The organism is Alphaproteobacteria bacterium (genome assembly GCA_015062495.1).
In the GTDB taxonomy this organism is placed as follows: Bacteria; Pseudomonadota; Alphaproteobacteria; order Rs-D84; family Rs-D84; genus Enterousia.
This window is the reverse complement of the sequence record SUUN01000003.1, coordinates 1-40,419: the sequence shown is the minus strand read 5'-3', so window position 1 is coordinate 40,419 and position 40,419 is coordinate 1. Positions and strand designations below refer to the sequence as shown.

35 protein-coding genes and 1 tRNA gene are annotated in these 40,419 nt (G+C 45.5%); 18 read left to right on the top strand and 18 right to left on the bottom strand.

Annotated elements, in window-relative coordinates; genetic code table 11:
• Positions 1-34: 34 nt before the first annotated feature.
• The 4 genes from E7008_04560 to E7008_04545 all read left to right on the top strand — a co-directional run bounded on the left by E7008_04560 (position 35) and on the right by E7008_04545 (position 4,348).
• Positions 35-1,504, top strand: a complete 1,470-nt coding sequence (locus E7008_04560; protein ID MBE6457184.1) for a hypothetical protein — start codon at positions 35-37, stop codon at positions 1,502-1,504.
• A gap of 237 nt (positions 1,505-1,741) precedes the next feature.
• A complete protein-coding gene (gene rpsD / locus E7008_04555; protein ID MBE6457183.1) occupies positions 1,742-2,374 on the top strand; it encodes a 30S ribosomal protein S4 in 633 nt (210 codons plus the stop codon).
• 170 nt (positions 2,375-2,544) lie between these two features.
• Positions 2,545-3,573, top strand: a complete 1,029-nt coding sequence (locus E7008_04550; protein ID MBE6457182.1) for a DNA-directed RNA polymerase subunit alpha — start codon at positions 2,545-2,547, stop codon at positions 3,571-3,573.
• 334 nt (positions 3,574-3,907) lie between these two features.
• The gene (locus E7008_04545) at positions 3,908-4,348 is read left to right on the top strand and encodes a 50S ribosomal protein L17 (GenBank protein ID MBE6457181.1); all 441 of its coding nucleotides are present in this window, start codon (positions 3,908-3,910) and stop codon (positions 4,346-4,348) included.
• Positions 4,349-4,442: 94 nt separating this feature from the next.
• Here E7008_04545 and E7008_04540 read toward each other — a convergent pair whose 3' ends face one another.
• Positions 4,443-5,405, bottom strand: coding sequence for a hypothetical protein (locus E7008_04540; GenBank protein ID MBE6457180.1), 963 nt, complete (start codon positions 5,403-5,405; stop codon positions 4,443-4,445).
• Between the two features lie 115 nt (positions 5,406-5,520).
• On the opposite strand from E7008_04540, the gene E7008_04535 reads away from it, so the two are divergent.
• Entirely contained in the window at positions 5,521-7,629 is a 2,109-nt protein-coding gene (locus E7008_04535; protein ID MBE6457179.1) for a hypothetical protein, read from the top strand.
• Between the two features lie 117 nt (positions 7,630-7,746).
• Here the strand turns inward: E7008_04535 and E7008_04530 are convergent, their stop codons facing one another.
• A complete protein-coding gene (locus E7008_04530) occupies positions 7,747-8,847 on the bottom strand; it encodes a site-specific DNA-methyltransferase (GenBank protein ID MBE6457178.1) in 1,101 nt (366 codons plus the stop codon).
• A 170-nt stretch (positions 8,848-9,017) separates the two neighbouring features.
• Here E7008_04530 and nrdR point away from each other — a divergent pair, with 170 nt between their 5' ends.
• From nrdR to E7008_04515, 3 genes are all read left to right on the top strand, one after another.
• The gene (nrdR, locus tag E7008_04525; GenBank protein ID MBE6457177.1) at positions 9,018-9,518 is read left to right on the top strand and encodes a transcriptional repressor NrdR; all 501 of its coding nucleotides are present in this window, start codon (positions 9,018-9,020) and stop codon (positions 9,516-9,518) included.
• 9 nt (positions 9,519-9,527) lie between these two features.
• Entirely contained in the window at positions 9,528-11,252 is a 1,725-nt protein-coding gene (locus E7008_04520; protein MBE6457176.1) for a lytic transglycosylase domain-containing protein, read from the top strand.
• A gap of 91 nt (positions 11,253-11,343) precedes the next feature.
• On the top strand, positions 11,344-11,595 hold the full coding sequence (locus E7008_04515; protein MBE6457175.1) for a hypothetical protein: 252 nt from the start codon (positions 11,344-11,346) through the stop codon (positions 11,593-11,595).
• 24 nt (positions 11,596-11,619) lie between these two features.
• Here E7008_04515 and E7008_04510 read toward each other — a convergent pair whose 3' ends face one another.
• Together E7008_04510 and E7008_04505 are read right to left on the bottom strand one after the other, a co-directional pair.
• Complete coding sequence (locus E7008_04510; protein MBE6457174.1) at positions 11,620-12,339, bottom strand: hypothetical protein; 720 nt, start codon at positions 12,337-12,339, stop codon at positions 11,620-11,622.
• A 56-nt stretch (positions 12,340-12,395) separates the two neighbouring features.
• Entirely contained in the window at positions 12,396-14,423 is a 2,028-nt protein-coding gene (locus E7008_04505; protein ID MBE6457173.1) for a hypothetical protein, read from the bottom strand.
• Here E7008_04505 and E7008_04500 point away from each other — a divergent pair.
• The gene (locus tag E7008_04500; protein ID MBE6457172.1) at positions 14,422-14,922 is read left to right on the top strand and encodes a hypothetical protein; all 501 of its coding nucleotides are present in this window, start codon (positions 14,422-14,424) and stop codon (positions 14,920-14,922) included. The genes E7008_04505 and E7008_04500 overlap by 2 nt on opposite strands.
• Here E7008_04500 and infA read toward each other — a convergent pair.
• Positions 14,919-15,167, bottom strand: a complete 249-nt coding sequence (gene infA / locus E7008_04495; protein ID MBE6457171.1) for a translation initiation factor IF-1 — start codon at positions 15,165-15,167, stop codon at positions 14,919-14,921. The two genes, E7008_04500 and infA, sit on opposite strands and share 4 nt — an antisense overlap.
• A gap of 140 nt (positions 15,168-15,307) precedes the next feature.
• On the opposite strand from infA, the gene E7008_04490 reads away from it, so the two are divergent.
• A complete protein-coding gene (locus E7008_04490; GenBank protein ID MBE6457170.1) occupies positions 15,308-17,470 on the top strand; it encodes a hypothetical protein in 2,163 nt (720 codons plus the stop codon).
• A gap of 28 nt (positions 17,471-17,498) precedes the next feature.
• Positions 17,499-20,051: a hypothetical protein gene (locus tag E7008_04485; protein MBE6457169.1), complete on the top strand. Its 2,553-nt coding sequence runs from the start codon at positions 17,499-17,501 to the stop codon at positions 20,049-20,051.
• A 30-nt stretch (positions 20,052-20,081) separates the two neighbouring features.
• Here E7008_04485 and E7008_04480 read toward each other — a convergent pair whose 3' ends face one another.
• The 6 genes from E7008_04480 to prmC form a co-directional block, all read right to left on the bottom strand.
• Positions 20,082-20,744: a hypothetical protein gene (locus E7008_04480; GenBank protein MBE6457168.1), complete on the bottom strand. Its 663-nt coding sequence runs from the start codon at positions 20,742-20,744 to the stop codon at positions 20,082-20,084.
• Between the two features lie 801 nt (positions 20,745-21,545).
• A tRNA-Arg gene (locus E7008_04475) sits at positions 21,546-21,622 on the bottom strand.
• Positions 21,623-21,673: 51 nt separating this feature from the next.
• Positions 21,674-22,255, bottom strand: a complete 582-nt coding sequence (locus E7008_04470) for a hypothetical protein (protein MBE6457167.1) — start codon at positions 22,253-22,255, stop codon at positions 21,674-21,676.
• Between the two features lie 19 nt (positions 22,256-22,274).
• The gene (locus E7008_04465) at positions 22,275-23,267 is read right to left on the bottom strand and encodes a hypothetical protein (protein MBE6457166.1); all 993 of its coding nucleotides are present in this window, start codon (positions 23,265-23,267) and stop codon (positions 22,275-22,277) included.
• Positions 23,264-23,629, bottom strand: a complete 366-nt coding sequence (locus E7008_04460) for a hypothetical protein (GenBank protein ID MBE6457165.1) — start codon at positions 23,627-23,629, stop codon at positions 23,264-23,266. Before E7008_04460 ends, E7008_04465 begins: the two co-directional genes overlap by 4 nt.
• The gene (prmC, locus tag E7008_04455) at positions 23,626-24,405 is read right to left on the bottom strand and encodes a peptide chain release factor N(5)-glutamine methyltransferase (GenBank protein MBE6457164.1); all 780 of its coding nucleotides are present in this window, start codon (positions 24,403-24,405) and stop codon (positions 23,626-23,628) included. Before prmC ends, E7008_04460 begins: the two co-directional genes overlap by 4 nt.
• 21 nt (positions 24,406-24,426) lie before the next feature.
• Here prmC and E7008_04450 point away from each other — a divergent pair, with 21 nt between their 5' ends.
• Positions 24,427-25,686: a peptidase M23 gene (locus E7008_04450; GenBank protein MBE6457163.1), complete on the top strand. Its 1,260-nt coding sequence runs from the start codon at positions 24,427-24,429 to the stop codon at positions 25,684-25,686.
• Positions 25,687-25,710: 24 nt separating this feature from the next.
• Here the strand turns inward: E7008_04450 and E7008_04445 are convergent, their stop codons facing one another.
• A complete protein-coding gene (locus E7008_04445; protein ID MBE6457162.1) occupies positions 25,711-26,166 on the bottom strand; it encodes a nucleoside deaminase in 456 nt (151 codons plus the stop codon).
• A 17-nt stretch (positions 26,167-26,183) separates the two neighbouring features.
• On the opposite strand from E7008_04445, the gene E7008_04440 reads away from it, so the two are divergent.
• The 3 genes from E7008_04440 (at position 26,184) to acpS (ending at position 27,964) form a co-directional block, all read left to right on the top strand.
• Positions 26,184-26,744, top strand: coding sequence for a hypothetical protein (locus E7008_04440; protein ID MBE6457161.1), 561 nt, complete (start codon positions 26,184-26,186; stop codon positions 26,742-26,744).
• Between the two features lie 102 nt (positions 26,745-26,846).
• Complete coding sequence (locus E7008_04435; protein MBE6457160.1) at positions 26,847-27,461, top strand: 50S ribosomal protein L25/general stress protein Ctc; 615 nt, start codon at positions 26,847-26,849, stop codon at positions 27,459-27,461.
• An 89-nt stretch (positions 27,462-27,550) separates the two neighbouring features.
• Entirely contained in the window at positions 27,551-27,964 is a 414-nt protein-coding gene (gene acpS / locus E7008_04430) for a holo-[acyl-carrier-protein] synthase (protein ID MBE6457159.1), read from the top strand.
• Positions 27,965-27,991: 27 nt separating this feature from the next.
• Here the strand turns inward: acpS and E7008_04425 are convergent, their stop codons facing one another.
• Positions 27,992-28,915, bottom strand: a complete 924-nt coding sequence (locus tag E7008_04425) for a hypothetical protein (protein ID MBE6457158.1) — start codon at positions 28,913-28,915, stop codon at positions 27,992-27,994.
• Positions 28,916-28,919: 4 nt separating this feature from the next.
• Entirely contained in the window at positions 28,920-29,642 is a 723-nt protein-coding gene (locus E7008_04420; protein MBE6457157.1) for a Fic family protein, read from the bottom strand.
• Between the two features lie 137 nt (positions 29,643-29,779).
• Between E7008_04420 and E7008_04415 the strand changes: the two genes are divergently transcribed.
• From E7008_04415 to E7008_04405, 3 genes are all read left to right on the top strand, one after another.
• Positions 29,780-31,207: a S41 family peptidase gene (locus E7008_04415; protein MBE6457156.1), complete on the top strand. Its 1,428-nt coding sequence runs from the start codon at positions 29,780-29,782 to the stop codon at positions 31,205-31,207.
• A 103-nt stretch (positions 31,208-31,310) separates the two neighbouring features.
• Positions 31,311-34,820 carry a pyruvate:ferredoxin (flavodoxin) oxidoreductase gene (nifJ, locus tag E7008_04410; protein ID MBE6457155.1) on the top strand — a complete coding sequence of 1,170 codons (3,510 nt, stop codon included), beginning with the start codon at positions 31,311-31,313 and terminating at the stop codon, positions 34,818-34,820.
• A gap of 2 nt (positions 34,821-34,822) precedes the next feature.
• Positions 34,823-35,251, top strand: coding sequence for a hypothetical protein (locus E7008_04405; protein MBE6457154.1), 429 nt, complete (start codon positions 34,823-34,825; stop codon positions 35,249-35,251).
• Positions 35,252-35,313: 62 nt separating this feature from the next.
• On the opposite strand, the gene E7008_04400 is transcribed toward E7008_04405, so the two are convergent.
• The 4 genes from E7008_04400 to E7008_04385 all read right to left on the bottom strand — a co-directional run bounded on the left by E7008_04400 (position 35,314) and on the right by E7008_04385 (position 40,174).
• A complete protein-coding gene (locus E7008_04400; GenBank protein ID MBE6457153.1) occupies positions 35,314-36,396 on the bottom strand; it encodes a hypothetical protein in 1,083 nt (360 codons plus the stop codon).
• A gap of 187 nt (positions 36,397-36,583) precedes the next feature.
• Positions 36,584-37,141: a nucleoside monophosphate kinase gene (locus E7008_04395; protein MBE6457152.1), complete on the bottom strand. Its 558-nt coding sequence runs from the start codon at positions 37,139-37,141 to the stop codon at positions 36,584-36,586.
• Positions 37,142-37,210: 69 nt separating this feature from the next.
• Entirely contained in the window at positions 37,211-38,899 is a 1,689-nt protein-coding gene (locus E7008_04390) for a 30S ribosomal protein S1 (GenBank protein MBE6457151.1), read from the bottom strand.
• A 195-nt stretch (positions 38,900-39,094) separates the two neighbouring features.
• Positions 39,095-40,174, bottom strand: coding sequence for a choloylglycine hydrolase family protein (locus E7008_04385; GenBank protein MBE6457150.1), 1,080 nt, complete (start codon positions 40,172-40,174; stop codon positions 39,095-39,097).
• Positions 40,175-40,419: the final 245 nt, after the last annotated feature.

The following is a 40,419-nucleotide window of genomic DNA, read 5'->3' as shown; positions in this document are numbered from 1 at the left end:
TATTTGGGATTTCGTGGTCGCTAGACTCGCTTCTATGCGTGTCGATTCTTGTACTACAGAAGTCAAAAATTGCCTCCAATCCGACGACCGGTGCGGTAAGGATTATACCCAATGTATCGGATTGGATACGGATACGATTATTCGTATGTGCCCATATGATAAGTTGACCGGTTGTCAAAAGATGTATGGTGAAGATGATATTCGTGGGGACGCGGTTTATGAAGAACTGTCGACCATGGTTCAGGGAATTATGCTGAATATTGATAATGCGTTCCTGGCCGAATGTCAGGCCGCAGCGGACGAAGCCATGATCAAGGTCTGTGGCGGAACAGAAAACTGTGATGCACTGACGGTTGATGAAAATATCGGGGCACGTTCATTAGAGTATAAGATTTGTGAATATACCATGTCAGAAACGGGTCTGGATTTAGACTATGCAAAATGTCGTACAAATATTGACCAGATTCAGGACAAAGAATTGGGGCGTGTTGAGGGATCGACCAGTACCGAGTTAGGACCGGTTACACCATTTGCAGGGGTGTTGGACGGGACGATTTATTGGGAATCGGTTCAGGTTGCGGATGATGGTCGTCTGAGTTCGGTGGATGAATATATGGCCAAAATTGACGATGCCAAGAATATGAGTGCCCAGCAAAAAGATCGTATAAAATCTGAATTGGCGGTGTTGCAGGCCAATATTGATGCGGCGATTAACGCGATTGAGGCTGACCCCAAGGTTCAGTTCTGTATGACTGGGCGTGAAGTCCAGGGGATGAAACGCACCGATGCCGAAGGCAAATCGACCCGTACACGTATTGGTGATAAAAGTGCCGCGCGTTTCCCAGAATTGACCAAACAGATGCGTTCGATTATTGCAACATCCGCGCTGAAAATTGCAAAAAATAATTACTATAAAAAGTATGATGAATTGAACGAAAAAATGTTGCAGGATTATGCCAAGATGGGTGAACGTATGGCAGAGATTCAGGGCGAAAATGCACTGGATGCGCGTCGTGAAATTGCCCGCCAGGCATGCGTCAGTTTTGCCGAGGCATCGTCTTTGCCTAAATCACCAAATCCACCAAAGAGTGCGTTTGGTAAGATTTTGGCTGCTGCTGCGATTGTTGGTGCTGCGGTGGCGATTCCGTTCACAGCTGGGGCTTCGATTACAGTTTTTTCTCTGAGTGCAAGTGCATTGACAAGTACGATTGCTGTTGGTGCGGGTGCTGCTGCTGTTGCGGGAGTTGGGTTGTTGGGTAATGTGGGTTCTGGTAGTGCCAATGGTGCTGATGGAGGTGTTCAACGTGAATTGATTGGTTCGAAACAGTTGAACCAATGGAATTACAAAGAAACCATTACGTCCACATTTGAATGGGAAACGTTAAAGTGTAATAAGTGTACGCGTTCACAGCAGTGTTCCAAAACCAAGCGACCATTGTTTGGTAATGCGTATTGCAAGACATGGGGCGACCCACAGGAATCATGTGCAGAGACCCAGTTCTGATAAAAATCCCCCAAACAGGGGGATTTTTTTCTTAAATAAACTTTTATTTATTGTGCTGAATGTGGAAATGTTTCCTGATTGGTATAAAAATACTTGATTTTTTGTTCGTTTGCGTATAAACTGTGCCCCGCTGGGTAATCAGAACTGATTAAACGGCGGTGCATTTTGGTCCCGCCAGTGATAAGGATTCTGTTAAAATATCCGGCACCGTAAAACCAAAAATAAAAGGAAAAAACTATGGCAAGAGCAGGCGCAAAGCGCAGCACACGCAAGTTAAAGATTGGACGTTCTTTGGGCGTTAATCTGTGGGGCCAGGCAAAATCCCCATTTAATAAACGTAAATATAAACCGGGTCAGCATGGACCAACATCCCGTGGTGGTAATTCGTCTGATTACGCAAAACAGATGCGCGCAAAACAGACGCTGAAAGGTTACTATGGCAACATCGGTGAAAAGAAGTTCCGTAAATATTATATCGAAGCAGATAATATGAAGGGCGACACACCAGAAAATTTGATCGGTTTGCTGGAACGTCGTTTGGATGCAGTTGTTTATCGTGCAAAATTGGCACCGACTGTGTTCTCGTCCCGTCAGTTAATCAGCCACGGTCATATCTATGTTAATGGCAAACGCGTGAAAATCGCATCGTATCAGGTTAAACCAGGTGATGTTATCACAGTCAGTGAAAAAGCCAAACAGATGCCATTGGTTGTATTGGCGTTGGAATCTGCGGAACGCAATTTTGCGGATTATGTTTCTGTGGACAGTGCAAACTTTACAGCGACATTTGTGCGCGTACCTGCGTTCGAAGACGTACCATATCCGGTTCAGATGTTCCCAGAATTGGTCGTTGAATTCTATTCACGTTAATCGGTGTGATGGAATTATTTATTGTCCCCCGAATCCGTTTGGATATGCGGGGGATTTTTTTATTAATATGTTGACTTTTGTGAAAATGTGATATAGAATTTGCGCCGAAATGCGCGTTTTGTGCATGGCCGTTTGGCGAAAATGATAAACTAAGCTAAAAGGAAATATAAATGATTGAAAAAAACTGGATGACTTTGATTAAGCCTAAAAAACTTACAATCAAAACAGATGAACATAATCCAAATGTTGCAACGTTGGTCGCAGAACCATTGGAAAAGGGGTTCGGTTTGACACTGGGGACGGCATTACGTCGCGTGTTGTTATCTTCGTTGCAGGGGTGTGCACCAATTTATATCAAAATTGATGGTGTTCAGCACGAATTTTCAAGTATTTCGGGCGTACGCGAAGATGTAACCGATATTATCTTGAACCTGAAAGGGGTTTATTTCAAGGCATTGAATGAAGGTCAGCACAAAGCATATTTGAAAGTTAAAGGGCCAGCCGTTGTAACCGCGGGTATGATTGAAACAACCGGTGGGGTCGAAGTTATGAACAAAGATGCAGAAATTTGCACTTTGGACAAGGGCGCGAATTTGGATATGGAAATCACATTGGGTATGGGCCGTGGTTATGTGCCGGCATCCCAGCATGCAGATGGTTTGCCATTGGGTGTGATTCCGGTGGATTCTATCTTTTCGCCAATCTTGAATGTGGCCAGTGATGTTTTGCCAACACGTGTTGGTCAGTCAACAGACTATGACAAATTGGAATTGACGGTCAAGACAAACGGTTCAGTCGCACCAGAAGATGCAATTGCATTTGCGGCACGTATCCTGACGGATCAGTTGTTGGTATTTATCAACTTTGAAGATCCAGCACAATTAAGTGGCCCAAGTGAAGAAGAAAAGGCCAAGGATGCATTGCCATTTGATCCAAAATTGTTAAAGCATGTTGATGAACTGGAATTGTCGGTTCGTGCAAACAACTGTTTAAAGAACGATAAAATCAACTGGTTGGGCGAATTGGTACAAAAGACCGAAGCTGACATGTTGAAAACACCAAACTTTGGCCGCAAGTCTTTGAACGAAATCAAAGTCCAATTAGAAGCAATGGGATTGGGCCTGGGGATGGAAGTTCCAGGTTGGCCACCAGAAAATATTGCGGAATTGGCTAAGAAGTACGAAGACCCCTACAAATAAATTAAATTCTGTGGACTCTTGTCGTGTTGCGCCGTTTCTCATGTAGCGTCTGTACACTACGAAACGGCGAACACTTCCAATAGCCTCACATAATTTAATTTCTTGCAAGGCAAGGAGTTGTGGGACATCGGAACTGTGAAACACCAACAATCGTCTCGCATAATTTAATTTCTTCGCATGGCAAGGGGGATGTGGATTTCCCTTGCAATTTGTGGGGAATAATGTAGAATAAAGCGAATTTAATCCCACAGTGCTGGCATTTTTGTGTCAGGTTGTGGCGTCTCAAACGAATCCCGTCAAACGATGATGGGCAGAAACCAAAAGGAGTAATCAGATGAGACATATGAAAGCAGGTCGCACATTTAATCGCGATACAAATGCACGCAAGGCCTTGTTTATCGGTCTGGCAAAAAACTTGATTGAAAAAGAACAGATTAAAACCACTTTGCCCAAGGCAAAAGATTTGCGCAGTGTTGTTGAAAAACTGATTACACGTGCCAAGGTTGATTCTGTTGCAAATCGTCGTTTGACAGCGTCTGAATTGGGTAATGCGTCGGCGGCAACTGTTAAAAAGTTGTTCGAAGTATTAGGTCCACGCTATGCGAACCGTAATGGTGGTTATACACGCGTTCTGAAGGCGGGTTTCCGTTATGGTGATGCAGCACCTATGGCGATTATCGAATTGATTGATCGTGACGTAAATGCAAAGAAAGCAGCCGTTGCGCCAGTCGCAGAAGAAGCAGCCACAGAAGTTGCAGAAGAAGCGGCGAAATAATCAATTAGGTTCATAAATAAAATCCCCCGTTTGGGGGATTTTTTATAAAGAGCAATGAGCGATTAATGCTTTGCTAAACTTTTATTTATCTGAGTTAAATTTCAGACAAATCTGTTATTACGGTTATGCCGGCGGATTGCCATTGTGGAATCAGTTTGTCGATGTCCATTATGTTCATAGACGCCAGGTAAATTGCCGGGGTGCGATTGTATTTTTCTGCGGCATTTTGGACGGCGATAATTGGTGATGGGCATGTGCGACCAGTGGCAAACCAGTTGTCGGTATCAGTTACCCAGAAATCAGAATCAGCGTGTGTTATTATTGCGTGCGTGTCTGTAATGACGATATCTTCATCTGTGGAAAATTCTTTGTTGTTTTGTGTCAGGTGTTGTATCAGTTCTGTGTTGTCGTTTGGTGTTGTTGGTGTGTCGATAATTTCGTCATCGAAATTTATTTCTGTAAATGTTGGAATGGTGGGGTCGACGTCTGGTGCGGGGATGTCGATATCAAAATCAGTCGGCAGCGGCAGGTTATCTGCGATTGTGTCAGGAGTGTTGGGTTGGGTGTTTGATAATTGGGGGTGCGGTGCGTTGAATGCAGATGTCTGGATGCGGCCGATGTTGTTTCGTGCACGGATAAATGCAAAACGCAATTCCGCCGGCATGTCGTCGGGCAATTCAACGGGTGTGTCCACTTCGTCGGGGCCCAGTGTCGGTGTTTCGGATTCTGGTACTGTTTCAGGCGTAGGGGCAGGGGACGATTTCAGAAATTCTGGAATTTTGATTTTAGGCAATGGGATTGTTATTAGTGGTTGCTTGGTACGTACAATCAATGTGGTTGTTGCAATGTACAGTGGTAAAGCCGCCAACAATAATATGCCAAAAACAAAACCGGGAAATCCGCGTAATTGTGCATGTGCCAAATGTCGCCACTGGGCGCGGTTGAATATGGAAAAATCAAACATGAAATATAAAATTGCCCATGTTATGGCCAAATAGCATAACGTCCATATAATGGCGTATTTGTGCGACTTGATAAATTCCAAAACTTTTGTCATGTAAATAATTATAGACAATAAAATTGTTTTGTCAATATTATTTGAGGGTTTAAAAAGTGCTTTTTTATAGGCTTTTTTGTGATATAATACAAGGGATAGATTTAGGGGGATTTTCATGTCTGGATTGTTTAAATTTGTTGGTTTGTCTGCTGTGTCGGTGGCGGTGTGTGCGCTGGTTGGTGTCGCAGATGCTGCAACAGGGCGCGCGGGGTATGCAAATGTGCGTGCAGCGGGCCCGGCATCGGTTGCGCGTATGCCCAGTATGCCAACATTGCCGATAAATTCGGTTGGTAATATTTCAACAAATGTGCCAACAGGTGGGACAAATGTTGTGCCAGATCAGCCAGATGTGCCGGATAATCCAGACGAACCAGAACCGCCGATTGGGCCAGAATGTCCAGATGGCGGGGTTAAAAATTCTGCATATACGGTTGATATGTGTATGGATGATGTGTTGCGCTGTATCAATAATGGGGCGCTGCCAAATGGGCTGAATAACCTGTTTAACGAAGAAGTTCGTCATGCGGTTGAAAATGGTATGGGACTGTGTATCAGTCAGATTGAAAAATGTGTGACGGATGTACGGCGCGATTGTGCGAATGTTTATCGTTCGGCCGCCGATGTGTGGATTGACTTTAATTCGCGCAAGGTTCAGCCAGAATACTATAACTTTGTTTTGCGCAAAACAGGATTAACCCCAAATCAGGCGGAAAATACATGCCGTTTGCTGGATAAAAATACATACGGATCATCGTTTACGGCTGTTGCAAATGATGGAAAGACAACCGCTGAATATAATAAAACCGTCGGGGCGTACAACAGTCAACAGGGAAATATGCTGGTCAAGACGAATCCACAAGGGGTCAAGGTTAATGATGGCAACCCAGGGGTTGATGGTTCGCGTGGTCACTATGCACGTTGGGATGCGGAAACGGCGACATGTTTGATTCGCGTTGCAGCGTATAATAAGGATAAGCATATTTCAAACAGATGGTTGTTTGGTGCGGCGGGTAATGACAAGCCGGCCGAAGTATGGAAGGCCGCCGGCGATACATTCAGTTGTAACAAGGATTTGTTCGGATTTTCATTGATGAATGATACCAGTACGGTTGCCGTTGTTGGAATTGGTGGCGGTACAGTTCTGGGGGCGGGGATTGGTGCAATCGCAGGTCATGGTAAACGTGAATTTGACTGTGCACGCCCAAAACATCGCGAATTGCTGATGGAAGAGTTAAAAGATGGACGTGCGGTTGGTATTTTAAATGAATATATACTGGATGATGTTGATATCACCCAGAAAACCATGGACGAAGGGACGTGTGGTGAAATTGTTGAATTGTTTGATAAATACTATCAGTACGAAACAGCAATTGCAGAATGCAAGGATGCGGAGTATCTGTATTCATCATCGATAACAATTAATATGACATTTGATAAAACAAATGGAGAGGAAGCAGCAGTGAGGAACACTGCACAATGGTGTTTGGAAAATGGACATACAACGGTTAGTGCGTGTAAAAACTTCTTGAACCGCGAATGTGTGAATGCGGGCAGTGTTGAAGCGTGCGAGGCGTTGTTGCGTGAAAGAGATGTTGTCTTTACAAGTGTTTCGCAAGGTGCTGAAACATTGGTTGATGGGCAGAATTGTACGTTAAAGGCATTGAATCTGGACAAAGCGAACGGCCAGGGTATTTATTGCTCGCAAAGTGGAAAGTGTATCACTGCATCAAACGTTGAAACAGAATTGGTGCGTTTGAATTCTGTATTTGGTAAAGATATAACGAATTTGATGATAAACGGCGAAAAATCCAATATGGCTAAGAGTATTGGAATTGGTGCGGCCGTCGGTGCGGGTACGGGTGGATTGGCCACGGCAATTACAGCATTCGTTGAACGCAATAACATCAGTTGTCGCGTTGGTGATGGTTTGGAACAGGTGGCATTTAATAAATCGCATTCGATTGATACGTTGAAAGATTTCTATGTAAAGTGGAATCTGCGGGTGCCAGATGTGGTTGCGCCAACTGCGACAATTACAGATTGTCAATCATGGAAAAATACATGTGCGACATTTGCGGATTTGGAACAGTGTGCCGATGCCCAGTTTAACTATAAGCCGGCCGGTGCGCCAACGACGACACTAGTTCGTTCGGTGTGTACGGTATCGGGCAGTGCATGTATAGAAAACTATCCAGTGGCAAAATCGCACGGTGCATGTGAATAAAAAATCCCCCGTTCGGGGGATTTTTTTTTGAGATATGAGACAGGAATACTTCGCTAAACTTTTATTTAATGCAGAAAATTAATTTCTAATAGGTACAAGGAAAAAGCGTATTGCCTTTTAGGCGGCCTGTTTCATGTCAGATTTAATCTGGCGGATGTATTTGCGCAGTTCGTCGATGGGGACTAATGTGCCGTCTGCCTTTTGTGCAGACCAATAGTCCCAGCCATTAAAACTGACGCTGCGTTGTAATTTTGCCGCCATGACGTGGATTGATGCCTTGCCATATAATTGGTGTGTTAAATGGCCGTCGTGTGTAATCATAACGCGTTCGCCACGTGGGCTGACCAATGTTTGGCCAACATACAGCAGTCCGGCCGCAATTAATTCCTTGAACGCAACGCGGATTTCGTCGCGCTTTGGTTTGGAAACTTCGATATTCGATAAATCGATTGGTTGGACATTTGCAACGCGTTCACGTGCCGCGGCAACATATGTTGCATCACGTTCGATGCCAATAAATTGACGGCCCAGTTCGCGTGCAGCAGCGGCTGTTGTGCCAGACCCCATAAATGGGTCCAGTATGATGTCGCCAGGTTTCGTCGATGCCAAAATTACGCGATGTAATAAATCCAATGGTTTTTGGGTGTTGTGCAGGCTTTTGCCGTCGGCGCCCTTAATCCGTTCTTCGCCCAGGCAGATGTTTAAATCCCAGTCGGAACGCATTTGTTTGCCACCATTTAATTTCTTCATCGTTTCATAATTAAATGTGTATTTTCCGGTTTTGGTGGGTGTTGCCCAAATCAATGTTTCGTGTGCGTTGGTAAAGCGTGTGCCACGAAAATTTGGCATTGGGTTTGTTTTTACCCAGACTATGTCGTTTAAAATCCAGAAGCCCATATCTTGCAGGGCACTGCCAACGCGGAAAATGTTATGATAACTGCCGATTGTCCACATCGCGCCGGTGGGCTTTAATATGCGTTTACATTCAGCCAGCCATTCGCGTGTAAATTTATCGTATTCGGCCGATGATTCAAATGAATCCCATTCGTCGCGCACAGCGCGGGCGGCTGTTTGATCTTCGGGGCGATAGAGTGTTTTTGACCCCAGTTGCAAGTTGTATGGCGGATCGGCAAATACTGCATCAACCGACGCGTCGGGTATTCCGCGCATCAGTTCAATACAATCGCCCAATAAAATTTGGTTCAGGTATTTGTTCATCTCTCTCGCCAATGTCCTGGTATATATTTTATCATATTTTGGGTGTTTTTTTGGTGGTGCAAAAATGTGATTTTGAAATAAAGCACTTGATTTTTATAAAAAAGCATTTTTTTTCATAAAAAATAAAATTACTTGATATGGACGGATTTGATTGCTACCGTATATGTGTTATGAGATGTCCATATTGTAATTCTACGGAGAGTCGTGTTACGGATTCGCGCCCGGATATTGGGGACGCGATTATTCGTCGCAGACGTGTGTGTGAACAGTGTGGTGCGAAATTCACAACGGTTGAACGCGTGCAAATGCGTGACTTGGTTGTGCGCAAAAACAGCGGTAAATTAGAACCTTTTGATCGTGAAAAACTGCGCCGCAGTATTAAGTTGGCATGTCGTAACCGTGATGTCGGCGATGAACAGATTGAGCGTTTGGTGGCGTCGATTCAGCGCAGATTGGAAACAGAAACGCCCGATGATACGGTAACCAGTGCCATGGTCGGTCAGATGGTGTCGGATTCATTGTTAAATCTGGACCCGATTGCATTTGTGCGTTTTTCATCCGTGTATCGCAAGTTTTCACGTGTTTCAGACTTTAAAAAAATTATCGATCAAATACCCGAGGATGCAGATGATGCGGTTGTATGCAAATTACCGAAAACGTCGCTGTTCTGATGATATAAGATGAAGAAATTTTTCACAATTTTAATTGGGGTTATTTTGCCGCTGAATATTTGGGCGGCGGATTTGCCACAAATTTTAACAGATGTTGATGCAAGTCTGTATCAACAGGTTTTTGATTTACAGGACAAAGAAAAAATAAATACTGCGATTAATGTACAAAGTCAGATTGCAGATAATTTATTGATGAACGAAGTGCTGTATCAAAGGTATGTTTCTGATACATATCGTACGCGTGGCAAAGAAATCGTAATGTGGATGGAACGGTACTATGATATGCCCGGTGCGACGCGTATGGAAAAATTAGCAAAAATTAAACAGGCCACCGTACGCAAAGCAAAAGTTCCGGCGATTATGAGTGGGTCTGAGTCAATAGAAACGGCCCAGTCGGAAACGTGGACGGCAAAAAAATATTCGGGATCGGCAGAAAAAAAGATTAATGAATTTAAACGCGCAATCCGCAGCGGTTCAACCAAGGTGGCGCGGGAAATACTGGAAAATAAAGGTTTCAAGAAAAAATTGACCGAATCTGACTATGGTCGTTTGGCGGGACGTTTGTCGTTTATATACTATACCAATGGTGAAATGGAATTGGCAAAAAAGTGGGGTTTTGTCGCGTCGGACGCAAATTCAGAATATGGTTTGTGGGCGATGGGATTGCTGTACTTTAAAGAGGATAATTACGCCGAATCACAAAAGTATTTCAGTCGTATTCTGGATTTACCCCAGATAAATAATGCACGCAAGACCGAGGCCGCATTTTGGGCAGGGCGTGCGGCAGACTTTAAAGGCGACCGCGATGTCGCAAAAAAGTATTGGCGTATTGCTGCGACGCACCCAATGGCGTTTTATGGTGCGCTGTCTGCGACTATGTTGGGGCAAACACCGCAATATGAATTTTTTGAACAAGATGCCACAGATGAAGATTTTGCAGAATTGGCGAATACTAAGTATGGGAAAATGGCCCTGGCGTTATTACAGGTTGGCCGCAAGGATCGGGCCGAAGAATATTTAAAGTATTTAATTACATCAAAAACATCGGACAGGGTTTTGCATGCTGTTAATGCGGTTGCGACCGCGTACGGATTGCCGCGCGTTTCTGTGCAGTCAGCATCTGTTATCAAGGATCGCGGAATCTTGGAAATTGATGATGATATTATTTATTCGGCGCAATATCCATTGCCAGATTGGGAACCGATGGGCGGATGGTCGATTGACCGGGCGTTGTTATTGGCGATTACAAAACAGGAAAGTAATTTCCGTGTGTCGGCGAAATCGGGCGCGGGTGCAAATGGTGTTATGCAATTGATGCCCAGTACCGCAAAACGCGTTGCGCGTGCAAATAAACTGGATATAACCCAAATGGATATGTCGAATCCAGAACATAATATGTTCCTGGGGCAACAGTATATTGTTGATTTGTTGGCACATGAACGGGTGGAAAACAGTATTATAAAAATGTTGGCGGCATATAATGCGGGGATGGGGACGATGGTTAAGTTTGAAAAATCGTTCTATACATATGATCCGTTGTTATATATTGAAAGTTTCCCGGCGTATGAAACACGCAGTTATATTAAACGAGTAATGTCAAATTTATGGCTGTATCGTGCACGCTTGAACCAACCACTGACATCAATGGAAGAATTAGCAAACGGTAATTGGCCGTTGTATAACAGCGAAGATGAATATGTTCAGCAACAAATTGCAGAACGAATGACGATTTAATCAGAAACTTATAGGAATATAAATAATTTGACAAAATAAATTCCTGTGTTAATATTTGCGGCGGTAAAAATATTAAACAAAAGGATTTATTATGGCAAATTGTATGGGAATGAACTGTGCGCATATGGATGAAAAGTCTGGGAAATGCACTTTTTCAGGTGTATGTATTGTAAAGCAGTATAATTTAAATAATACAACGACTTTGGATTCGGTTTTAAATGTAAAACCGGAAAATGTTGTGGAATCTGTCCAGGACAAGGTTGCATTCAATCCATTCCAGCGTGGAAATGGTTGTATGTTGGCCGGCTATACGTATGATGAAATCTGGGCGCATACGCGATAAAATAAAAACCGCCAAATGGCGGTTTTATTCTTGGAAATATTTGGCATGTTGTGTTTGTGAAACACTGTACATTTTATCGAACAGTCGTTCCGCAGCGTCCATATCAATCGGTGCGCCGTTCATGGGGGCGGTGTAATCCGCACCGTTTAATACAATCAGGCGTGTTGGCATTAATGCCGTGCCGCATTCAATGAAATATTTTGCATTGTCAAAATATTTACCATAGCAACGTCCATTTTCAATGCCGACATAACCGTATTCTGCCAATGATTTACATGTGGGCTGGGTGCCGTATGTGATTTCGCCATTTGCCAATGTTTCGTCCGGTTTGTCTAAAATTCCAGGACACCAAACATATACGTCTGTGCCATTTACCGATGCGACTGTGCCGTTTTCAGATGTTTTGCGACGGCCAAAACAATCGCCGTCAGTTCCCAATAAATTTGTGTCAAAATCAACCTTTATCTTTTCCCCGCCATCGCGTGCGATTTCGGCGCGCCCCATTGGTACTGGGTCGCGGGAATAGGCAACCAAGGCATCGGGGCATATTAATTTTAATCCCCAGCAATTGCTGGTCGCGTCCCACATTTCGGAATCAAAGCCCATGCCCATTGTTGTATAGCAATCCGTAGGGTCAAGGCGACAGACGGTTGGCTGCATCCACCATGGTGTTGTGGCCGCATAGGTGTCACCCAAAGAGCAAAGAGCAAAGAGCAAAGAGCAAATGATGATGTTTGTTTTCATTTCTGTTTCCTGTTGCTGTCTATTTTATCAGATTTTTGTATATCCTGCAAGTTGGCTTATTGTGTTGCTGTTGTGGTGGTGGTTTCTGCACAATATCCCCATTTGGTGTTTGCGGATGTTTCTGAATAGAATTTTTTGAACAGGATGTCGCCCGTTGTGTCATGACAGCCGTCGGTGCCGTCGCCTTCGTCAATCCAGACGGTGTCAACCCATGTGCCGCCCAGGCGTTCGCATTCAGCGGACAGTGAATTTGACATGTCACTGCGGATTTGGTCCATGACAACATTGATATCCTGTAACACCGTTTGGGGCAGGGCGCGATCAGATTCTGATGGACGAACACAGGCCTGCATCGCATAGCGCGCAAGTTTGTGGTATAAACTGCCCACATAGTCGTCGCCGCACATACGCGCAACTTCCACCACGGGGGCGTCGGGTTCGGCGGTGGGGATTGGTGCGTCTGTGCCCCCAGGGCATGTATAGCCAGCGGGGCATTGCGCGCATGTGTTGCCAACCTTGGATTCTGCATTGTATTTGCCATTAAGGGCAAGGTAGTAGCCAGCATTACATGATATATATCGTTTGTATGTGGGGCACGAATATCCGCCAACGATTTGATTATTGTTGCCGCTGTTATCACCACTGTTGCCACCGCCACCAGTGTCGTCGCCTGTGTTATCGTTGTTGGTTGTGTCGTCGGGCGTGTTGTCATAGCCCGCCTGGTCGTTTTGGGTTTGGATGTTGCATGCATAAATAGATGCATAAATTTGTTCGCCCGGTGCATATACACGACATGCAAATGGATAGGTGTGCAGACTGTCGTTGCTGGGGACGGCACACAGGTCGCGTGCATATGCAAACAGGGTTGTTTGGCAATCCTTGGCGATTTGTTGGCTGGTGATGTCGTGCATGGCCGTAATTAATTCAGCCATTCCGTGTGACCCACCGCCGTATAAATTGCTGCACGCGTCCAGTTTTTCACGGCACATTTGTTCGGATAATTCAAGGCGTGATCCCAATAACAATTGTTCTTTGACATTGCTAAAATCTTTCAAAGATTGGCTTTGTGTGTCATAGCATTTGTTTACCACGTCCAGGCATTCATTTTTTACGTTGCGGATGCGTTCCTGTTGGCCCTGGTATATTTCGGTGATGGCCTGGCGCATGAATTCGTCCCAAACGGCGTCTGCAATATCGCGACATGTATCCAGACCGCGGGTTGCATAGTTGCGTTTTTTGTTTAATTCGGCAACCAACAGGCGGTTCGTTTCGTTCGTCAGTATGTCGCCAGATAATGATACCTGGGATTCCAGTTGGTAAAAGTTAGGACTGTAAATCGGTTCGCCGGTTTCGATGTTTAAATAGCGACCCGTTATGTCCAGGCAATGTATATAGTCTGGGCCACAGGCCGTATTGGCGGTGATGTCGACGCGTACCTGGGCAATACAATCGTTGATTGATGTTGAATTGTGTGCGTTATAATTTTCAAGGCGCGCCAGGTTCATTTCGCGTTCGCTGTCGCGAATTGTTTTGTTCGCATTTGTTAGTTTTTTATCCAGTTCGCTGATTATTAATGAACAATCGTTTTCGATGTACATTCCGTATGCCGATACAACCATGTTCTGGGTTGTTTGATCGGGGCATTTGTCGATAACCATCTGGGAACATTGGGCATGGACGGCGTTGTATAACGCTTCGCCTGTTAGGTTGGCGATGTTTGTGCCACCGGCCAAATCAGATGTGGACCAGATTTCATTTATGTTGCCGGCGATGTCCAGTGTGCCCTGGGTTGATAATGATTTGTTTTTTGTTTTTGATAAAACATCACTGATGCCGGCCAATGCAGATGCGCTGGCGGAATTGTCTTTGCTGATTGATTGGGTAAATTCGCCGGTGGTTGCGGTTGTCATGGCGGTGACTTCGGCCGCAGTTTTATCAATTACGGCCATGTTCAGATTGTGAAAGTCGGATAATTGGTCAGCCGCATTTGACAGGGCACGTTCGCGCGATTGAACTTCGCCCAGTTTGGATGAACAGGCGCAACGGCGATATGTGTCGTTGGCCGTGCTGCAAAACTGGTCCATGCATGTAAAATATGCGTCGCGACATGTGTTGTATCCTGTGCCGAATGTGTTTGAATGCACTGTGTTCATTGTTAATGTTGCGCGGGCGGGACGTGTTGCAGTACGGACATTGCCATGGTTTGTGTTGAAAACCGCACCGCGTGCAACTGTGTTTGATGCGGCGTTGCGTGTGGTTGTTGATGCTTTTGCCGTCCGTGCGGTGGTTGCTGGGCGGGCGTTGGTGCGCGCGGTGGTTGCAGTGCGGGCAACCGTATTGCGGGATGTTGTGCGCGCAGTTGTGTTTTGTTGGGTGTTGTTCGCGTTGCGTGAAATGGTTGATTTGGTCGTTTGTCGTGATGGGGAATTGGCGTCGCGAACAGCGGCGTCGACAGTGCCGACACCGATAAACAGTGCAGTTATGAGGTATATAACCTTTCTCATCCTTAATAATATGTATATATGTTATCAAAAAATGGCGTTTATAGCCAATAAAAAATGCCCCAAATGGGGCGATTTTTAATTTGCGTTTTCAGTTGGGGTGGGGCGATTACGCTCAACAAATGTTATGCGGCCCTTGTCCAAATCGTATGGTGTCATTTCAACGCGTACGCGTTCGCCAACGTTTACCCAGATGCGTGCTTTGCGCATTTTGCCGCAGACAGTTGCTAAAATTTCATGCCCGTTTTCCAATTTTACGCGGAACATAGTGTTGGGCAGTTTGTCTTCGACCGTGCCACTGAAAACCATTACATCATCTTTTGCCATGCATTTATCCCTTGGATTTTTCATAAATTTCTGGGGTATATGATATTGGTTGTGTGATAAAAATGCAAGGCTTTTTTATTTTCTTGTGAATGGGGTCTGGATTTGATAAAATAATATACAAAATATGTAGGGTGGATTTTATGAAAATAAGAATTTTGGCTGCTTTGTTGGTGTTGGTCCCGGGGATGTCATTCGCTGCGGTGCGTGATAGTAATGCACGTGTTGGGGTGCAACGTGTTTCTATGGCGGGTGCGCGTGCGCCGAATATTAGTGCGAATATTACCACTGCGTCTGGGGGCAAGGCGAATGGAAATCCGACTATGTCGTCAAAGGTTTCGTCGGCTGCGGTCGAGGTGGCGGATGAAGTTGACGTGGCAGAAGAAATTGTTGTTTCAGAAGAAGTGGGGTCGGCCGCGCCAAAAACCGGTAATTGTCGCGAAGCATATCGCGCATGTATGGATGAGTTTTGTTTGCTGGATGAATCCGAAGGATACAGATGTGCGTGTTCGTCGAATATTAATCAGTCCAAAGATTTGATTCAAGAAATTCAAAAAATTCAAGAAGAGGCGGATAAGTTATATACCGAAGGTGTAGAGCGTGAACAACTGGGGGCCAAGGCGCGCCTGGTGTTTGGTGAAAGTGAAGCCGCCAAAAAAAGTTCGCGTGCGTCAGGACTTAGTTTTTCAGAATGGCTGAACAGCAGTACGGGCGAAGAAGAGGGACTGGACGCGGATGCGGATATTGGCGATGGGCTGTATAGTATGGCGGCGGAATATTGTGCCGCAGAATTAGAGGCCTGTGGTGACAAGGCGGAAATGGAAGAAATGTTGTATTCGCGCCAGATTGTTGCCGATTGCAAGTCGTTTAATTTGTATCTGGCGGAACAAAAGACCAATGCGCAATCAAATAAACGCACGGCCGAGGCCGCAGTTCGTCAGGCGCGATTGGCGATGCTGGATACAACAAATAAATATAATCGTGGTGAATGTTTGTTGGCGTATCGTTCGTGTATCGCAGACAAGGGTGGGTGCGGTGCGAATTTTGAAAACTGTCTGGATGCAGATTTGTTAGGACGCCGTGCGAATGCATGTGAAAATGTTCTGGATCAGTGTATGGCGGTCAAAGATTATGTCTTGCAGGACTGGGAGGCAGAATCCGAAGCTATTTTAGTTGATGCGGCCAAATATGCCGACAAATATCGTCGTCAGACTTGTTTGGCTCAGATTCAGGTGTGTTTAGAGGATGGGTGTTCAACCGCAACTAATTCGGCATGTTTGACAGATGTCAATGTCGCGGCGGGTGTTTGTCCGATTATTGATGAGTGCGATGCGATGATTCCGGGGTTAAAGTCGGTCGTTAATGACAAGTTGGGCTATCTGCGGACGCAATTCTGTCAAAATGATGTTGATGCGTGTTTGCGCGACAAATGTGGTGAAAACTTTACCGCGCCGGAATGTGTTGGGAAAAAGACGTCAGAAATTGTCGCGATGTGTCCACAGAATATGTTCCCATCATGCAAGAATGAAACACAGTTTGATATAATTGTGTCGGCGGCGGTTCTGCAGATGGATTACCAGATGATGCAGGGTTGTATCAACTATTTCGGAGAACAGTTGGGTAAAACGTGTGGGACGGATATGTCGTGCCTGCCGTCGGATGATACGATTATGGGATTGACGGAAATTCCAGATGATGAAGCAGGAATGGTCGCGTTGCGTGTTCAGGTGCGTGATAATTCCAAGGTGGCGGTCGATGAATTCTTTAAGCAGTTCGAAAAGGATATTACCGTTGCGGCGTGTGCCGATGCGAAAAAGCCGGCGGGGCGCAGAAGTTTAGGGGACAGTGTGTTTAACACGGCCAAATTGATTGCGGAAATTGGGGCGGAAAATCGTGCGATGCGTGAACTGGAATCTAAGATTGCAGAACTGTCACGCAAACAGGATTTAGAAGAAGCAGAAAAGAATTGCTATGCGATGTACAAGGTAGAAACACCAGATAAGTCGGACAAGAATTACAGTTATATCCGCAGTGTTTCATTTGAACCGTCTTTGCGTAATTGCCATGTTTGCCGTATGCAACAGGTTTGCGAAAAAGGTGGTGAATCCAAGGGGGCCGGGTTTGCAAAAGGTGCTGCGGGTGGATTATCTGCGGGGGCTGCTGCGGGTACTATGGTAACGCCAGGTTGGGGAACCGCAATTGGCAGTGTAGTAGGAATCGTTGGTGGTGGCCTGATGGGTATGATGGCAGCGGGCGAAGAAGAATTCTGTCAGGAAATCGAATCTTGTGAAGATGTGAATATGTAAGGATGAACAATCCAGGGAGAGAGTAGGTATGTTCAAAACAAGTCGTATCGTATTGGGTGTGGTTATTGGTGCGTTGGCCATTGTGCCAGGGCATGATGCGTATGCCGCCACTAAAAAGGTCAGTAAACAATCGGCAATTCAAAAGGGGACATCTGTACGAACCAAGACGGATGCATCGGGGTTGTATGACCAGGCTTGCTATGATGCGTACTATGGTTGTATGGATCAGTTTTGTATTTCTGAAAATGAATCAGGTGGCAGTTGTGCGTGCAGTGATTTAAGTATTAAATACGACAAAGAATTTGCAGAAATTCAGGAAATTTTGACCGAGGCAGAACGAATCGCAACCGAAGAAGTTGAAAAGGTAAAGTTAGGCGCTCAGGCCGATATTGTCTTTACCGGTACGCGCGAATATGATGCCGATGGTAATTTGAAAGAAATTGAAGAAATTGCCCAGGATTCCAAAGAAAAAAAACGTGCAGATTTAATGGCGTTGTGGGAAACAAATTATGATGAAGAAGACGAGGACAGCGCCTGGGGATCAAGTGGGGTTGATTTTTCAGAACTGACGGGGGGTGCGTTGTACCGTGCCGCCGAAGAAATCTGTCTGGATCAAGTACCTGCGGATTGCGATGGGGACATGACACTGTTGCGTAATATGTATTCGCGTCAGATTACATCAGATTGCAAGGGATATGAAAACAGTATTGCCGCAAAAAAGGCCGAGGCTGAATTGGCACTGGCCGATGCCAATGCAGATGTGCGTGCAGCATTAAAGGAAAGTTTTGATGCAGCCAATAAATATGATCTGGGCCAATGTATGGTTCAGTTCAAAAAGTGTATGCAGACCGAAGATGCCTGTGGCGAAAATTGGGAAAACTGTGTTGCAACAATCGCATCTGAAAATATGCAGAATAACCAGGCACAAAGCACCGCAGGAACAACGGTTGCGACGGTTGATGTGTACGATATTACCACGTCGACTATGGAAGTATTAAGCGCAAAACGCACAATTTGTGAAAATGTGCTGGGGCAATGCGTGGCAGTGCGTGATATGGTTTGGCCGGCATTTCTGCGCGAGGCCGCACCAACAATTAAGGTTGCAGAATCGGCCGCGGAATCCAAGTTCCGTCAATCGTGTTTGACCAATATTTCAAACTGTATCCAAAAGGCGTGTAAAGACGATATCGCCGGCAAGGGCGTGGACAGTATTGATGCATGTTTGTCCCGTCCCGATATGGCACGCAGTTTTTGCAAGGTTGAAATTGATCCATGTGAAAGAATGGAACCTTTGATCTGGGGATATGTTGTTGATAAATTGGCGGCAATGCGTGTAGATGCATGTACCCAGGAAGTCAAAGATTGCTTTACCGCGGATACGCGTTGTGGTGAAAATTTCCAGAACTGTATTGGTATGGATTATGACTATATCCATGATATTTGTCCGATTGACAGTCTGGTTGTGTGCAAGGCAAATAATCCTGCGTTTTCAATGGATGATTTGGATTCTATGTTGATGGGGTTGTATCTGAATATTGATAATTCTGCACTGGACCAGTGCCAGGAATTGGTTGATCGTAAAATGGCCGAGGTCTGTGGCAGTACCACCGATTGTAATAAATTTGCCGCCGATGATACAATTGGTTCGGGCAGCATTCGTTCACAAAAAGATGGCACAGTTTATCGTGTGACAGGTATGATTTCGTTTGGATCAATTAAAATGGGTGATGCAACGGGACGTACCATTGATGATGGCGAAGGGGGAACGGTTAAACTGGGGCCGGGTGAAATCGGGGTTGGTGAATATCTGGCCCAGATTCGTGATAGAAATTCAAGTGTGCCAAATTCCGAAGCGATTATCGCGACAATCGAAGAAGAACTGAATAATATTGCCGGGACAATTAATCGTACAATTGAAATGATTGAACAAGATCCGGAAATTCAGTTCTGTGTTAATGGCCGCGATTTATCGCAAATTACGGGTAAAAAGAATCAAAAGACATCGGCGCGTTTTCCGAATCTGTTGAATCAGGTTAAAATGCAGATTGCTATGTCTGCCCTGCGCCAGGCACAAAACAATTATAATGCCAAATTTAACAAGGCGGTATTCGATGCAACCAAGGATGCGTCGGCTGATATGGCGCAATATATGTGTCAACGCCTGGCGGCGACGAATGGGGAATTGGCGGGTGCGCCGAATTCGGCGGTTGATACACCGCTGGCGCCACCGTATGCGATTTCGTATGATGTTGGTGTCGGTTTGATGGGTAGCGATCTGTTAAAGGGTGGACATTCGTCATCCGAAGGCTTAAAGACCAGTGCCGATTTCAGTGCGTCTGGGGCAGACTTTTCGACACTTAGTTTTGGTTCAAAACGTCATAAGTTCGAAGGTGCGGGCTATACGCGCGAAGTGTGGTCGACCTTTAATCGTGATACCAGAAATTGCCATTTCTGTACCAGCACGGTTACGCAAAGTTGTACAACGAAAAAGAAAAATGGTTTCTTGGGCATTGGGGGCAGTCAGACATTAGACTGCAAGACGTCAGAACCCGTTGAAAAGTGCGAAGATATACCAATGTAAAAAAACACCGCCAAATGGCGGTGTTTTTAGTTATTCGGAATAAAAACAGCGATTGCCACCAAAATTAAAAGTTCCGGTTTCATCTGTTCCCTGGGCAATAAAACATTGTGTTTTTGTTTCATTGCTGCCAGGTACAGAAATCCCGTCGTCAGGACATTTGCTGCATCCAGACATGCTGGAACTGCCGCCACTGCTGATGCCATAATAGCCGCTGGCACAACGATAAATGCGTGCAACATCTTTGCACGTGGTTGTTGTATTGCCACATGTGCGAATTATTTGTATTTGATATCCAACACCAAAATTTGTCCATGTGGAATTTGTACATGTGCTGGTATTACAGGTGCTGCCGCTTGTGCCAGGATTTGTTGCTGTTGCCTGGACACATGTCCAATATGGTACAGAATCACAATAGCCTGATGTGTATGTTTCCTGGATCAAATTATATCCAGACGGGCATGTTTTACACTGAACGACCATTTGTTGCTCACCGTTTGCATCTGTGTGACAAAGAAATTGGTACGATGCACAATTAGATGCAGGTTGGTCTATGTTACTATTTGGTATTGGACAGCCGCCAGCACCACTGTAATCACTGCCATAGACGGGTTGGCTGTTGCAGGTAATCGCATAACCAGAGTCACATACCCCGCCCATAACTAATATTGTTGGAATTAAAAATTTTGATTTCATGTTCAATCTCCTGATTTATTTTCAAATGAAAAACCACCCAAAAATTTGAGTGGGCAGGAGGTTGAGAGCAATTCTTAGAATTGTGTGCTTATTCAATATATTCGCAACCCTCCTGACCCAACAGGTATCAGGAGTTTTTTATTTTTCGTCCGACATAAATAACGCCAATCTGCGTATGGAATAGTTATCAGACGCTAAGATCGGGCTCTCACACCCCATCGTTGGAACACCCAACGATATACAAATTATGATTGATATAACCCAAAAAAGCAAATACTTAGATAAACTTTTATTTATCAAAGTGTTTTTTGCGCATCCAGAAGGATTCCCTTGGCACTTTGTGCCGTCGGGGCAGTCGTGACGATTTGACAGCGTGATACTTGTCAAATCTACTCCTTGTCGAACCCTCTGGTCGGGTTCAAATCCACGTGTTACACACGGTTTAATAAAAAACGCCGCACAAGGCGACGTTCTTTATTAAATCTGGCGCATCCAGAAGGATTGTAAATTCCCACCACTTCGTGGCGGGCCCCTTTCGCCTGCGGCTCGAACCCTGGGTTCGAATATCCACGTTACACGTGGATTAATAAAAAATACCACACAAGGTGGTATTTCTTATTAATTCTGGCGCATCCAGAAGGATTCCCTTGGCACTTTGTGCCGTCGGGGCAGTCGTGACGATTTGACAGTGTGATACTTGTCAAATCTACTCCTTGTCGAACCCTCTGGTCGGGTTCGAACCCACGTGTTACACACGGTTTAATAAAAAACGCCGCACAAGGCGACGTTCTTTATTAAATCTGGCGCATCCAGAAGGATTCGAACCCTCAGTCTTCTGATCCGTAGTCAGATGCTTTATCCAGTTAAGCTATGGATGCAACGGATTGTTATTTTATACCTTTTTATTTCAATTGCAAGAAAAATAATTGCTATTTTGTTTTTTGGTTCTTGTCGTGGTACAGGGCGTTATAGTGTGCGCGACAGACGGATTTATAATTACTGTCGCCCAGTGCAAATTGGTCGCCGGCACGTATCACATGACCTGAACTGTCAAAACGCAGGTGATGTGTTGCCAATTTCATGCAACCTGTTATTTGACATGTTGAATCCATGCGGTGCAGTTTGGCGCCAACCTCGATTAAACGGCGGGCGGCGGGGAAGATTTTTTCGTTGCTGTCCACCATCAGGCCATAGCACATAACAATTTTATTTTGCTGGTCAGCGATATGTACCAATTTATCAATGTCAGATTCAGCAAAAAATTGAACTTCGTCAACCAATATCACGTTTGTTGCCGGGGCAGGTGAGTATGTCGCCAGTGATGGCATGGCGTTCGCTTCGCATTCCAGGCCGATACGGGATACTATTTTCTGGGTGCCAAAGCGGCTGTCGAATGATGGTTTGATGACTTCGACGGTGGTGCCGTTGCGACGAAAATTATATGCGTTGATAATCAGGGCGGCGGATTTAGAACTGCTCATTACGCCATAGTGAAAATGCAGGTTTGCCATTTTTGATACCTTTCCTTTGTTATTTTATATTCATTGATTCCAGACGTGCAATACGCGTGGCTACGGGTGGGTGTGTTGCCATTAAATCGCCAACCAATTCACGTGGGGCGGCGGGGTTGGCAATGCAGACCGATGCCATGGATTTTATTTTATCCATCGATTCGATGCGCGAATCGGTTGTTATTTTTCGCAGTGCGGATGCCAACGCGTGTGGGTTGCGTGTTATATGTGCACCGGTTGCATCGGCGGCATATTCGCGGTTGCGTGATACTGCCATGCGTAACAGTGGTGTGATTATCAGATTAAATACAGAAAATGCCAGCCATACCATCAGCAATATCGCAGTTCCGTTGCCACGATCATTGTCGTCGGATGTGTGATTGCCATACATTGCCGTGCGTAATATCATATCGGCGGCAAAGACTGTGACCCCGACGCCTGTAATCATCAGCATATCCAGGCGAATATCACGATTGCCAATATGCGCCATTTCATGTGCAATTACCCCGTCCAGTTCCAGTTTGTCCAGTCGTCTGATTAACCCGCGGGTCAGGGCGACAGATGCATCACGCGGGGTGCGTCCCGTTGCAAATGCATTCATCGAATCGTCATCGATAATATAAACCCGTGGCGTTGGCAGGCCCGCCGCCATTGCAACATTTTCAACCGCACGATAAATTTCACGGTGTTCACGGTTATCAGGCTTAATTTCGTGGGCGTTTGCCGCGTTTAACATCATAGAATCGCCAAATGCCCATGAAATTAACATCCATATGCAACACGCGATAATTGTTGGTATGGCAACCGAAATGGTTGTGTCAATTGCGGTCTGGATTGGGGCAACAATCCATGTGAATAAAAATATTAGTGCGATAAATATCAGTGGAAACAGTGCAACCAGTGCCCAGGTCTTGATATTATTTGCGCGAATGTGGTCATAGACTGTGTGAATTTTTGCCATGTCTTTTTTCCTGTCCATGGTATTGATAGCAAAAAATTTATGGCGCGTCATGCTGTTTTTTTGAACTTTACGGAAAAACTGCCATTATTAATGGGGGCGAATGAAATAATGTATGGGGACAGAATGCTGTCGCGTGCCCATTGTTGGAATTTGATTTTTAAAATGCCACTGGCCCCGGTGATGATGTTGGCACTGCGTGTGCCAGATGTCGCCAGGTCCATTATTGCGGTCCAGGCCTGTTCTTCGGTCAGTTGATGTAAATCAAGTGTTGCGTGTTCGGGAATGTGTTTTGTGTGTGGAATACGACGCGACATGTGTAATTCGGCACGTACCGCGCGACGGGTTGCGACGTCATCGGGGGTGTGTTCTGTGCCAATCATTTGTTCTATGTCAAAATCTGTTAATTGTTTCATGGGTGAGCCCGTTCAAATACCAGTACGCGTTCAATGCCGGCCAGATCGTTTTCAGTGCGTGTCAGATTCCAACCGTGCGATATGAATATGTTTTTGACATCAATGCCCATGTCAATGCCGATTTCCAGATATATTTTGCCGTGTGGATTTAACCAATGCGTGGCGTTTTGTGCAATTGATTCATATGCCGCAAGGCCATTGTTTTTTGCATATAATGCTATGTCTGGGTCGTGTGTCGCTGCGTCGTTGACACGTGCGTCACCACGCGCAATGTATGGTGGGTTTGATACGATAATGTCAAATGTTTCACCGAAATCGTATGGGTGGTCAAACGTTGTGCGTATTGTTTTGATTCTGTTCCGTAATTCTAAATCATAAATATTTTTTCGTGCAACACGCAATGCGCGACGTGATTTGTCAATGGCGGTGCCATGTGCACCCGGAATATTTTTGCACAGTGCGCATATTATACAGCCCGTCCCCGTGCCCAGATCCAAAATGTTTGGCAATGTGTCGGCGGTGCAGTCCGATATAACCGCAGATACCAGTGTTTCTGTGTCAGGGCGTGGGTCAAGTGTATGTTTGTTTGTATAGAATTTTAATCCGTAGAACCATTTCTGGTGTATTATTTTGGCCACAGGGACGCCACGGCGCAATTGGTGCGCCATTATGCGGATACCAATCCCAGATATTTTTTTAGTGTTTTCCGTGATAATCCGCGCCGCGCGTGTGCCACCGGCGCGTTGCAAGATTGTGAATGCTTGATTTCTGTTCATAAAGCCATTATAATCGGTGTCATGAAAAAAGCAAAAGATATTCTGAACACAACCAATTTGACCCGACTGGTTATGGCGTTGGCTATTCTGTTGAGTTTGGTTGCAATTTTTTTGGTCGCAACAAAACGTACCCCGGCACAAATGCGCAGTGCGCGTTTGAATGAATGTAAATCTGTGGTTATGGTGGCATCGGGTGATACACTGTCTAAGTTATTGTTAGAACAGGGTTTAAGCCATAATGATGTTAATGCAGTGGCCAAGGCACTGAAATCAGATGCAGATATTACGACATTGCGTGCAGACAGGGACAAATTGGAATTTGTGCGTGAAAACACAGATGCCCCGGTGTCAAAAATTGTTGTTATCCCGTCGCCGTGGAAACAGGTTGAACTGACGTGTAATGATGCGGGGGCGTGGGATTGCAAGACTGTTGATATCGAACGGGATACGCGCGCGGTATATCGGGCGGGTGAAATCCTGGATGGGGACAGTTTCTATCTGGCGGGACAACGCGCAGGAATTCCAGCCGGTATTTTGGCAGATGTTTATGATTTGTTGGCGTTTGAAATGGACTTTGAACGTGATGTGCGCGCCGGCCAGAAATTTACTGTTCTGTACGAAGAAAATTTTTCCGAAGGGAAAAAGGTTGATAATGGGCGTGTGTTGGCCGTTTCGTTTGAGGCCCTGCGTGGTAACGTGCAAATGTATAGATTCAGAAAATCTGATGGCACGACGGGATATTATGATGCCGAAGGTAATGGGGCAATTAAATCGCTGAAACGTACACCAATTAATAATGCCAAGGTTACCAGCAGTTTTTCAAAAAAGCGCAAGCATCCTGTGTTGGGATTTACACGTGCGCACAAGGGGGTGGATTTCCGCGCATCAACCGGTACACCAATTCCGGCCGCCGGTGCGGGACGTGTTGTGGCGCGATCATATAATCGTGGGCATGGGAACTATGTTAAAATTCGACACAATGGTTCGTATGAAACGCTGTATGCGCATATGTCCAAATTTGCCAAGGGCGTAAATGTTGGTACAAATGTACGCCAGGGCCAGACAATCGGATATGTCGGTTCAACAGGTGTTTCAACCGGGCCACATTTACACTATGAAATTATTAAAAATGGCGTGCATGTGAATCCTATGACGGTGAAATTGCCCGCCATCAGCAATCTGGGGCAGGCGGATAAAAAGAAATTTATCGAATATCGCAAGGTTCTGGAAGATGGTATCAAGCAATTAGAGAAAAATCCGTCGCTGTATATTCAGTTATAAGAAAAAACCGCCGATGTGGCGGTTTTATTTTTTTGACTGTTCGCGTCGAATACGGAAAAAATCACGCAACATTTTGGCGGATTCGTTGGCGTATTCTGGTATTTGATGAATGTTCGGTTTCCACAGGTGTTTGTCTGTGTCAAAAATTCGGGCATTGGATGTTATGCCACCGCCTTTTTCGTCGGTTGCGGCAAAATAAATGTTTTTAATGCGGGCAAATGAAATTGCCGTTGCACACATCGCACATGGTTCAAGGGATACATAAATATCACAATCGTCCAAGAATTTTGTCCCCAGTTTTTTACACGCGCGGTTTATTGCAACGATTTCGGCATGCAGGGTTGGATTCTGTTTTTGTTGCACGCGGTTTTCGCCACGGGCAATAATTTTGCCATCGCGGACAATTACCGCCCCGATTGGAACGTCGTCGTGTTGCATGGCGCGATGCGCGCAAAGAATGGCTTGATTCATAAATTTCATGATTTATACTTTATCGTATGGATTCAAAATTGCAAATTATTTCAGGTGCATATCGTGGGCGCAGGTTGCGTTTGCCACCTGATGCGCGGCCAACCCAGAACCGTGCGCGAATTGCGCTGTTTAATATGATTGAATCTGGGGTTGTTGATACGTCGGGTAATTTGATGGTATGGGATGCGTTTGCAGGATCGGGTGCGTTTGGAATTGAATGTTTATCACGATATGCGGGGGCGCGGGTTGTGTTTACAGATACGTCGCCGACATCAATTAAAACCATTCGGGATAATTTAGCGACGTTGGACGTTGGGGCGCATGCATCGGTTGTACAAATGGATGCGATTGGGGCGGTAAATAAATATGGTGTGGGGGCGAATTTGATTTTTGTTGATCCGCCGTATGTGGACGAAAACCTGGGGCGGGCGTTTGTTGCGCGTTTGGGGAAAGTTGCCACAATTGGAACGATTTTAATCTGGGAACAGGAAGTGGGGCACGAATCGGCGCCCGATGAAACGATGTGGAATGTGTTGCGCGATAAAAAATATGGACGTGCACGTTTTTTGATTTTACAAAAGAAATAGTAAATAATCCTTGATTTTTCGGAATTTCTGGGGCATAATGCGCGACGCGCAGCACCCTTGGAGGCGGCGCACAGTTAAACAAAACCATTAAAAGGATTAAAAATGGCAATTGAATTAAATGCAGAAATTCGCAACGTAGCAGGCAAGGGGGCCGCACGTAGCATCCGCAATAACAAAAATATCCCTGCTGTTATTTACGGGGAAAAGAAAGCCCCTGTTGCAATCGAATTGAATGGTCGTGAATTCGAAATGTTATTGAAAACACCAGGTTTGCGGACTAAATTGTTCCAAATTAAAACAGGCGCAGGCACAGAAGATGCAATGCTGATGGATGTGCAATATCATCCAGTAAGTGATGCTGCAATTCATGCGGACTTTAAACGTATCGATGTGAAAAACCCTGTTAACGTGGTTGTGCCAGTTGAAGTTATCAACGCAGAAACATCCAAGGGTTTGAAATTGGGTGGTACATTGAACTTTGCGGTGCGTAAGGTTGCATTGCGTGGTTTGGTGGATGTTATCCCTGAAAAAATCATCATTGATTTGGCAAACCTGACAATTGGTGACGTGGTTCACGGAACTGACCTGGTATTACCGGCGGGTGTTGAATTGGGCCTGCACCAGGCAGAATTGGCGTTCGCAATTATTGGTGGTAAAATGCCAATGGAAGAAGATGAAAAAGCCAAGGCAGCAGCAATGGCAGCATCCAAGAAATAATCATCAATTTGGTTATTGGTCCCGCCAAATGGCGGGACTTTTTTTATGATAAATTTTATGCTTGCACGAATCGGATAAATATTACTAGTATGGCGCATACAACAATTCAAATAGGGAGTTTGTCCGTGATAGTTGGGATTGGAATTGACTTGGTCGAATGTGGGCGTTTCTTGGATTGGTCTGCGTTTAAAAAATCGCGTATCTTTACGAAAAAAGAATTGGAATATGCCGATAATGATAATGCGAATTCGGAAAAGCATTTGGCAAATTTCTGGGCCGCACGCGAAGCGTTTTTAAAGGCGATTGGCACGGGGTTTGGTGATGATATCAGTTTTTCTGATGTGTCGGTTGTTCATAATGATGCCGGACGGCCGGAATTATTGATTGCAGGTGGGGCCAAGGCTGCGTTGAAAGAACTGGTTGATGGGAATGCGCGTGTGCATTTGTCAATTACAGATCAGTCTGATTATTGCGCGGCAATGGTTGTCGTTGAACGCGAATAAATAAAAATCCGCCAAATCGGCGGATTTTTATTTTGAAAATTGACGTTCGATATTTTGAATTGCCAATATTTGTTCGCGCATGAACTGGACTTTGTTCTGGTTGTTTTGGATGCCCTTGATGCTGGTTGGGCTGGTGCGTAAATCGTCAGACGCCTTGATAAAGCGTTTCAGCAGTGCACACATAACGCGGTATTTCATGATTTGACGCAGGGTTTCATTGTTTACACTGGGCATAGAATATTGTGAATTATTGTGTAATTTGCAATATGTTTCATATGTGCGACGACATATCCCCAGTTCAATTTGCAATGGGGCAAATATGTCGCGATAGATAAAGCGATAGTTGGCTTCGGCAAAGTCAATGAATGACAGGGTGCTGGTTTCGGGGTCATATAAAACATTGCCCGGGTTCAGGTCGCAATGTGACCAGGCGGCACGTGTGTCGTATTCGAATGTGCCGATGTTATCGCGAATGCCCGCCATATATTTTATTTCGTCATCCTTGAACCAATGATGCATTTTGTTTTCGATAAATTTATCCAGACGATTAAATTTCAATTCGTTTGCGATTTTATGACGTTGGATTTCCTGGACGGGTTTCAGTTCGTTCATATCAACCAAGAATGCAGCAACGCCATCAATGATTTCATATTGCTGGCGACGGGACAGGGTTTTGAATAAATCGGCTGTCAGATGTTGACCGGGGGCACATTCTTCCAGTAATTGATATTCGTCGTCTTTGATATAAATCATGCGTGGAATGTTATAGCGTGGATTACCAACAGCATAGATTTCGTCAATGGCATCTTTGGTTTTATGCTGTTTGGCCAGCCATGCATCACGTGCGTCAGCATTGAGTGTTGGCAAGGGACGCTTCATAATCAAACTGTCGCCAAAATAGACGATGTAACTTTCGCGACCGTGGATAAGATTGTTTATGTTCTGTGTCATGGCGTTAATATATTTTTGAATCCCGCAGGTGTTTTAATATGTCTTCTTGGGTGCGTAATTGGCATTTTGCCATGTATTCGGTGTATGCGCGTTTGTCGCCACATGCACGCGATTGCAGGGCACGGATATAGGCGGCTTTGTCACTGCGTTTGTTAAAGGCAATTGGACGGTATCCATTTCGCAACAGTAACCAATTCATAATCAGGCGGGCGGTGCGTTTGTTAAAATCATCAAACGGCTGTAACATTATCATTTCATAATGTGCATCGTATGCACGTGTCAGAACGTCGCGCTTGGAATGATTCATGTTATAAATAATCTGGCGCAGTTCGTAATCAATTACACTGTAATCGGGGGCGTTGTATGTCATGCCATCAATGCTCATACGCAGTTTGCAGTTCGTTGTGCGAAAGTTATAGCCGTCAATATTCGTGTTTGCACACAGTTTAGCGTGGATGATGCGGATGTCTTCGATGTTTATTTCCTGGGACTTGTTTTCCATGATATAGTCATATGTGGTTGCAATGTTTGACACGCTGGTTTCGTCCAGGTGTTCTTTGGGGACAGGACATAAAATCTGGGGTTCTTCAAAGGCAATTTGACGACGCAACCAATTTAGGTTGTTTGTGCGCTTGACCGAAGAAAAGCTGTCAAAACAATCGTCCAGTTCCGCACGTTTCAGGGCGATTTGTTGTTTTGTTGTTGTTTTTTGTTTGCGTGGCGACATTTGATTTGCCCTTTGTTTGTTTGTTATAAATATAGTCCATAAATTTATTTTGTCAAGTTTTTGTGCGTTTTTATGCTGTTGTTTCAAAATTCGTGTTGAATGTGGGGGCAAATTGGTTTATTCTGGGGGCAAATCAGATGAAAGGGGCGTTTATGTTTAAGAATTTAGTTGTTTTTATGATGCTGTTGTTGCCGGTGGTGGATTGTGTGGCTGCACCGAAAAAGAAAAAAGAAGAACCGGTTGTACATCTGACTGATGAGCAGATTTATGAAGAATTGAAAAAACTGGCGATGGTGTTCGAAGTGGCGCGCGATAATTTCGTCGAAGAAGCAGATGAAAAAAAGATGTTAGAGGCCGCAATGAACGGTATGTTGGGTGCGCTGGACCCACATTCGTCGTATCTGTCGGCGGACGATTTCAAGGAATTTAATGACAAATCACATGGGGAATTTGGGGGACTGGGGATTCAGATTACCAGTGACCGTGGCGCGGTGCGCGTGATTTCGCCGATTGACGATACCCCTGCAGACAAGGCGGGTATTAAGGCTGGTGACTATATTACCCATATTGATGGTGAACAAGTCTTTGATTTGACGTTGAACCAGGCGGTTAAAAAGATGAAGGGACGTCCCGGGACTAAGGTTAAATTGACAGTCGTTTCCGATGATGGCGAACCACGCGAAATGACATTGAAACGTGCGATTATCAAGGTGGAATCGGTCAAGCATGATACAAAAATGTTGGCGGATGCCGACCCAGATGACAAGGATACACCAAAAATCGGATATATCAGAATTTCAGATTTTGGGGCGACAACATCGCGTGATTTGAACAAGGCGATAAAAGAACTGGAAAAGGACAAAGTTGTTGGTTATGTCGTTGATGTGCGCAATAATCCCGGCGGTTATCTGACGGCGGCGATTGATGTGTCAGATGCGTTCTTGGACGGTGGTGAAATTGTGTCCACACGTGGCAAGGAAAAGACAGATATTGAACGTGTCTTTGCAAAACCGGGGGATTTGGTTAATGGGAAACCAGTTGTGGTGCTGATTAATCATGGGTCGGCATCGGCGTCTGAAATTGTTGCGGGTGCATTACAGGATAATGGACGTGGTCTGGTTATGGGATCGCAATCGTTTGGCAAGGGCAGCGTGCAGCAGCAAAAGCCACTGGGGGATGGAACGGCGATTCATATCACGATTGCGCGGTACTATACACCGTCGGGGCGGTCGATTCAAAATGAAGGTATTACCCCGGATATAGAGGTTTTACATTCTAAGGTAGAAGTGCTGGAAAAAAAGGAAAGTATGTATTCCGAGGCGTCTTTCAAGAATTCGCTGAAAAATGACAAGGCGAAAAAGAAAGACAAGAAAAAGTCTGATAAAGACGACAAAGATTCTGATGACGAAGAAACGCCGTTCGAAGAACTGACGGACGAAGAAAAAGATGCGCGTGACTATCAATTACAACGCGCGATGGAAATGGTGATTGCCATGGATACTGTGAAATCACGCAGTATTTCCAGTCCGACAGATGTCGAACTGACAGAAGATGTAGAAGAATAATTCAGGGGGCAAATGCCCCTTTTTTTGTTTTATTAATCTTGCCATCGGGGGATTTTGGGGGTACAATTGTGGCATTGTGTAAAATTGGTAAAGGAAAGTTATTATGTCTAAATTGATTGTTGATGGAAACTGGGCGGCGGCGGACGTCGCGTACAGATGTGTCGATTTCGCAGCGATTTATCCAATTACCCCCAGCAGTACTATGGGTGAATTGGCGGATGAATGGTCGTTCCAGCATAAAAAAAATATTTGGGGCGCAATCCCACAGATTATCGAAATGCAGTCCGAAGCGGGGGCGGCCGGCGCGATGCATGGCGCATTACAGATGGGCAGTTTGGCGACAACATTTACAGCGTCCCAGGGTTTATTGTTGATGATTCCGAATATGTATAAAATTGCCGGTGAACAGACGCCGTTTGTTATGCATGTGGCGGCGCGTGCGCTGGCAACACATGCGTTGTCGATTTTTGGCGACCACAGTGATGTTATGTCGGTGCGTTCGACAGGCTTTGCGATGTTGTCGTCGCATAATGTGCAACAGGCACACGATATGGCGGCGATTGCGCATGCGGCAACGTTGCGGGCGCGGGTGCCGTTCTTGCACTTCTTTGATGGATTTCGTACCAGTCACGAAGAATCGCGTCTGACGCGCATACCGGACGAAGTGTTGGAAAAAATGATTCCTGAAAAATTGGTGTTGGAAAATCGGGCGCGTGGTATGACACCGGACCGGCCGACAATCCGTGGGACTGCGCAAAACCCAGATGTCTATTTCCAGGGACGCGAAGCGGCAAACCCACTGTATGAAAAAACACCGGAAATTGTTCAGAGGTGTATGGATGAGTTTGCGGAACTGACGGGGCGCAAATATAACCTGGTCGATTATGTGGGTGATGAAAATGCGGAATTTGTTATCGTCGCTATGGGCAGCGCGGTTGACACGATTGAAGAAACATTGCCACACCTGCCACGTGGATTGGGATTGGTCAAGGTACATTTGTATCGGCCGTTCCCGGTTGATGCGTTCCGTCGTGTGTTGCCAAAATCTGTGCGGGCAATTGCGGTGCTGGATCGTACCAAAGAACCGGGCAGTATTGGTGAGCCGCTGTACCAGGATGTAAAGTCGGTTGTAGCGGATGGTGTTGCGGTATTTGGTGGACGATATGGACTGGGGTCCAAGGAATTTAAACCGCGTGATGTTAAGGCGATTTATGAAAACCTGATGCGGGGACAATTACATCATAACTTTACAGTTGGAATTGAAGATGATTTGATGGGGTTGTCGTTAAAGACTGATCCGGCGTTCGCAGTCGAAGATCCGAATTTCAAGACTGCAATTTTATATGGTATCGGCAGTGATGGTACAGTTGGCGCGGTAAAAAATATTGTTAAGATTGTTGGGGAAAATTCTGATTTGTATCCACAGTCTTATGCTGTGTATGATTCTAAAAAATCAGGTGGCTTAACCGCATCGCATATTCGTTTTTCAGATGCGCCGATTAAAAGTCAGTACTTGGTCGAAGTGGCAGATTTTATCAGTGTTTCAAACTTTATGATTGCGCAACGTTTTGATGTGTTCCGTGGTCTGCGTGCAGGCGGTACGGTGATGATTAACACATCGATGACACCGGATGTTGCGTTTGCGAATTTGCCACGCGATACCCAGGAACACTTGATGCGGATTCGTGCAAATGTTTATTTCTTGGATGCGAATCGTGCGGCTGCAGAATTGGGATTGGGTAATCGCATAAATACGTTTATTATGTTGAACTTCTTTAACCTGACCAATGTTATAGATCCAGCCCAGGCCGCAATCAGTGCCAAGGCTGCAATCGAAAAAACATATAAAAAGAAGGGCATGGACGTTGTTCAGGCAAACTGGGCGGCGGTCGATCGCGCGGCGGAATTTTTGCATAAATTTGACATGCCATCGTCGGTGTCGAATTTTGCGCCGGATTTCGTGCCGGCTATGACATTGGATACGCCGGCGGAAATTGCAGGGACATTAGGCGAAATGGCGGCACAGCGTGGGGATGCGATTCCTGTTTCGCGTTTCCGGGTCGATGGTGAATTTGGCGCGGGGCAGTATCCGGTTGGTACATCAAAATACGAAAAACGTGCCATATCGGATAAGGTGGCAACCGTTGATATTGATAAGTGTATCCAATGTGGCAAGTGTTCAATGCTGTGCCCACATGCGGTTATTCGGATCAAGGCTTTGACCGCAGACCAGGTCGATGCGGCGCGCGCCAAGGGTATCAAAGTTGTACCGATGAAGACACCAGAATTGGGGCCGGATATGTATTTCACAATTAATATTTCGCCGGCCGATTGTACGGGATGTAATGTGTGTGTGAAAAATTGTCCGACGGGGGCGCTGTCTATGGTGCGTGCGGCGGACGTTATGGCGGATAATCAGGCGGCATTTAATGCGGCCGAAAAATTGCCGGATATGGAACGCGAAAAATTAAACCTGAATATTCCAAAGCATGTGGAATTGTTGCCACATTACTTTGAATTTCCGGGTGCGTGTGCGGGGTGTGGTGAAACGCCGTATGTAAAATTGTTGTCGCACCTGTTTGGGGAACGGATGGTGGTTGCCAATGCAACGGGTTGTTCATCGATTTATGGGGCGAATTTGCCAACGACACCGTGGACACGTGACGCAAATGGTCGTGGGCCGGCGTGGTCAAATTCACTGTTCGAAGATAATGCGGAATATGGTTTGGGTATGCGTTTGGCATTGAACCAGAAGCGTGATAATCTGCGGGCGTTGTTGTTCGAATTGGGAATTGAAAATGTCGAAGATATATTTGATGAAACAGATGCCGTAAAACAGCGCGCGTTGGAAGTAGAACTGCGTAAACAGTTGGCGAAAATTGACGGGCCGCGCGCGCGTCTGGCGGAAAGCCTGATTGGTGAAGTCGTCGATAAATCTGTGTGGATTATCGGTGGCGACGGTTGGGCGTATGATATTGGGTATGGCGGTGTTGACCATATATTACACAGCGGTGAAAATGTGAATATATTGGTTCTGGATACCGAAGGGTATTCGAACACCGGTGGCCAGCAGTCTAAGTCTACGCCGTTTGGTGCCAGTATGAAATTCGCAATTGGCGGTAAAGAACACGCCAAAAAAGATTTAGGTATGATTGCGATGATGAGTGGCGCATATGTCGCACAAATTGCACTGGGGGCAAACCAGGCCCAGGCAATACGTGCATTCCGCGAAGCGGCATCGTTTAATGGGCCGTCAATCATATTGGCGTATGCACCATGTATTGCGCATGGGTTCGCACTGCAAAATGGCGTGGAACACCAAATGCAGATGGTTCAGACCGGTGCGTGGCCGTTGTTCCGATTTGACCCGCGCCTGATTGCCGCGGGGCATAATCCATTGACCATGGATTCAAATGTTGATAATCCGTTGCCGTTGGAAGATTTCTTGAAAACAGAATCGCGTTTCGGTGCGGCGCGTGCGGCAAATCCGCAGTTTAACAAACTGGTTGATATGGCCAAGGCAAACAATGCGTATAAAAGTGAATTGAAAAAACATATTGCGCAGTTTGCAATGCTGAATAAACCGGTTGTCAAAGAAAATGGGGAAGGCTAGGTATGAAAAAAATTATTTTATGTGCGTTTGTATTGTTTTCGGCCTGTACATTTCAGACCAAACATCGCGGGTATGTGTTCCCCGATGATTTGGCGTCCCAGGTTGCGAATATTAAAACAACATCGGCGTTAATTGAAAAAATTGGTGCGCCCCAGGTCAAGACTATGTATGGGGACGAAGTTTGGGTGTACTATGGCGCGGATGAAAACTATCGCGGGCCATTGGCACCGACATTTACCGACGAGACGGTTTTGTTGGCATGGGTGCGTGGCAACCGGGTATTGAAAACCCAGGTTTTACACGATGCGGATTTGCCGGATGTCCAGATTGCCGAGGGCGAAACAGAAATCCCCGCGGCGATTGAGCTGAACGCAATCGAAGAATTGTTTAACAATATTGGACGATTTAGTCCGGCCGGTATGGGACAGTAAAAAAATCCCCCAATGTCCACCCACGCAAACATTCTTTTGCGCGGGGCCCGGATGGGGGATTTTTATTCACTGTATTTGCAACTAACACCTGCGCCAGATATTGCAAATTCGCCGGATGATTCATAGTATGTGCCGTTTGGCATATAACATGTTGTTGCGCCAATGGTTCCGCCAACCGATGTCCCATATGCCTGGGTGGTCATTGCGCTGTTTGTATATGCGCCAGATACCGCGGGACAACGAGTGCAATTGAAATTTGACGTGCTGGTTGATGTGGCCCAATTGTATTTATTATAATATCCCGGTGCACAGCGATAATGCCTTTCGTATTCGCAGGTTTGGTTTTCGCAACTGCAATCGGCATAGTCACGGTATTGTCTGGATGTGGTTGATGAATCAGTGGTCCATGATGTATCGTCGGTACATGTTGAGCAATAATTACAGACGCTGCAACCAAATCCATACATTGTGGTGGAAAAATTGCCATAAACTATTTCGAGTGGGTTAAGGCCATATCTGCCTTCGCATCTGGTGCAACTAAAAATCACACCATAGGTGACGTAATTGGGGCCACTGCATGATGTTAAGTCAGTATCGCAATACATAACGGGGATTTCTTCTAGGGTGGAACAGTTAGTTATATCGCCAGGATTGTTTAAATAGTTTTGACTTTGTTCATATGAAAGGCAGGATTCGTCGACCTTTATTATTGCGCCACGTGGCATTGATGGGTTGGTGGTAAAATAGCTGGTTACGATTGGGCATGGAGAGTCCACGACAATATCAGAGTCTGAACCACATATTTCAAGCCCGGTACAAAATCCTGTGGGGTCAGAATTTGTGGTCCAGTAATTGTACAGTTGTCTGTATGTGTCAAAATAGCCAGAAATTTCGTTTGCGATATCGATTGCGGTTTCGTCTTCCATTTGTGATTCATTTGCAATTTCTGCACCTTTGTCATCAATCATATCCATCAGGTCACTAGGTGTTCTGCACCAAATAGAACCACAACTATCATCGACACGATACATCAATTCTTCGCAGACGGAACATCTGTCGGCGTATGCGGGGAATATAACCGACGAAAAAAATAAACCAATGACCAGGTTGAATCTGAATTTACCCAAAAAAGATAATTTTGACATATTTTGCTCTCCCATTATTCTTTTGTCATGTCTAAACGGTGGTTTAGATTCGGCATAAAATGGGATTGACTTTCTTTTGAAATTGCGCCAAAATTGCTTCAGAAAATATGTCGAAAACAAACCACCGTTTGGATTCGGCATAAGGAAATTGCTTGGAGTCTTGGAATTCTGCGCCTGTGGGCGTTTTTTATTTGCCCAATGCGGATATTATTTCGGCGAAGTTGTCGGATGCGTCGCCGGTGGCGTTTATTTCACTGAATTTTATGCCGGGGGCGGTGCGTAACCAATTAACTGCGGGCATGGTGATGCGCTGAAAATTTTCCAGACGGTGGCGGATGATATCCATCGTGGCGTCATCGGCGCGTTTTGTGCCATCGCGGATGCGTTTTTGGATGCGGGCAATTAATGTTGCGTCATCGGTTGCCAAATACAGGACATGGATATCAAATTTGTCGGCATAATTTTGAACCAACCATTTTGCCTGGCCCAGTGTGCGGGGGAATCCATCCAGAATCATATCATGGTTTGAAATTTTTTGTGCCATTAAATCACAGACCAATTTATCTGGCACAAGGTTGCCCGCCGATATTAATTTGCCAATTTCGGAATCTGCTGGTTCGGCGCGAAGCAGGGCGCCGGCCTCGATATGTGTCAGGGGGTGGCGCGCCATTAACATGCGTGAAAATGTCCCCTTGCCAACGCCGGGGCCGCCCATCATAACGATGATTTGTTTTTTGTTATTCATATTGTAGATTCTATCATAAAAAAACACCGTCTGCCAGGCAGACGGTGAAACAATTTATATATTTACAAATTATTTTTTGCTGTTTTCGATAGCTGCGCCCAAGATGTCGCCCAAAACAGAGCCGGAATCGGCTTCGTTTGCGAATTCTTTGACTGCCTGCTTTTCCAATGTCACCTGCAGAGCACGGACAGACAATTTAACAGTGTTGTCTTCGACGGAAACAACGGATGCTTCGACGCTGTCGCCAACGCTGTATTTTGATGTGTCCTGTTCTGATTTTTCACGGGACAGGTCTGTGCGACGGATAATACCGCGTACATCGCCCGCCAATGTCAAAACCAATTCATCAGGTGTGATTTCGGAAACTGTGCCGCATACAACCGCGCCTTTCTTTAAAGAAGCCGAGTTGTTTTCAGCACTTTCTGTCAACTGTTTGATGCCCAGTGTAACGCGTTCTTTTTCTGGATTGATGTCCAAGATTTTCGCGGTTACTTCCTGGCCACGAACGAATTTCTTCAGTTCTTCTTCGTCCAGTTTGTTCCATGACAGGTCAGAAATGTGAACCATACCGTCCAATTCTGGGGTCAAGGCAACGAACAGACCGAATTCAGTTGTGTTTTTGATTGGGCCTGTGATTACATCGCCAACATTGTGGGTTTCAGCAAACTGTTTCCATGGATTTGGTTGCAGCTGTTTATAGCCCAATGAAATACGACGTTTATCCTGGTCGATGCCCAAAACAACAACGTTTACATCCATGCCGTTTTGCAGAACTTTGCTGGGGTGGATGTTCTTGTTTGTCCAGGACAGTTCAGACATGTGAACCAGACCTTCGATATTGTTGCCCAGATCAATGAATGCACCGTAATCTGTCAAAGATGATACTTTGCCCGATACTGTGTCGCCAACATTGAATGCACGGGATGCTGTTTCCCATGGGTCTTCTTCCAGTTGTTTCATGCCCAAGGAAATGCGATGTGATTCTGGGTCGAACTGGATAACTTTGACCTGAATCTTTTCACCAACGTGAACCAATTCGCGTGGGTGATTTACGCGTTTCCAAGACAAGTCGGTTACGTGTAACAGACCATCGATGCCGCCCAAATCAACGAATACACCGTAATCTGTGATGTTTTTCACTGTACCTTCCAGGACTGCGCCCAGGGAAATGTTCTTCATCGCTTCTTTCTGCGCCGCTGCGATTGTGTCAGACTGAATCGCGCGACGTGATACGATTGCGTTTGTGCGCAAAGCGTCCATTTTCAATACGCGGAATTTGTCCTTTAACCCAATCAATGATTTTGCATCGCGGATTGGTTTGTGGTCAACCTGGGATGATGGCATAAATGCAAATACGCCATTGATGTCAACAGTAAAGCCACCACGTACAACATCGATAATTGTACCTTCTGGGTCGATACCTTCGGCAACTGTCTTTTCCAGGTCTTTCCATGCCTTTTCAGCGCGGGCCTTGGTATATGACAGAACGGCTGTGCCTTCGCGGGATTCATAACGTTCAACAAAAACGTCAATGATGTCGCCAACGACGGGTACAGATGCACCGAATTCTTTTAATGGAACGCGACCTTCGGATTTTAAACCAACGTCGACCATTGCAAAATCACCACGGATATCTTTTACAGTACCCTTGGTTGCATAGCCTTGTAAAGTTTCTTGGGAACCATAGTTCGCGTCAAACATCTGGACAAAATCTTCGCCAGATACAGGATTAAATAAATCTTTGGATAAATCTTTCATAAGAAAATATTCATCAAAGTTTGCCACCCTTCACCAAGGTTTCGGGTGGCAGGCCACCTAAAATCTCTCTGGGGGTCTTGTGGGGTTAATCGGATTGATAATGCGCCCACCCGCAAAATCGCACTAATTATATGTGTTTTTTTAGAAATTGCAAGGATTTGTTCACTAAAAATATGCACCCGGTTCGTGGGCGGGTTAATTGATTTGAACCGGTACAATCGTTTGCCGCTTGGCCGTGTCCAGCGCATGATACTGGAATGGGACGGTCGCAAAGTCTATGGATTTCATATCAATGCTGCGAATTGTGCGGTTGTACATGGTGTGATAATATATCGTCATGTTTTTCAGGTCGGTCGCCACAGTCCACTGGGTCGCAGACGGCATATTGTTCGGGGCGCGGCCAACGGCGAATTGAACCCCCAATGGCACATCAAAGTTGTTTAACAGATGAAATGCCTGGTTCACGGTGTCCATGGCGGTCGGCTGTTCCAATGAATATGTTTTCAGGAATGCCGCACGAACAAAGCGTGATGGCGGGGTAAAGTCCCCCGGCAGGCCCAAGAACCCAGATCCCGAACCAAATGCCCGCAGGTCAATTGGACCGAACTTGGTTGGGCCTGCGCCACCGGGATGCAGATTGACATAGTTGTTCAGGTTTGTGGTTTGCCACTGGAATCCGGGTGAATTTGTTAACACACCGATTTCGTTTTCATAGAAGTTCGGCACGCCGTCGACGATTTCCATAACAACCTGGCGGCCGGATGGTTCAGTGATGCGCCAATGTACGGTGGATGCGGACGGGTCTATGTTGATAATGCGTACATCGTTGATGGCGGCTTTGACCTGGTCGATGGTGGAAAATCGTGACAGTATCCATGATACAACCTGGAAATCGGCCAGGGAAATATCCTGGTCGGCGGGGTTATATGGCTTGTATTCGCCATAGTTTGGAAAATAGAACAGGGCGGCGGACAGGCCGGCTTCGTTCGTGCCGTCGACGACAAATTCAGGCTGTTCAACCGCCATGCCGACATAACCATACAACGATATGTACGACAGTCCATTCATTGTCCCATCGGGCAGTAATGATTGCGTCGCGTGACCGCGTGGAACGACGGTATAGATATTGTTCATTTCGGTTCCCGACCAATCAATGGTGCGGGCGACGATTGTTGCGTCGTCTTTGGATTTCAGTGTTATGCCGGTGCATGCGTCGGCAGATTGTATCAATGTCAGGCACGCAACCAGTGCGCTTAGTATTTTTATGTGTGTCATGTGTGTTTCCCCCTTGGTCATAATTATTGATGTTTTTGGCGCTTGATGCACTAGGGGTGATTTCATATAAATATTTTGATTGATTTTTGTTTTTTTGCGTTATATAATGCGCGTCGCATTGGGGCATAGTTTAATGGTAGAACTCCGGACTCTGACTCCACATATGCTACACAACAAAAAATCCCAGATTTCCGCATAATACAGCCTGAATTTCGGGCAAAAATGGCCGTTTAACATTTGTGCAT

What these genes read in the sequence shown, in the direction of transcription:
- E7008_04560 (MBE6457184.1), top strand. Translation starts at nt 35, where the DNA reads ATGCGTGTCGATTCTTGTACTACAGAAGTCAAAAATTGCCTCCAATCC.
- rpsD (MBE6457183.1), top strand. Translation starts at nt 1,742, where the DNA reads ATGGCAAGAGCAGGCGCAAAGCGCAGCACACGCAAGTTAAAGATTGGA.
- E7008_04550 (MBE6457182.1), top strand. Translation starts at nt 2,545, where the DNA reads ATGATTGAAAAAAACTGGATGACTTTGATTAAGCCTAAAAAACTTACA.
- E7008_04545 (MBE6457181.1), top strand. Translation starts at nt 3,908, where the DNA reads ATGAGACATATGAAAGCAGGTCGCACATTTAATCGCGATACAAATGCA.
- E7008_04540 (MBE6457180.1), bottom strand. Translation starts at nt 5,405, where the DNA reads ATGACAAAAGTTTTGGAATTTATCAAGTCGCACAAATACGCCATTATA.
- E7008_04535 (MBE6457179.1), top strand. Translation starts at nt 5,521, where the DNA reads ATGTCTGGATTGTTTAAATTTGTTGGTTTGTCTGCTGTGTCGGTGGCG.
- E7008_04530 (MBE6457178.1), bottom strand. Translation starts at nt 8,847, where the DNA reads ATGAACAAATACCTGAACCAAATTTTATTGGGCGATTGTATTGAACTG.
- nrdR (MBE6457177.1), top strand. Translation starts at nt 9,018, where the DNA reads ATGAGATGTCCATATTGTAATTCTACGGAGAGTCGTGTTACGGATTCG.
- E7008_04520 (MBE6457176.1), top strand. Translation starts at nt 9,528, where the DNA reads ATGAAGAAATTTTTCACAATTTTAATTGGGGTTATTTTGCCGCTGAAT.
- E7008_04515 (MBE6457175.1), top strand. Translation starts at nt 11,344, where the DNA reads ATGGCAAATTGTATGGGAATGAACTGTGCGCATATGGATGAAAAGTCT.
- E7008_04510 (MBE6457174.1), bottom strand. Translation starts at nt 12,339, where the DNA reads ATGAAAACAAACATCATCATTTGCTCTTTGCTCTTTGCTCTTTGCTCT.
- E7008_04500 (MBE6457172.1), top strand. Translation starts at nt 14,422, where the DNA reads ATGCATGTAAAATATGCGTCGCGACATGTGTTGTATCCTGTGCCGAAT.
- E7008_04505 (MBE6457173.1), bottom strand. Translation starts at nt 14,423, where the DNA reads ATGGACCAGTTTTGCAGCACGGCCAACGACACATATCGCCGTTGCGCC.
- infA (MBE6457171.1), bottom strand. Translation starts at nt 15,167, where the DNA reads ATGGCAAAAGATGATGTAATGGTTTTCAGTGGCACGGTCGAAGACAAA.
- E7008_04490 (MBE6457170.1), top strand. Translation starts at nt 15,308, where the DNA reads ATGAAAATAAGAATTTTGGCTGCTTTGTTGGTGTTGGTCCCGGGGATG.
- E7008_04485 (MBE6457169.1), top strand. Translation starts at nt 17,499, where the DNA reads ATGTTCAAAACAAGTCGTATCGTATTGGGTGTGGTTATTGGTGCGTTG.
- E7008_04480 (MBE6457168.1), bottom strand. Translation starts at nt 20,744, where the DNA reads ATGAAATCAAAATTTTTAATTCCAACAATATTAGTTATGGGCGGGGTA.
- E7008_04470 (MBE6457167.1), bottom strand. Translation starts at nt 22,255, where the DNA reads ATGGCAAACCTGCATTTTCACTATGGCGTAATGAGCAGTTCTAAATCC.
- E7008_04465 (MBE6457166.1), bottom strand. Translation starts at nt 23,267, where the DNA reads ATGACGCGCCATAAATTTTTTGCTATCAATACCATGGACAGGAAAAAA.
- E7008_04460 (MBE6457165.1), bottom strand. Translation starts at nt 23,629, where the DNA reads ATGAAACAATTAACAGATTTTGACATAGAACAAATGATTGGCACAGAA.
- prmC (MBE6457164.1), bottom strand. Translation starts at nt 24,405, where the DNA reads ATGAACAGAAATCAAGCATTCACAATCTTGCAACGCGCCGGTGGCACA.
- E7008_04450 (MBE6457163.1), top strand. Translation starts at nt 24,427, where the DNA reads ATGAAAAAAGCAAAAGATATTCTGAACACAACCAATTTGACCCGACTG.
- E7008_04445 (MBE6457162.1), bottom strand. Translation starts at nt 26,166, where the DNA reads ATGAAATTTATGAATCAAGCCATTCTTTGCGCGCATCGCGCCATGCAA.
- E7008_04440 (MBE6457161.1), top strand. Translation starts at nt 26,184, where the DNA reads ATGGATTCAAAATTGCAAATTATTTCAGGTGCATATCGTGGGCGCAGG.
- E7008_04435 (MBE6457160.1), top strand. Translation starts at nt 26,847, where the DNA reads ATGGCAATTGAATTAAATGCAGAAATTCGCAACGTAGCAGGCAAGGGG.
- acpS (MBE6457159.1), top strand. Translation starts at nt 27,551, where the DNA reads ATGGCGCATACAACAATTCAAATAGGGAGTTTGTCCGTGATAGTTGGG.
- E7008_04425 (MBE6457158.1), bottom strand. Translation starts at nt 28,915, where the DNA reads ATGACACAGAACATAAACAATCTTATCCACGGTCGCGAAAGTTACATC.
- E7008_04420 (MBE6457157.1), bottom strand. Translation starts at nt 29,642, where the DNA reads ATGTCGCCACGCAAACAAAAAACAACAACAAAACAACAAATCGCCCTG.
- E7008_04415 (MBE6457156.1), top strand. Translation starts at nt 29,780, where the DNA reads ATGAAAGGGGCGTTTATGTTTAAGAATTTAGTTGTTTTTATGATGCTG.
- nifJ (MBE6457155.1), top strand. Translation starts at nt 31,311, where the DNA reads ATGTCTAAATTGATTGTTGATGGAAACTGGGCGGCGGCGGACGTCGCG.
- E7008_04405 (MBE6457154.1), top strand. Translation starts at nt 34,823, where the DNA reads ATGAAAAAAATTATTTTATGTGCGTTTGTATTGTTTTCGGCCTGTACA.
- E7008_04400 (MBE6457153.1), bottom strand. Translation starts at nt 36,396, where the DNA reads ATGTCAAAATTATCTTTTTTGGGTAAATTCAGATTCAACCTGGTCATT.
- E7008_04395 (MBE6457152.1), bottom strand. Translation starts at nt 37,141, where the DNA reads ATGAATAACAAAAAACAAATCATCGTTATGATGGGCGGCCCCGGCGTT.
- E7008_04390 (MBE6457151.1), bottom strand. Translation starts at nt 38,899, where the DNA reads ATGAAAGATTTATCCAAAGATTTATTTAATCCTGTATCTGGCGAAGAT.
- E7008_04385 (MBE6457150.1), bottom strand. Translation starts at nt 40,174, where the DNA reads ATGACACACATAAAAATACTAAGCGCACTGGTTGCGTGCCTGACATTG.